General features: G+C 70.3%; 57 protein-coding genes and 1 riboswitch (2 of these 58 only partly in view). Of the genes, 17 read left to right on the forward strand and 40 right to left on the reverse strand.

All coding sequences use genetic code 11. The features are described from left to right. From ABEA34_RS05515 to ABEA34_RS05560, 10 genes are all read right to left on the reverse strand, one after another. Positions 1-715 carry the 5' portion of a response regulator gene (locus ABEA34_RS05515; protein ID WP_345520057.1) on the reverse strand. 38 nt of this gene lie to the left of the window's left edge, so the window shows 715 of its 753 coding nt (coding positions 1-715); the start codon lies at positions 713-715; its stop codon lies off the left edge, out of view. Positions 716-770: 55 nt separating this feature from the next. Then, on the reverse strand, positions 771-3113 hold the full coding sequence (locus ABEA34_RS05520; protein WP_345520059.1) for a PAS domain S-box protein: 2343 nt from the start codon (positions 3111-3113) through the stop codon (positions 771-773). Positions 3114-3148: 35 nt separating this feature from the next. Next, positions 3149-3607, reverse strand: a complete 459-nt coding sequence (locus ABEA34_RS05525) for a CAP domain-containing protein (RefSeq protein WP_345520061.1) — start codon at positions 3605-3607, stop codon at positions 3149-3151. A gap of 63 nt (positions 3608-3670) precedes the next feature. Continuing rightward, a complete protein-coding gene (locus tag ABEA34_RS05530) occupies positions 3671-4114 on the reverse strand; it encodes a Tad domain-containing protein (RefSeq protein ID WP_345520064.1) in 444 nt (147 codons plus the stop codon). Continuing rightward, entirely contained in the window at positions 4101-4556 is a 456-nt protein-coding gene (locus ABEA34_RS05535; protein WP_345520066.1) for a hypothetical protein, read from the reverse strand. Before ABEA34_RS05535 ends, ABEA34_RS05530 begins: the two co-directional genes overlap by 14 nt. Continuing rightward, the gene (locus ABEA34_RS05540) at positions 4553-4945 is read right to left on the reverse strand and encodes a TadE/TadG family type IV pilus assembly protein (RefSeq protein ID WP_345520067.1); all 393 of its coding nucleotides are present in this window, start codon (positions 4943-4945) and stop codon (positions 4553-4555) included. Before ABEA34_RS05540 ends, ABEA34_RS05535 begins: the two co-directional genes overlap by 4 nt. Then, complete coding sequence (locus ABEA34_RS05545) at positions 4945-5139, reverse strand: hypothetical protein (protein WP_345520069.1); 195 nt, start codon at positions 5137-5139, stop codon at positions 4945-4947. The genes ABEA34_RS05540 and ABEA34_RS05545 overlap by 1 nt, the downstream gene beginning before the upstream one ends. 19 nt (positions 5140-5158) lie before the next feature. Then, complete coding sequence (locus tag ABEA34_RS05550; protein WP_345520071.1) at positions 5159-6094, reverse strand: type II secretion system F family protein; 936 nt, start codon at positions 6092-6094, stop codon at positions 5159-5161. Beyond that, a complete protein-coding gene (locus tag ABEA34_RS05555) occupies positions 6091-6945 on the reverse strand; it encodes a type II secretion system F family protein (protein ID WP_345520073.1) in 855 nt (284 codons plus the stop codon). The genes ABEA34_RS05550 and ABEA34_RS05555 overlap by 4 nt, the downstream gene beginning before the upstream one ends. Before the next feature lie 2 nt (positions 6946-6947). After that, positions 6948-7283, reverse strand: a complete 336-nt coding sequence (locus ABEA34_RS05560; protein ID WP_345520075.1) for a hypothetical protein — start codon at positions 7281-7283, stop codon at positions 6948-6950. A 95-nt stretch (positions 7284-7378) separates the two neighbouring features. Between ABEA34_RS05560 and ABEA34_RS05565 the strand changes: the two genes are divergently transcribed. The 5 genes from ABEA34_RS05565 to ABEA34_RS05585 all read left to right on the forward strand — a co-directional run bounded on the left by ABEA34_RS05565 (position 7379) and on the right by ABEA34_RS05585 (position 12572). Continuing rightward, positions 7379-8857 carry a recombinase family protein gene (locus tag ABEA34_RS05565; protein WP_345520077.1) on the forward strand — a complete coding sequence of 493 codons (1479 nt, stop codon included), beginning with the start codon at positions 7379-7381 and terminating at the stop codon, positions 8855-8857. A gap of 372 nt (positions 8858-9229) precedes the next feature. Then, positions 9230-10465, forward strand: coding sequence for a hypothetical protein (locus ABEA34_RS05570; protein WP_345520082.1), 1236 nt, complete (start codon positions 9230-9232; stop codon positions 10463-10465). Between the two features lie 719 nt (positions 10466-11184). After that, positions 11185-11379, forward strand: a complete 195-nt coding sequence (locus ABEA34_RS05575; protein ID WP_345520084.1) for a hypothetical protein — start codon at positions 11185-11187, stop codon at positions 11377-11379. Positions 11380-11406: 27 nt separating this feature from the next. Further along, a complete protein-coding gene (locus ABEA34_RS05580; RefSeq protein ID WP_345520086.1) occupies positions 11407-11733 on the forward strand; it encodes a hypothetical protein in 327 nt (108 codons plus the stop codon). Positions 11734-11768: 35 nt separating this feature from the next. Continuing rightward, positions 11769-12572 (forward strand): hypothetical protein, encoded by an 804-nt coding sequence (locus tag ABEA34_RS05585; protein ID WP_345520088.1) that lies wholly within the window; start codon positions 11769-11771, stop codon positions 12570-12572. Between the two features lie 135 nt (positions 12573-12707). On the opposite strand, the gene ABEA34_RS05590 is transcribed toward ABEA34_RS05585, so the two are convergent. The 6 genes from ABEA34_RS05590 to ABEA34_RS05615 form a co-directional block, all read right to left on the reverse strand. Beyond that, positions 12708-13205 carry a hypothetical protein gene (locus tag ABEA34_RS05590; RefSeq protein ID WP_345520090.1) on the reverse strand — a complete coding sequence of 166 codons (498 nt, stop codon included), beginning with the start codon at positions 13203-13205 and terminating at the stop codon, positions 12708-12710. 372 nt (positions 13206-13577) lie between these two features. Further along, the gene (locus tag ABEA34_RS05595) at positions 13578-17267 is read right to left on the reverse strand and encodes an NACHT domain-containing protein (protein ID WP_345520092.1); all 3690 of its coding nucleotides are present in this window, start codon (positions 17265-17267) and stop codon (positions 13578-13580) included. Positions 17268-17337: 70 nt separating this feature from the next. Beyond that, entirely contained in the window at positions 17338-18312 is a 975-nt protein-coding gene (locus ABEA34_RS05600; RefSeq protein ID WP_345520094.1) for a TadA family conjugal transfer-associated ATPase, read from the reverse strand. A gap of 100 nt (positions 18313-18412) precedes the next feature. Then, on the reverse strand, positions 18413-19699 hold the full coding sequence (locus ABEA34_RS05605; protein ID WP_345520096.1) for a FlgD immunoglobulin-like domain containing protein: 1287 nt from the start codon (positions 19697-19699) through the stop codon (positions 18413-18415). A gap of 35 nt (positions 19700-19734) precedes the next feature. Further along, positions 19735-21036: a hypothetical protein gene (locus tag ABEA34_RS05610; RefSeq protein ID WP_345520098.1), complete on the reverse strand. Its 1302-nt coding sequence runs from the start codon at positions 21034-21036 to the stop codon at positions 19735-19737. Next, the gene (locus tag ABEA34_RS05615) at positions 21036-21305 is read right to left on the reverse strand and encodes a hypothetical protein (protein ID WP_345520099.1); all 270 of its coding nucleotides are present in this window, start codon (positions 21303-21305) and stop codon (positions 21036-21038) included. Before ABEA34_RS05615 ends, ABEA34_RS05610 begins: the two co-directional genes overlap by 1 nt. 289 nt (positions 21306-21594) lie before the next feature. On the opposite strand from ABEA34_RS05615, the gene ABEA34_RS05620 reads away from it, so the two are divergent. Next, entirely contained in the window at positions 21595-22182 is a 588-nt protein-coding gene (locus ABEA34_RS05620) for a hypothetical protein (RefSeq protein WP_345520100.1), read from the forward strand. Between the two features lie 13 nt (positions 22183-22195). Here ABEA34_RS05620 and ABEA34_RS05625 read toward each other — a convergent pair whose 3' ends face one another. From ABEA34_RS05625 to ligD (ABEA34_RS05680), 12 genes are all read right to left on the reverse strand, one after another. Beyond that, the gene (locus ABEA34_RS05625; protein WP_345520101.1) at positions 22196-22753 is read right to left on the reverse strand and encodes a C40 family peptidase; all 558 of its coding nucleotides are present in this window, start codon (positions 22751-22753) and stop codon (positions 22196-22198) included. Between the two features lie 3 nt (positions 22754-22756). After that, a riboswitch (cyclic di-AMP (ydaO/yuaA leader) is annotated at positions 22757-22899 on the reverse strand. A 205-nt stretch (positions 22900-23104) separates the two neighbouring features. After that, positions 23105-23743, reverse strand: a complete 639-nt coding sequence (locus tag ABEA34_RS05630) for an ABC transporter ATP-binding protein (protein ID WP_345520103.1) — start codon at positions 23741-23743, stop codon at positions 23105-23107. Continuing rightward, a complete protein-coding gene (locus tag ABEA34_RS05635) occupies positions 23740-24579 on the reverse strand; it encodes an ABC transporter ATP-binding protein (RefSeq protein WP_345520105.1) in 840 nt (279 codons plus the stop codon). Before ABEA34_RS05635 ends, ABEA34_RS05630 begins: the two co-directional genes overlap by 4 nt. After that, positions 24566-27313 (reverse strand): hypothetical protein, encoded by a 2748-nt coding sequence (locus ABEA34_RS05640; RefSeq protein ID WP_345520107.1) that lies wholly within the window; start codon positions 27311-27313, stop codon positions 24566-24568. Before ABEA34_RS05640 ends, ABEA34_RS05635 begins: the two co-directional genes overlap by 14 nt. A 33-nt stretch (positions 27314-27346) precedes the next feature. Further along, positions 27347-28147 (reverse strand): HAD-IIA family hydrolase, encoded by an 801-nt coding sequence (locus ABEA34_RS05645; RefSeq protein WP_345520109.1) that lies wholly within the window; start codon positions 28145-28147, stop codon positions 27347-27349. Then, entirely contained in the window at positions 28147-29364 is a 1218-nt protein-coding gene (locus tag ABEA34_RS05650) for a histidine kinase dimerization/phospho-acceptor domain-containing protein (protein WP_345520111.1), read from the reverse strand. Before ABEA34_RS05650 ends, ABEA34_RS05645 begins: the two co-directional genes overlap by 1 nt. Then, a complete protein-coding gene (locus ABEA34_RS05655) occupies positions 29357-30052 on the reverse strand; it encodes a response regulator transcription factor (protein ID WP_345520113.1) in 696 nt (231 codons plus the stop codon). The genes ABEA34_RS05650 and ABEA34_RS05655 overlap by 8 nt, the downstream gene beginning before the upstream one ends. A gap of 44 nt (positions 30053-30096) precedes the next feature. Continuing rightward, complete coding sequence (locus ABEA34_RS05660) at positions 30097-30654, reverse strand: signal peptidase I (RefSeq protein WP_345520115.1); 558 nt, start codon at positions 30652-30654, stop codon at positions 30097-30099. A gap of 270 nt (positions 30655-30924) precedes the next feature. Further along, entirely contained in the window at positions 30925-31461 is a 537-nt protein-coding gene (locus ABEA34_RS05665) for a COG1361 family protein (RefSeq protein WP_345520117.1), read from the reverse strand. Positions 31462-31585: 124 nt separating this feature from the next. Beyond that, positions 31586-32506, reverse strand: a complete 921-nt coding sequence (gene ligD / locus ABEA34_RS05670) for a non-homologous end-joining DNA ligase (protein ID WP_345520118.1) — start codon at positions 32504-32506, stop codon at positions 31586-31588. Beyond that, entirely contained in the window at positions 32506-33207 is a 702-nt protein-coding gene (locus ABEA34_RS05675; protein ID WP_345520120.1) for a L,D-transpeptidase family protein, read from the reverse strand. Before ABEA34_RS05675 ends, ligD (ABEA34_RS05670) begins: the two co-directional genes overlap by 1 nt. Next, a complete protein-coding gene (ligD, locus tag ABEA34_RS05680) occupies positions 33204-34124 on the reverse strand; it encodes a non-homologous end-joining DNA ligase (RefSeq protein WP_345520122.1) in 921 nt (306 codons plus the stop codon). Before ligD (ABEA34_RS05680) ends, ABEA34_RS05675 begins: the two co-directional genes overlap by 4 nt. Before the next feature lie 18 nt (positions 34125-34142). Between ligD (ABEA34_RS05680) and ABEA34_RS05685 the strand changes: the two genes are divergently transcribed. From ABEA34_RS05685 to ABEA34_RS05705, 5 genes are all read left to right on the forward strand, one after another. Then, positions 34143-35474 (forward strand): flavin-containing monooxygenase, encoded by a 1332-nt coding sequence (locus ABEA34_RS05685; protein ID WP_345520124.1) that lies wholly within the window; start codon positions 34143-34145, stop codon positions 35472-35474. Further along, complete coding sequence (locus ABEA34_RS05690) at positions 35474-36409, forward strand: bile acid:sodium symporter family protein (protein ID WP_345520126.1); 936 nt, start codon at positions 35474-35476, stop codon at positions 36407-36409. The genes ABEA34_RS05685 and ABEA34_RS05690 overlap by 1 nt, the downstream gene beginning before the upstream one ends. Next, a complete protein-coding gene (locus ABEA34_RS05695) occupies positions 36406-37311 on the forward strand; it encodes an SDR family oxidoreductase (protein WP_345520128.1) in 906 nt (301 codons plus the stop codon). The genes ABEA34_RS05690 and ABEA34_RS05695 overlap by 4 nt, the downstream gene beginning before the upstream one ends. A 33-nt stretch (positions 37312-37344) precedes the next feature. Further along, a complete protein-coding gene (gene ku, locus ABEA34_RS05700) occupies positions 37345-38244 on the forward strand; it encodes a non-homologous end joining protein Ku (protein WP_345520130.1) in 900 nt (299 codons plus the stop codon). Positions 38245-38330: 86 nt separating this feature from the next. Further along, the gene (locus ABEA34_RS05705; protein WP_345520132.1) at positions 38331-38654 is read left to right on the forward strand and encodes a YciI family protein; all 324 of its coding nucleotides are present in this window, start codon (positions 38331-38333) and stop codon (positions 38652-38654) included. Positions 38655-38684: 30 nt separating this feature from the next. Here the strand turns inward: ABEA34_RS05705 and ABEA34_RS05710 are convergent, their stop codons facing one another. After that, positions 38685-39932 carry an HNH endonuclease signature motif containing protein gene (locus tag ABEA34_RS05710; protein WP_345520134.1) on the reverse strand — a complete coding sequence of 416 codons (1248 nt, stop codon included), beginning with the start codon at positions 39930-39932 and terminating at the stop codon, positions 38685-38687. Between the two features lie 311 nt (positions 39933-40243). Here ABEA34_RS05710 and ABEA34_RS05715 point away from each other — a divergent pair, with 311 nt between their 5' ends. After that, positions 40244-40603, forward strand: coding sequence for a YciI family protein (locus ABEA34_RS05715; RefSeq protein WP_345520136.1), 360 nt, complete (start codon positions 40244-40246; stop codon positions 40601-40603). After that, positions 40603-41892 carry an RNA polymerase sigma factor gene (locus tag ABEA34_RS05720; protein WP_345520138.1) on the forward strand — a complete coding sequence of 430 codons (1290 nt, stop codon included), beginning with the start codon at positions 40603-40605 and terminating at the stop codon, positions 41890-41892. Before ABEA34_RS05715 ends, ABEA34_RS05720 begins: the two co-directional genes overlap by 1 nt. Here ABEA34_RS05720 and ABEA34_RS05725 read toward each other — a convergent pair. Next, positions 41831-43111 (reverse strand): SLC13 family permease, encoded by a 1281-nt coding sequence (locus ABEA34_RS05725; protein ID WP_345520140.1) that lies wholly within the window; start codon positions 43109-43111, stop codon positions 41831-41833. The two genes, ABEA34_RS05720 and ABEA34_RS05725, sit on opposite strands and share 62 nt — an antisense overlap. A gap of 79 nt (positions 43112-43190) precedes the next feature. Here ABEA34_RS05725 and ABEA34_RS05730 point away from each other — a divergent pair, with 79 nt between their 5' ends. Continuing rightward, positions 43191-43958, forward strand: coding sequence for a sulfite exporter TauE/SafE family protein (locus ABEA34_RS05730; RefSeq protein ID WP_345520142.1), 768 nt, complete (start codon positions 43191-43193; stop codon positions 43956-43958). Between the two features lie 4 nt (positions 43959-43962). Here the strand turns inward: ABEA34_RS05730 and ABEA34_RS05735 are convergent, their stop codons facing one another. Genes ABEA34_RS05735 through ABEA34_RS05745 form a run of 3 tightly spaced genes read right to left on the reverse strand, consistent with a single transcriptional unit; the run spans position 43963 to position 50078 of the window. Beyond that, on the reverse strand, positions 43963-44361 hold the full coding sequence (locus ABEA34_RS05735) for a VOC family protein (protein ID WP_345520144.1): 399 nt from the start codon (positions 44359-44361) through the stop codon (positions 43963-43965). After that, positions 44358-49226 carry an NAD-glutamate dehydrogenase gene (locus ABEA34_RS05740; RefSeq protein ID WP_345520146.1) on the reverse strand — a complete coding sequence of 1623 codons (4869 nt, stop codon included), beginning with the start codon at positions 49224-49226 and terminating at the stop codon, positions 44358-44360. The genes ABEA34_RS05735 and ABEA34_RS05740 overlap by 4 nt, the downstream gene beginning before the upstream one ends. A 45-nt stretch (positions 49227-49271) precedes the next feature. After that, positions 49272-50078 carry a tryptophan 2,3-dioxygenase gene (locus tag ABEA34_RS05745; RefSeq protein WP_345520148.1) on the reverse strand — a complete coding sequence of 269 codons (807 nt, stop codon included), beginning with the start codon at positions 50076-50078 and terminating at the stop codon, positions 49272-49274. 56 nt (positions 50079-50134) lie between these two features. On the opposite strand from ABEA34_RS05745, the gene ABEA34_RS05750 reads away from it, so the two are divergent. Both ABEA34_RS05750 and ABEA34_RS05755 read left to right on the forward strand, forming a co-directional pair. After that, positions 50135-50617 carry a DUF2505 domain-containing protein gene (locus ABEA34_RS05750; RefSeq protein ID WP_345520150.1) on the forward strand — a complete coding sequence of 161 codons (483 nt, stop codon included), beginning with the start codon at positions 50135-50137 and terminating at the stop codon, positions 50615-50617. After that, positions 50614-51096: a DUF2505 domain-containing protein gene (locus ABEA34_RS05755; RefSeq protein ID WP_345520152.1), complete on the forward strand. Its 483-nt coding sequence runs from the start codon at positions 50614-50616 to the stop codon at positions 51094-51096. The genes ABEA34_RS05750 and ABEA34_RS05755 overlap by 4 nt, the downstream gene beginning before the upstream one ends. On the opposite strand, the gene ABEA34_RS05760 is transcribed toward ABEA34_RS05755, so the two are convergent. The 3 genes from ABEA34_RS05760 to ABEA34_RS05770 are packed head-to-tail and all read right to left on the reverse strand — an operon-like array spanning position 51081 to position 52518. Continuing rightward, complete coding sequence (locus ABEA34_RS05760) at positions 51081-51497, reverse strand: arsenate reductase ArsC (RefSeq protein WP_345520154.1); 417 nt, start codon at positions 51495-51497, stop codon at positions 51081-51083. The two genes, ABEA34_RS05755 and ABEA34_RS05760, sit on opposite strands and share 16 nt — an antisense overlap. Further along, positions 51494-52162 carry an aquaporin gene (locus ABEA34_RS05765; RefSeq protein WP_345520156.1) on the reverse strand — a complete coding sequence of 223 codons (669 nt, stop codon included), beginning with the start codon at positions 52160-52162 and terminating at the stop codon, positions 51494-51496. The genes ABEA34_RS05760 and ABEA34_RS05765 overlap by 4 nt, the downstream gene beginning before the upstream one ends. Then, complete coding sequence (locus ABEA34_RS05770) at positions 52159-52518, reverse strand: metalloregulator ArsR/SmtB family transcription factor (protein WP_345520158.1); 360 nt, start codon at positions 52516-52518, stop codon at positions 52159-52161. Before ABEA34_RS05770 ends, ABEA34_RS05765 begins: the two co-directional genes overlap by 4 nt. A gap of 79 nt (positions 52519-52597) precedes the next feature. Between ABEA34_RS05770 and ABEA34_RS05775 the strand changes: the two genes are divergently transcribed. Next, positions 52598-52990 carry an ArsI/CadI family heavy metal resistance metalloenzyme gene (locus tag ABEA34_RS05775; protein WP_345520160.1) on the forward strand — a complete coding sequence of 131 codons (393 nt, stop codon included), beginning with the start codon at positions 52598-52600 and terminating at the stop codon, positions 52988-52990. On the opposite strand, the gene ABEA34_RS05780 is transcribed toward ABEA34_RS05775, so the two are convergent. The 4 genes in view from ABEA34_RS05780 to ABEA34_RS05795 are tightly spaced (at most 49 nt apart) and all read right to left on the reverse strand, a layout consistent with a single transcriptional unit that may run on beyond the window. Beyond that, the gene (locus ABEA34_RS05780) at positions 52987-53136 is read right to left on the reverse strand and encodes a hypothetical protein (RefSeq protein WP_345520163.1); all 150 of its coding nucleotides are present in this window, start codon (positions 53134-53136) and stop codon (positions 52987-52989) included. The two genes, ABEA34_RS05775 and ABEA34_RS05780, sit on opposite strands and share 4 nt — an antisense overlap. After that, the gene (gene pruA, locus ABEA34_RS05785; protein ID WP_345520165.1) at positions 53136-54764 is read right to left on the reverse strand and encodes an L-glutamate gamma-semialdehyde dehydrogenase; all 1629 of its coding nucleotides are present in this window, start codon (positions 54762-54764) and stop codon (positions 53136-53138) included. Before pruA ends, ABEA34_RS05780 begins: the two co-directional genes overlap by 1 nt. Before the next feature lie 49 nt (positions 54765-54813). Continuing rightward, on the reverse strand, positions 54814-55161 hold the full coding sequence (locus tag ABEA34_RS05790) for a DUF6912 family protein (protein WP_345520167.1): 348 nt from the start codon (positions 55159-55161) through the stop codon (positions 54814-54816). After that, positions 55158-55341 carry the final stretch of a WS/DGAT/MGAT family O-acyltransferase gene (locus tag ABEA34_RS05795; protein WP_345520169.1) on the reverse strand. 1265 nt of this gene lie beyond the right edge of the window, so 184 of the gene's 1449 nt are visible here — the last part of the coding sequence; its start codon lies off the right edge, out of view; the stop codon is at positions 55158-55160. Before ABEA34_RS05795 ends, ABEA34_RS05790 begins: the two co-directional genes overlap by 4 nt.

Genomic DNA, 55341 nt, shown 5'->3' on the forward strand with positions numbered 1-55341 from the left:
AGACCCGCTTGCCACCCGTCTCGCCGGCGTCCATCCCCCACGACGCGGCGAGCGCGCCGACCAGGTGCAGCCCGCGACCGTGCTCCTCGGTGTCGGTGAGCGGCTGGGGCTCGGGGGTGCCGGCTCCGCCGTCCTCGACCTCGATCCGCAGCGCCGAGGCGGTGGTGATCAGGCGGATACGGTACGACGACTCCGCGTGCGTGAGCGCGTTGGCGGCGAGCTCGCTCACCACCAGCTGCGCGTCGTCGACCGGCTCCTCGATCCCCCACTCGGCGAGCGTGTCGCGCACGAAGCGGCGCGCGACCGCGACCGTGCTCAGCTCGTTGGCGAGCTCCAGCACGGCCTCGGCCTCGTCGTCGGCGCTGACCGACTCCAGCACGTCCAGCAGGTAGCCGAGGTCAGCGTCCTTGAGCACGAAGCCGGCCGCGTTGGCGTCGATCCACGCGCGGTCCACCGTCTCGAGGCCGGAGAACACCACCACCTTGGCCGCGGGCGCCGCCGCACGGATGCGGGTCAGGACCTCGCTGCCGGCGATATCGGGCAGGCCGAGGTCCAGAACGACGACGTCGGGGCGCAGCTGCTCGGAGAGACGGACGGCTTCCGCACCGTCCGCCGCCTCGCCCACGACCTCGAACCCGCCCCGGAAACGGATCGACGTGCGGACCAGTCGGCGCACCTCAACGACGTCGTCCACCAGGAGGACGCGAATCGGCACGTCCCGAAGCCTAGGGCGTGCTCGGGTGATCTGGGGCAGGTAACGGCCGCGAGTTTCAGCCCGGGTGGTCGGCGTCCGGCGCGCCGGCGCGCGGCAGCCGGACCACGAAGGCGCCCGGGACGTCGCCCTCGGGGGCGCGGTAGAAGGCGTCGCCGCCGTGGGCGCGGACCAGCTGGCGGACGATGAAGAGCCCCAACCCGGTCCCGCCCTTGGCCTGACCGGTGGAGAACCGCTCGAACAGGCGGGCCTGCATGTGCGGCGGTACGCCGGGGCCTGACTCCGTCACCGTGACCAGGACGTCCTCGCCGTCCGCCCGGGCGGTGACCCGCACGGGGGGCTCACCGTGCAGCAGTGCGTTGTTGACGAGGTTGTCGACGACCTGGCCCAGCCGGCCCGCGTCGCCCACGACCTCGAGGTCCCCGTCGACCTCGGACTCGACCCCCGCGTCGGGGTGGGTCCGCCGGGCGGTCGCGACGCTGTCGGCGACCACCCGTCCGACGTCGACCGGCTCCCGCTCGAGCTCCAGCCGGCTCGACTGCAGCCGCGACGCCGTCAGCAGGTCGTCGAGCAGCCGGCGCAGCCGGGTGGCGCTCGCGCCCATGCCGAGCAGCAGCTCCTCGAGCTCGTCGTCCTCGAGCTCCGTCCAGTGGGCGACCAGCATGTCCGCCGTACCCCCGAGGACGGCGACGGGCGTGCGCAGCTCGTGGGCGGTGGTGGCCAGGAAGTGGGCCTGGTCCTCCGCGGCCTGCTGGAGCCGGGAGTTGGCCTCGGTGAGGGCAGCGGCGGCGGTCTCGCGCTCCTCGATGAGCAGCTTGCGCTCGGTGACGTCGCGGGTGACCTTGGCGAAGCCCACCAGTCGTCCACCGGCGTCGCGGACGGCGGTGATGACGACGTTGGCCCAGAAGCGGCTGCCGTCCTTGCGGACCCGCCAGCCCTCCTCCTCGTAGCGACCGTCGCGGATCGCCAGCTCCAGCTCGTGCTCGGGGTGCTTGGACTCCTGGAGCTCGGGCGGGTAGAAGGTCCGGAAGTGCTTCCCGATGATCTCGTCGGCCGTGTAGCCCTTGCTGCGCTGGGCCCCGGCGTTCCAGCTGGCGACGAGGCCCTCGGGCGAGAGCATGAAGATCGCGTAGTCGGCGACGGTCTCGACCAGCAGCCGGAAGCGCTCCTCGCTCTCCCGCAGCGCCTCCTCCTGCTCACGGCGACGGGTGACGTCGCGGGTCACCTTCGCGAAGCCCACGTGCCGGCCGTCGCTGTCGTGCACCGCGGTGATCAGCACGGTCGACCAGAACCGGGTGCCGTCCTTGCGGACCCGCCAGCCCTCCTCCTCGTAGTGGCCGTCGCGCAGCGCGATCTCCAGCTCGTGCTCGGGGTGCTTCGCGTCCTGGAGCTCCTGGGGGTAGAAGGTGCGGAAGTGCCGACCGACGATCTCGTCGGCGGTGTAGCCCTTGATCCGCTGCGCGCCGGCGTTCCAGCTCTCCACCAGGCCCTCGGGGGAGAGCATCAGGATCGCGTAGTCCTCGACGTTGTCGACCAGCAGCCGGAAGCGGGTCTCGCTGCGCCGCAGCTCCTCCTCCGCCACCCGCTGCACGCTGACGTCCTGCACCTGCACGAAGAGGTAGAGCGGTCGGCGCTCGCTGTCGAGCACGGGAGCGAACGTCGCGACCACGCGGCGCGGGGCCGCCGACCCGACGACGTCGTGCTCGACCTGGCCCACGTCCTCGGCCCCCGACAGGATCCCCGCGAGCACGCGGTCGAGCGCGCCGCTCGCCGTACCCACGAAGGAGGAGTACGCCGTGCCGACGAGCTCGTCGACGGAGCGGTCGAGGATCGAGCCGAGCGAGCGGTTGGCGCGGACGACCCGGCCGGCCAGGGTCACCGTCGCCATGCCGATCGCGGCGTCCTCGAAGACCTCGCGGAAGCGCTCCAGGTGCTCGCGCAGCACCCGCTGCTCACCCTCGTCGTCGGGTCCGGTCGCGCCGACGGTCCGGGGCGCCGGCTGCCGCGCACCCGGACTCTCGAGGACCTCCACGAGGTCGCCGGCGAGGGTCTCGAGCGAGGTGGACTTCTCGAAGAACGCCGACGCGCCCAGCTCCACGGCGCGGTGCGCGAGGCCCTCCTCCTGGAAGCCGCTGTACATGACCACCCGGGTCCCGGGCGACACCGCGAGGATCTGCGGGAGCGCCTCCAGCCCGTCCATCACCGGCATCGAGACGTCCAGCAGCACGAGCGCGGGCCGCAGCTCGCGCACCGCCTCGACGGCCTCGGCGCCGTTGCCCGCCTCGCCGACCACGTCGAGCAGGCCCGACAGCCGCAGGCGCGCGCGCACGAGGGCCCGTACCTCCGCCGCGTCGTCGACCACGACGATCGTCGGTCGCGTCGACTCCCCACCCGCGGCCACGCACGGAACCTAACCCAGTCCGGGTGACCGTGTCGTCAACGCCGCCCGAAGACCTGCGAGACCCACCACCGACCGTGCCCGTCCCGGCGCGCACCGATCCCCATCAGCCGGTACTGCGGCCGCAGGATGTTCTCCCGGTGACCCGCGGAGTGCATCCACCCCCGGTTGACCACCGCCGTGCCCGAGCGGAAGCCCGTCGCGATGTTCTCTCCCACCCACGACAGGTGGCACCGCGCCGCGACCGGCTGCAGGTCCTGGTGCACCAGGCGGCCGTGGCGGGCCATGTGCCGCGCCCACTTCTCGGCGTACCTGGTCAGGCAGGCGGCCTCCCGCAGCTCGCGGCGGTCGTGGTCGGCCCGCTGGGCGTTGGTGGCCCGGAACGCCGCGTCGGCGTACCGGTCGGCGGGTGCCGCCTGGACCGGCGCGACCAGGAGCGTGGCGCCGAGGGCGGCGGCGGCGAGCAGGACGGTGAGGGGTCGTAATCCCGAGAACATGACTCTCCAGACAGCGTCGGCGTCCGATCAGGCCCTCCACCGTAGTACGACGCACGCCCGTCCTCAGCGCTCGGCCACGACCACAGCCGACCCGGTGGCCCCGATCGTGGCGACGTCCGGCGACCCCGGCACGGTGAGCGGGAGGTCGAGCGGAGCGGTGACGTGCACGGTCACGGTGGAGGTGGTCCGGTCGAGGTCCACGGTGAAGGACAGGCCGGGGTACGTCGTGTAGGCGCCGGAGCCGGCGAGGAACTCGCGGACGGAGCCGCGGACGCTCTCGAGGCTCAGGTCGAGGCGCCCCTGGGGCACGCCCCCGCCGTACACCTCCTCGCCGGTGGCGCCGAGGTCGGCCGCGCGGAGGGCGGCGCCGTCGGCGACGGTGTCGAGGCCCTGGCGCTGGAGGTACGCCGCGGACACGTCCACGACCATCGCGACGGCCATCGCCAGGACCAGCGCGAAGCCGACGATCAGCGGCGTCGTCGTGCCGGCCTCGTCACGGCGCCGCATCGTCGGACCCCGCTTCCTGGAACTGGCCGATCGGTACGACGTGGGTCGCGTCGAGCGCGAAGCTCGGGGCGTCGCCGCCGAGGATCTCCGGCATCAGCGGCAGGTCGACCCGCGAGGTGATGACGACGGTGATGACCGAGGTGCCGCGGTGGCAGTCGTGGGGGTACGGCGTACAGGTGATGTGCACGTGCAGCGGAGCGTCCCCGACGCCCTGGTCGCTCAGCGCCTGCCGGGCGGCGGCCTCGGCGCGGGCCTTCCCCTCGGCGTCGGTGGGCGCGAGGGCGTAGGCCCGCCCAGCGGCGCGGGCCGCACCGGAGACCGCGAAGGCACCGCGCTGCACCTCGAAGACCGAGACGACGATCCACAGCAACGGCACCAGCAGCAGGATGCCCAGCCAGCTCAGCTCGACGAGCGCACTGCCGTCCTCGTCGTGACGCCTCACGGAGGCTGCTCCTCCACCGCGTGGCCGGTCACCTCGAGCGCAATGCCCGGGCCGCCGATGCCGAGCGCCGGCACGACCGCGCGGACGGTGACCTCCACGCCGGGGGCGCCGTCGACGGTCGCCTCGTGGGCGGACACGTCGCGGGCGAACCGGCCGGAGATCGCACCGTCGATCTGGTCGCGGGTGCGGGCGACACCGTCGTCCGGTCCGCGGTCGAGCGTCGCGGCGTACCGCGCTCCCTCGGACGCCGCCGACGCGAGCGTGTTGCGCACCAGCAGCACCAGCGCCACCTGGAGGATCCCCAGGAAGACCGGCACGAGCACGACGAGGACGAGCACGAAGTCGACCACCGCCGACCCGCGCTCCCCCGGCTCGCGCCGGTGGCGCACTACTTCACCTTGTTGAGCGCCGAGGACACCATGTCCTGCAGCGCCGGGCCTGCGATCGCGGTGATGCCGACGACCAGGCCGGCGGTCATCACGGTGATCATCACCCAGCCGGGTACGTCGCCGCGCTCGTCGCGTGGCCGCGGTGCCACCACCGTCAGGTAGATCCTCGCCATCGCGAGGGTGAGGTGTTCCATCAGTCCTGTCCTTTCGGGGTCAGGGAGCGGTCAGGGAGAGGCCCACGACGCCGGGCCAGAAGGCGAACAGGACGGTCACCGGGAGGACCAGGAAGACGACGGGGACCATCATCAGGACCTCCTTGCGGGCGGCGGTCTCGATCAGGTCGCGCCGGCCCGCCTCGCGCACGTCGTCGGCCTGGGCATGCAGCACGTCGGCCAACGGGGTGCCCCGCTCGACCGCGACCGCGATGCCCTGAGCGAACCGGGACACGATGGGCAGCCCGCTGCTCGCGGCCATCGCGTCGAAGGCGCTGCCGACCGGCTCTCCGGTGCGTACGGCGGACAGCACCCGCCCGAGCTCGCGGGACAGCTCACCGCCGCTGCGGCGTACGACACGGTCCAACGCCATCACCGGACTCTCACCCGCGGCGACCGACAGCGCCAGCAGCTCGGCGATCGTCGGGAACTCCGCCAGGATCAGCTGCTCGCGACGGCGGACCTGGCCGGTGAGGTGGGTGTCGCGGGCCAGCACGCCCGCCACGAACGCGATCGCGCACGCCAGCATCCAGAGCACGACGGAGCCGGGATGCGTGAGCATCCGGAGCAGAGCCACGGCGGCCGTGGCGGCGAAGGCGACCAGGCCCCACACCACCTGCTCGATCCGGAACTCGTGCACCGTCTTGTCGATCGCCGCCCGCTCCAGGCGCCGGCGGACCGACGTCACCCCGCCGAGGACCCGCTCGACGGCCTCGGCCGCGGAGCGCAGCATCGGCCCGAAGACCCCGACCGCGGCTGACGTCGGCGCGGGCGCGGAGCGGCGTACGGCGTCGTCGAGCAGCGGGAGGTCCCGGACGTAGGGCAGCACCCGGACCGCCAGCTGCGGGCGCCGGATCGCCCGGACCCGCACGGCGACGAGGAGCAGCCCGGCCGCAGCCGTCGCCCCGAGCAACGCGCCCCACATCGCCGGGCTCACGACATGATCCGGCGTTCGACGGGCAGACGACCGATGCGCATCATCAGCCGGTAGGCGACCAGGCACAGCGCGGCCCCGACCGCGAGCACGAAGACCCCGACCGGCGACGCGTAGCGGTGGATGACGTCGGACTGGAAGGACATCAGCAGCAGCACCAGCCACGGCGACGCGACCGCCAGCCGCGCACCGTTGACGGTCCAGGCCTGGCGGGCCTCCATCTCCGAGCGGGTGCGCGCGTCCTCGCGGAGGTACGTCGAGAGGCTCCGCAGCAGGCGTCCGAGCTCGCCGCCGCCGACCTCCCGGGCGATCCGCAGGCCCTCCACGACACGATCGCCGACCGGGTCCGCGAGCCGGTCCTTGAGCCGGTCGAGCGACTCCCCGAACCGTCCGGTGACCTGGTAGTCCAGCGCGAACTGGTCGAAGGCCGTCCGCAGCGGTGCCGGCCCGCGCACCGCGAGTCCCGCGAGCGCGTCGGGCAGCGACATGCCGGCGCGGACGGCGGAGGTCAGGTTGTCGACCGCCTCAGGCCACACCTCCGCGAGCTCCTGCTGCCGGCGGCGAGCACGCCCCGACACCACGGCCACCGGCAGGTAGGCGCCCATCGCACCGAAGGCGATCGCCACCGGCGGCGTCCCCGACACGACCTGCAACGCCAGCGCCGTGATCACGCCGCAGACCACGCAGAGCAGCAGGAAGCCCGTCGCCGACACCTGCCCCATGCCGGCCCGCGCGAGCAGGGCCGTCGTACGACGGGATCGGACCGCGTCGGCGCGCGGACGACGCGGCAGGAAGAACGCGCTCCAGACGAGCAGCAGCCCGATGCCGACCCCGAGTCCGACGAGCGCGCCCATCGCTACCCTCCGGCCACGATCCGGTGCACGTCGATCCCGATCCGCTCGAAGCGCTCGAGGTGCGGCGGCATCCCCCCGGCCCGGCGGAGGTCCCCGCCGCGTCGCTCGAAGACCGGCTCCGTCTCGATCACATCCTGCTCGACACGACCCGGGACGCCGACGATCTCGTTGACGCGGCGTACGCCGCGCTCGTCGATCCCCAGGTGCACGACCATGTCGACCGACGACGCGACCGTGGGCACGACGAAGCGGGCCGAGATGTTCTCGCCCGCCAGCAGCGGCAGCGTGCACATCTTCACCAGCGCCTCGCGGGCGCTGTTGGCGTGGATGGTGCACATGCCCGGCAGCCCGCGATCGGCTCACGGCGTAATAGGTATGAGCACCTCGCCGACCGCAGGCTGACTGCTCCCTCGTCCCACAACGAGGAGATCACATGAGTGCAACCGCTCGCCCGCTTCGCGTAATCGGCTACGTCCGACTGTCGGACTACCGCGCCGACGACGCCTCAACCTCGCCGCAGCGTCAGCGCGAACAGATCACGGCGACGTGCCTCGCTCGCGGCTGGCAACTCGTCGACATCATTGCGGATCTCGATGTTTCCGGGTCAGATCGAGGCCTTCGCCTTCAACGCCCTGGCCTTGTGCAGATCCGTGCCCGGTATGCCGAGGCAGACGTCTTGCTCTTCACGAAACTCGACCGGCTCGCCCGCAACGTCACCGACTTCCGAGCGATCGCAGAAGACGCCGAGGCTAACGGCGTTGCGCTCGTGTCGATCGACGACAACATCGACCTCACCTCGGCATCCGGGAAGTTCTTCGCGACGATCCTGGCAGCGTTTGCCGAGATGGAGGCCGCAACCATTCGCGAGCGTGTGCTGAAGGGAAACGCGAAGGCTCGCGAACTCGGCCGCTTCATGGGAGGCGTCCCGCCCTACGGCTATCGAGCCGTCCCGCACCCGAGCGGCGAAGGCCGGGCGCTTGCGATCGACCCCGCCGAGGCGGCAGTCGTCCGCGAACTCGCCGCGGCGGTCCTGGGAGGCGCGACGGTCTACCGAGCCACTCGCGAACTCAACGAGCGCGGCGTCCTCTCCAAGACCGGCAAAGAATGGTCCACCCAAGCCGTCCGGCAAGTCCTTACGAGCCCGCGCATCGTCGGGAGGCGGACCCATGGAGGAGAGGTCGTTTCCGGAGCAAACGGTCTCCCCCTGCAAGTCGACGACCCGGTCCTGAGTGTCGAGACCTGGCACCGAGTCCGGGCGAGGCTCGCGCCGACCCCAGCGTCCTCACGTCGGTCGCCCAACCCGGCTCGGCTGCTCTCCGGACTCGTCACGTGCTCCCGCTGCAACGGGCGTATGAACCCCGGCCCGACGGGAGGCGATGGAAGACTCTCTTACCGCTGCTCCACCGCCTCGAAGGGTCGCGAGTGCTCGGGCGTCTCAGTTCGATGCGAGCCGCTAGAAGCGTGGCTCGTGGAGACATTCCTCGATCGCTTCGGCCCGTTGCCCCTAACTCACGTCATCGAGATTGCGCCCGAGGAGCCTGCCGCGCTCGTTGAGGTCCGGGCCGCGATGAACGCTGCCGCGAACGCCATGATCGTGAAAGACGCGAACGTCCCAGCCCTCGTCGACCGCCTGGCTGCCCTGAAGGGCGAGGAGGCCCGTCTGGAAGCGGCACCACGTGAGGATCGTTTCGAGGTGATCGAAGAGGGCACGTTCGCCGAGGTGTGGCACCGCGACGAAGACGTAGAGCGCCGCCGTAATCTCCTGGCTGATGCCGTGCAGGAGATCTCGATCTCGCCCGGTAAGGCTGGCCGTCGGCCCTTCAATCCCGAGCGCGTCGAGGTCCGTTGGGCTGAGGGCTCATCGCTGTCTGACTACGGCACGGGCGAGAGTCGGGGCCCCGCGATCGCCTGACCACAGAGCCAAATTGGAGAGCCCCCGCGCCGCCTGGCCCGGGGGCTCTCCGCGTTTACACGCCCTAGATCGAGCGAAGCACCCGCGACCCGGACGCCGGAGCGGACGCCGAGGTGGGGAACCCTGTCACGGGTGTAGTTGATGCGTTGTTTCTCTTTGTTTTTCGTCGAGAACCCAAACCTTGAGTGTCTATAGGGATATCGCAGTTCTCTGCACCCGTGACACCTTTCCCCACCTGCGAGCCTGCTCCGCTCGCCCGTGAGCAGCCGGGACCCCTGGGGCGGACTTCCGTCCAGTCCCCGGTGCGGCCGTTCTTGGCGGTCCGGTCACGCCGGGGCGAGACCGCCAACGCGACCGCCTAAGGAGACCGCCATGCCCCCACACCTGAGAATCGATGCGGACGCCCTCGCCCGGCACGTCATCCGACACGGACGCGCCGCGAAGGGCCTTCGGCCCGTCGGCTTCCGCCTCGACTCCGAGGGAATCAATCTCGGCGTGACGCTGCCCGGGCCGGACTGGCTCGCCGTGATGCTCACGCTCGGCGACCTCGACGCCTTCCGCGACGGGGCACGCCTCGTCGTCCGGCCTCACGGCCACGATGCGGAGCCCGAGGCACTCGACCTCCCCGTCGTCGCTGGGAGCCTCCGGGAGACGGTGCGGGCACTACCTGAGCGTGACGATGCCGGGGACGCCTACCGCGACCTCCGGCTCGCCGCTGGCACTCCCTCGGCGCGCTTCGGCGAGTACGCCCTCGACGTCGGGCGTGCCTACGTCCAGACGCTTCCGGCGCTCCCGAAGCGGCCGAAGGCCCCGAGACAGCGTCTCAGGACGAGGACGCCCCTCGAACGGCAGCGCGCCGGGCGGGTGCGCCGCAGCGCGGACGAGCGAGCGTCTGCCGAGTGGGGCCTGTCCGCTTTCATCGCTATTGAGGCTCCCGAGCCCCACGCACGACTATCGGGCTCAGCGGTCTTCGACTTCGTAGCCGACCTCCTGGCCTACGCGGTCGAGAGGCACGACGAGACGGTCGTCCATCCCGACCCGAGGGACGCGGCGCTCTACCGCAGCGGCCTGGCGGAGCGCCGGGCGGCGTGGGACGAGATCCGGGTCGACGAGTGGGAGGACCCGCCTCCTGGCCGGCCACGTCCGGTGTCCCGTCGGGTCCTCTTCGAGGTCGCCGAGGACATTGGGGCGTTCAGGGTGACCCGGCCCAGAGGGTCCGTGGCCCTGACCGTCATCGAAGCGCCTGGCCGCGTGCTCTCGGCGTTCGTAACGCACTGCCTTCGGCGGGCCGGGGTCGCGGACCCGGTCGAGTACGCGGCGGCGACAGAGGAGCGGGTCTGCGCACTCGCTCCGAAGTCACAGCCCGAGTCACTCGATCGGCGCGTGGTGGCCCTCCCGTGGCAGGTCGTCTATGCGGTGGCTCTCAACGAGGACGGTGTCCGCGCGTTCGGTCGAATGGCGCAGGCCCACATTGAGCGCCACCCCGAGGAGCGAGACATCATCATCGTGGTCGCACGCACGCTCCGCGACGGAGACCCCGACGGGCTCGTCGCTCAGATGCGGTCGCGGTGCGCTGAGGCGCTCAGGGCCGAACAGGCTTCGGCGTGAGCGAAGTCGACGAGGTCCCGCTCTGCCCGATGTGCGGGCTCGCTCTGCCGCCATACTCGGGTCGAGGACGTCCTCGCGTCGTCCACTCGGGATCGTGCGCGCGAACCCGCGCCGCCGAGACCGACGAGAACCAACGCGAGGCCCGATACCGGCAGACCCTGCGCGACGCGGCAGTCCGTGCTCCGCTCATGGGGCCCGAGCACGTCGCGACGGACGACGAGCAAGTAGGGACGATGCAACGCCTCGCCTCGGCGGGCTTCGCCCCGCTCGCCGACGATCCACGAGAGGACGCACCTCGACACGAACGTGCGCGCTCTCAACATCGTCGTGCAGCGCTAGCGAGCCTTCAGACCACATTCGCCGACAAGGCCCGGCAGCGCTCCGCTCCGGCGTGTCATGGGTGCCTAGCGTTCGACTACCTCCTTGTGACGACCGTGACCGCAGAGAGCCTCATCCGAGGACGAGCCGAAGCACAGCAAGACACCCGGCTACGCCGTCACCTCGCACAGGACGACGTTGCTGCCGTCATGGCGCTGAGCCCCTCATGACTTGATCCGTGCAGAGGTAGTAGAGGCACTGCGCCTCGTCATGTGTGGGGTCCTTTCGGGCGACAAGCCCCCGGTCCCGGCTCCAGCGCTCCGCCCAAGAGTGCTCGCGTCGGTGCCGGGGGCTTCTCGTCGGCCTCTAAACGAACGTCACAGCTAGAAAGGAGGTGCCACGTGCACCTGATCCTCTGCGCCGCGTGCGGCACTCGCTTCGACGCCGTGCGCTGCGACGCTGCCGCGTGCAGCGACCGTTGCCGCGCCCGTCTCTCCCGCGAGCGCCGCGCAACCGCCGAGGACGCCGAGCGCGAGCGCGCCGCGTCGCTCCTATCGAGCCTCGCCGCCGTCGCGCGACTGCTCCCGGCTGACTGAGCCCACCCACCACCGAAGGCAGACACGATGACTGACGACACCCGCGCCGCGCTCCGGCGTGCAATCACAGAAGCCGAGCAGGCACTCGACGCGCTGACCGCTCGACCTCTCGCCGACCAGATGGAAGCAGCCGCAGAGGTCTACGCCGCACGGCGTCGCCTAGGGACCACCGACGCCGCTCGCCTGCGCCACGAAGCGCAGGCGCGCTCCCAGAGCGCCGCCGACGCCCTCTCCGCGCTCTTCGCCCCCGACGACCACGCCCTGGTCGACGCCCTGGTCGACGACGACGACGAGAGCACCCCGACCCCCGACACCGCCGCGCTCGGCGACCCACTCGCCGCCCTGCTCGGCTGACCCCACCCACAGACCCGTAAGGAGCACCACTCCACATGAGCACCGAAACCGCCAACCTGGCGACCCTGACCGCCGCCGCCTCCCAGTTCGGCGTCGCGTTCCCGAAGCCCGTCGCCGCCCTGCTCTCGTTCGAGCACAACCTCCCGAACCTCGGGAAGGTGCAGGACGAGGCCGTGGCCGAACTCGCTTCTGCGTTCGGGTCAACCACGTACACGAGGACGCTCGACAACGTCCTCGAACGGCTTGCCCGCGCCGAGGCCGGGAGCAAGATCCGCCGCTCCGCCGATGCTGCACTCGTGCGCGCCCGGTGGACCTCCGTCATGCTCCACAGCGAGGACATCATCAAGGCGTTCCGCGCGGCGCTGTCCGACGACCTCGGCAGGCTGAACACGAACGCGGCGGACGTGCCCTCGACCTCGACCGCGACCTCTTCCCTTCAGCAGCGGGCGTACGCCGCACGGTTCGCGGCGAGCAACGCGGCCGAGCGACTGGTCTCGGCCACGCGGGCACTCGCGCCGCTCTACGGGATCGGCACCTCAGGTGGTCCGGGCATCGAGACCCCGACTGTCCAGCACCGCATGATGCTGACCGCGCGCCCGGAGAACCTCGACCGTAACGCCGGACTCGCTCTCGCTCGCGGTCTGGCAGGCGCTCGACTCGTGAGCGTGGGCGGCGACCCCACAGCGACCGACGCACTCTGGTTCGCAATCGCTGCCGACCTCGGCGCGACGTTCCGACTCGTCACTCCCGACGAGCACCGAGACACCCTGGCGCTGCTGCGCGACGCCGTCCGCTCACCGCGACTCGGCGAGGTCCTGCCTCCCACCCTCGTTCTCTGAAGCGCCAGTGCCGGGAGGCGGGTGTGGTGAGGAGGCAGGTACCCGGGGGGGTGCCCCCCTCCCCCCGCCTACCCACCCACTCTCGGCATTGAGCACTTACACACACGGCCCGTCAGATCCACAGGGGCCTAAACCTCACGTGGGAAAGATGATCCGGACTCGCCCTCTCCGAGGGTTGTCCAGCAGCACGACTTGTTCCCACTCGTCGGCCCCTCGTGTAGCGACGAGACGAACACGGAAGTCGGGCAACTTCTCGCGAGCACCGATAGCAAGCACGAAGCGAGCCCGCTCGCCCATGCGGACCGCGCCCAACCCGGCCGCGTGGTCGGCCCAGTCGGAACCGACCCGAGCGACCGGGTAGCGGATGCCGTCGTCCGGCGTCGGCGGATGGACTGAGATTGAGTCGAGGTCGATCGGGCCGTCGTTGCGGACGTTGTAGATCGCGGAGTCGTCCGTCTCGCCGACCTTGGCTTCGATCTCGACGACCAGCGTCGGCCGGTTTGCACGCCGTTCGGCACTGGTTGCGGCCTCGGCTTCACGCTCGGCGGCGTGCGCCGTCCGGCGCGCGTATGCCGCACTAGCGACCGAAACGACAAGAGCAAGAGCGGCGACTGAGAGAGCAGCGATCTCCATGCGCAGGACGGTATCGCCGAGGTCCGACATGCGTCCGGGAAAGCGCTCGCCAGCCCTGCCCCGCTGTCACGTCGGAGGAGAACGACACCAACATGAACAGATCAGCCAAGCGCCATCGAGCGCCCCCGACCACGGAAGGCTCGTCGTCTACGCGGGACTGCCGGTGCGGCACTTCACCGAACTACCCGTACCCGGACCCGGTGATTGCCTGCCGTTCGTCCCGGCCACCGACACGGCCGACTATCGACGGCCGCGAACGTCAAGGTCCCGCCCTTCCATAGCGGAGGAGCGGGGCCTTTCGTCATTCGTGGAGCCTCTACGAGACAACCACCGGGACTGCTCAGCTTTAATCCTCCACTGCGCGTTGAGCCGTCACTCTTGGAATGACCAGTCCTCTGACGTTGAGACTGCAGTAAGCGTCGCCGCGTCGTAGTTGCCCATAACAATCTCATGCGCCCGAATGACGGCCTCCCGCGGATAATCTCCGGGCCCACTAACAATTCGTCCCGCCAACTTCAGCGACAAGTCGATTTCTCTGCAGTGCTCACTCACACCCTGAGGCATGGCATAATCCGCGCGCTGACCATTACGGACACGCTTTAGCCAGTTGCTCTTAATGACGTCACTCGCGGTTCTTGGCGGCACCTTGCGGAGTTCCGCGGCTGCCTCCTGTCGCTCCTTCCATTGAGTTAGCGCCGAGAAGTTGCGCTTGCGGATTTCACTCGAAATCTCGTGAAGCGGTGGACGAAACGCGGCAACCACCAACCAACACAACCGGTCGCTCGCACTGCTCAATGGCGGGACGTAGCCCTTCCTGTCTCGGCGCGGCTCAGCGTCACGGCGCATCGATTGAACCACTGCATGAAGGCGGTGGAACGCTTCTTCGTCCAATCGCTCTACTGCGCCCTCTAGATCGCTCAGAAGCGCCTCATAGACCGAAGGCGACGTCCACGACAGGACCAGAGCCGACCAAAAGAGGACCCTTCTATTGTCCTCGCCTGCGTCTTCTAGCGCCGACCTCCACCATTCCACGGAGCCGCGCTTCAACCTCGCATAACGGGCACGCTGCGCTAGTGAGTGCCTGTCGTCGAACATCGCATCCGCGTCTTTGACCGAAATCGACGTCCGCAAGCCTGCCGCTCGGAGCGCCAAGATGTAAGCAGACCAGCATTCCCCACCAAACATCTCGCGTACGAGATCTCCCATAAACGCAACTTGATCCCAATTGGCAGTGTAGTGCTGTGAGATGAATGGATTCTCGTTACTCACTACCAAGTTCACGAAGTCGGGAACCTTCGACGCTGGCTCAGCGAACTTTAGGAGATCGACACTCAATTCCGTCATCAACGCTTGGTCTCGATGAAGATAGATCGTCATAACGCCAGCAGGGAACACGCTCATCGCATCTGCAAACACACCAAGGGTGCTAAACGAATGCAGTCCCGCGATGAATCGCCCTTCGAGCGCATGGGTGACAACTTCCTGTGCGGCATCCTCGTCTCCCGCAACTCTGTGGCCGAGATGATTGACCACTAGAATCAACCGCTCACTCAGATTCCCATAACTCGGTGAGTCTTCATGGACGAGTTTCAGGACTCGACTCAATGAGAGTTTCTGGGCTCCCCCACTTTGGATCATCCGAGAGAACTTCACCGTACGAACACGGCCAGATGTGCCTTTTAGAGATTTCAAGAAGCGGTCCAGCAGTTCATTGCCCCCGTTGGCGGCCAGTAGTCGGCAATAGCCGACACTGTCGAGTTCAATTTCTCGATTCTCAAGACGGTCAAAGATCAGGTCGCGAAGTGTGTCTCGGCCGCAATCCTCGTCTAGCGCCAAAGGCTCGCTCTCGCCGTAGACCTGGCGAACAAGTAGGTGCAGCCCAGCCTCATCACACGCCGCTTGGATCAACTCATCCTGCCAAGACTTCTTGTTCGCAAAGACCCAGTCAGATAGAAGCGCAAACGACACCTCGCGCCCGTGCAGCGATCGTGCTGGATCCGAATCGCCGATGAGGTCACGCAGGCTGAGCACGAGGCTTCCAATTTCTCCAGGCTCGTATGAACCGGCGTAGAAGCGAGTCACATTGAGCCAAAATGGATTCGCAGCGAGAGCCTCGAATCTCTGAGCGCGGTCACCCTTTGGCTTTTGATAGCGATAGGTCCCGACAGGAGAGGTCTCGTAAAGGTGCCGCGCACAGAAGAATTCTCGCAGCGGCTGAACTTCGAACTCATACAAACCACTCACGCGTTGCACCAAAACGAAGATGCGTTCTAGGCCGCCGCCGAATAGATCATCCGCGAGTTCCTCGGGCTGCTTAGCCTCGACGAGGTACTCCCGGGCCATCTCTTGTAAGTCTTCCTTGGATATGGACCCTCTCGAACCAGCACTCTCGGCCTGGCTCTGTAGCACCCACGCAAGATGCTGGATGAATTCGACCAAGACGGCCTGATGCTTCTTAACTGCGACATCCTTTTCCGACTCGCGAATCAGGAAGAGTTCAAGATAGCGGCGGTATAGGTCAGTTCTCTGATCCGGAAGTGAATATCCCACCTGATGGATCAGACTCAGCAAGATCGTCAGCTGCATCGCATTACGCGTAAGTTCGACGATGTGCGGAAGTTCCATCTTGTCTTTGAGGATTCCCAGCACTTCGGCACTCTCGCGAGCGTCCAACGTTCGTGCTTTGACCCATTTGTTGGAATAATCCAGGACGAGCGACTTATCAATGCTCGCGAGGTCAATCGTCACGAATCCTGACTCGTCGAAATTTGCTTTTCGACCGAAGATCGATGGGCGGCTAGTGACGACGACCTGGACGTCCAATCCCATATGCTCGTAACGGAGAATTGAGCGCTCCACCACCGCCACCAGGGCGCGCCGCTGTTCCAGGTCGGCAACTTCGTCGAGCCCGTCCAGGAAGATCAATGCCGGGCTACTCCCGAGAACGTCTAGCAAATCATCGACGGAGAACGTTTGTTTCCCACTCTGCTTGTGAACGAGATCGCTCAGGAATTCGTCCAGACTCGACGAATCGTCGGTGTCGGAGCCTATGAATGCTGCCAGGTCGCGGAGATCGACCTTGAATGGCAGCCTAAACCCGCTCTGTACATATTTCGTCGGGATCGAGGAACTGAATTCACCCATCCCCAGAAACGCGGCCCGGTGAACCTGGCATACGAACTGCGCGAGTGTCGACTTCCCTTGGCCCGGAGCACCTTCGAGAACGATACGGCTAATTTCGCCTTGAGCGATGTCGCTAAGCAGAAACTCTGCCGCTCCCATATTGGTTCGATAGCGAAATTCGCCGATGGCATTGCCCCCGGACACATGGAACACTTCGTCCGGTACGGCTCGCATGTGACGCATCAGTCGATTCATCAATCGATCCGATTCCTTGCCGAACTTCCGGCGAATCTGCTTCACCATCGCCTCATTGAAGCGGACTGGTATATCGATGAACAGGTCGGCCAGAGAATTCGATAGGCTGACCTGCTTGAATTTGACCTTGGAATCGATGCTGTATTGTTCGCCAACGAACGCCCTGATGGCGCGCATCTGGCGGTCGCGTTGCGGGCCAAGCATTGTTGCCAATGCGAGTTCGATGCCATCCTGGCCCGTCAACAGTTCTGGGAACTTGAATCGCAGGCTCTGAGGCGACCGGTCTGTGCGACGGTCGAGGTCGTCCCGCCACAGGCAGATGGCGGGACACTGAACGTTGTCAGTGAGCCACTGTTGGACTCGATCGATCCGGCCGACCCCGTCGTGGGCAGTCCCTCGAGCATTCGTCACCATGACGTAGCGCTTCGCGCCAGCCTCAACTAGGCGCTTGATCTTCGGAAGTTCCTTTTCCAGGGCCTCGATCATCCAATCAGCGGACTCGGCCTCGTCTACGCGCTTGAACTTGACCTGAAGAACCGTCTTTGAATCTGCATGCAGGCCGTCTCGACCGCCGTCAGGTTGGCCGACGGGGAAAGACTGTAGGCCCGGATACTCGTCTAGGAGCAAGGCCTGACAGAACTGTTGGAAGCGCTCGGGCGACGTGCTCTCGTACTGGTAAGTCACGCGCGTTCCCCGCCCTGCCTCAATTCGGCCAATCGGTCGCCTCGGATGTTACGGCGACCTGATGCGCTCGTCACGCGATCGATCTATTACGCTTTGGACCGTTCGAGGGCAGACCGGCGTTGAGCGCGAGCAGCAGGTCCAGGCACTCCTCGGCCCGCACCTCCCCCACGATGATCCGGCTCGGCCGCATCCGCAGGCTCTCCTTGACCAGGTCACGCAGCGCGATCTCGCCCGTGCCCTCGAGCCCGGACTGACGGGTCTGCAGCGCCACCCAGTCGGGGTGGTTGAAGCGCAGCTCGAAGACCTCCTCCGCCGACACCACCCGGTCCCCACCCGGGATCGCCGCAGCGAGGCAGTTGAGCATCGTGGTCTTGCCCGCCTGCGTCGAGCCGGCGACCAGGATGTTGAGGCCCGCGCGCACGGACGCCTCGAGGAAGGCCGCCGCGGCCGGCGTCATGCTCCCCAGCTCGACGAGCTGACCGAGCCGGCCGGCGCGGAGCACGAACTTGCGGATGTTGACCGCCGAGAACCCACGGCTGATGCCCTCGAGCACGACGTGCAGGCGGTGGCCCTCGGGGAGCATGGCGTCCACGAACGGGCTGCTCATGTCGATCCGGCGCCCCGACGACTTCAGCATCCGCTCGACCAGCTCCTGCACCTGCGCGCTGGTCAGCACCAGCGTCGTCAGCTCGTGCCGGCCGTTGCGGGCGATGAAGACCCGGCTCGGGTCGTTGATCCAGACCTCCTCGACCGAGTCGTCGTCGAGGAAGGGCTGCAACGGACCGAACCCGGACACCCGCGCGACCAGCTCCCCGACCATCACGCCCACGTCGGCGACGGGCGCGACCACGCCGGTCAGGCTGCGGTCGTCGTGCGCGCGGACGACGCCCTCGGCGATGCGCCGCACCAGGGCTGCCTCACGCTGCGGGTCGACACCCTCGCGGCGTACGTGCTCGCGCACCTGCTGGTCGAGCTCTTCGACGAGCTCGTCGTGCGCACCGGCGCCGTCGTGCGTACGGCGTGCCGCGGGATGGGTCAATGGCATCAGGGCCCCCGAGATGAAATCCTTCGCAGCCAGTCTTGCCACGGCCGGGCCCGTCGAAACAGCCCCCAGCCGTCATCTGTGGACAACGACCGGGCGGAGGCTAGGCCGGCGGCACGTAGTGGTAGATGTCCAGCGTGAAGGACTTGACGTCGTAGCCGCCGCTGGCGCGGGCCACTCGCCACGTCAGCTCGTCCACGTGTTCCGTCGACCAACCCCGCTGCGTCTGGAGCACCGTGCTCGCCTCGTCGCCCGCGACCGTCGTCGTCGGTGGGAGCTGGGGATCGGTGAGGGCGAGCGTCGCGGTGCCCTCGCCGCCCGCGGTGGTCGGACCGCCGACGGTCGTCAGCCGGACCGTGTCGAAGGTCAGGTCGAGGTCGACCGGCGAGTCGACCCTGAAGGTGTCGTCGCTGACCGTGCAGCGCTCGTCGTAGAGCGAGAACGACAGCGCTCCGTCGGGGAAGCGCTCGCTGGCCCGGGGCGGGCAGGCGTAGGTGAGGTAGGTGCCCGTCTTGGGACCACCGGCAAGGAACTCGTAGGGCTCGGTGGCCGTGCCGACGCGTGCCTCGGACGGGGTCACCGGCACGGTGAAGTGCTGCTCGACCCGGGAGCCGTCGGCGACCACGAGCGGCTTCGTCGCGGACAGGTGGTTGCCGTACCGGTCCACCCACGTGTTCGTCAGCAGATAGGTCCCTGCCGGCACCCGGTCGCCGTGCTGGTCGGTGCCGTCCCACGACCGGGCCTGCTCGAACGGGTTGTCCGCGTGCTGGTAGACGACGGCGCCGTCCGGCCCGGTGATCCGGCTCGCGCCCGTGGGCTCCGGGGAGCCGTCGTCCGTGACCCGGTACTCCTCGCCGACCCAGGTGAACTGGTCCTTGAAGTACGTCGTGTCGCGGTAGATGGCGTCCCTGTCGAGGTGGATCGCCGGGGAGAAGGCGATGCCGTTGGGTGACCTGTCGAACGTCGAGCGCGTCACGGCCCGCGTGGAGTCACTGTCGCGCAGCCGCGCCGTGGTCGCCGTGAACGTGACCCGGTAGGCGCCGTCGCGCACGTGGGCGCCACCGCGCTTGCGGCCATTCCACCACCAGGCGTGCCAGGCGCGGGACTGCTTCCCGAGGTCGACCGTGCGGACGACGGCCCCGCGCGCGTCGCGGACCGTCACCGTGACGCTGGCGCGCTGGCTCGGCCGGTAGGAGAACACGGTCCGGTCCTGCGAGCCGTCGCCGTTCGGGGAGAAGCGGACGGTCCCGCTCCCGACCTGCAGCAACCGCTCGGCGTGCCGCACCTTCGCGTCAGCCGGCACCGCGCCCAGCAGGGTCGCGGCGATGGCGAGCACGACGGCCGCCGGCACGGCTCGAGCCAGCAACGATGAGCGCAGCGAGTTCCCCACGTGCGCCACCGTAGGCCCCCCGAGCTCGTCGGGCGTCAATCGAGTACGCCGGGGGCGGCACCCTCGTCGTCGATCCAGTCCTCCGCCACGTCGAAGAGCTCCTTCTTCTTGCCCTTCTCGTCGTCCTTGTTGCGACCCGAGCGACCCGTGGGGCCAGCGCCGGAGCGACCACCCGCGCCGCCGCGGCCGCCGGAGCGTCCGGCACCCGCACCCGAGCGACCGGCACCTGCGCCGGAACGTCCGGCACCCGCGCCCGCACCCGAGCGACCGGCACCGGCTGCGGACTTGCCCTGGGCGCCTGCGGCAGCGGCGCCGCTCCTGCCGAGGGTGCCTGCCCCGCCCGTGCGGGCCGAGGCACCGATGCCCTTGACCGCGCTCGCGGCCGTGCCGCGCCCGGCCGTCCCTGCGGCGGCGCCGCCGGAGGTCGGGAAGAGGCCGCCCTTGAGCGCCCCGGTCAGCTTGGCGCCGATGAGACCGGCAGCCATGCCGCCGGCGGTCGCACCGCCGACGCCGAGGGCCGATCCCAGCCCGGAGCCGGAGGCCGACCCGCTGACCGGCTCGTAGTCGATGGAGCTGGCCGGGGTCTCCGTCGTGTTCTCACCCGTGGTGGTCGGCACCTCGTGGTGGTGGTGGGTGAGGACCTGCTCGAAGCCGACCGTGTGGTGCGGCTGGTGCACCAGGCCGATCTCCGTCCCGTGGTGCCCGGTCGGCCCCTGGAGGTGGGTCGGCGTGATCGCGTGGCCGGTGGTCCCGCCCGAGGACCCTCCGTTGCTGCCCCCCGGCTGCTGCTTCGCCGGCTTGGGCACCTTCGGCGGGTCGGGCTCACCGTGGATCTTCTTCATCGTGGCGGCCGACTTGGTGAAGGTCGCCTCGAGCTGGTCGGCCTCGATGCGCGCCTTCTCCTCCTGCTCGGCGAACGCCTTCGCGAAGGCCTTCTGGTCGGCCTTGCTCTTGGCCTCCTTCGCCAGCTGGGTGTCGTCCGCGTCGCCGGGGGCGGTGTACGGCGTCGGCTGGTCCATGTCCTGCATGGTCGCGGCCGCCTGCTGGGCGACGTGCATCGCAGCACCGGCGTCGACCAGGGCCTGGACGGCGTCCTTGAGTACCACGGACTTCGCGGACATGGCAGCAGCGGAGCGCTGGAACGCCGCGTCGACGGCCGGCCCCGTCTCGCCGCCGATCGCCCACTTGACCGTGCCGGAGGCCTGGGAGAGGTAGGTGCTCACCGTCTCCAGGATGTCCCGGCAGCGGCTCCACTCGATGGCGGCGTTGTTGACGACAGCGGGGTCGGTGCCGAGGACCGCCTTGTTGAGGCGCTCGACCTGGGGTCCCTTCACCATCAGTGGTTCCCCCCGCCGTGACCGTGGAAGTTGTCGGAGTTCAGGTGCGAGCCGGCGGCGGCGAGCTCGGCCTTGCGGCTCGGCGTCAGGTCGGCGGCGGCCTGCAGGTCCTGCTCGGTGAGGTTCTTGGAGAACTGGCTGAGGTTCTCGGCGTAGACCTGGAGGCCGACCACCATGTCGTTGAGGGCGTCGACCACGTGCTGATGAGCGACACCGGTGTGGTGGTCGAGCAGGGCGCCCGGCTCGGATCCGCCGAAGACACCGGACACGTTCGGGGGCTGCCCCTTCTGGATGTGGCTTGCATGCTCTTCCAGAATGTCTCGGCACGAGTTCACCAGGGCTTCTGGCAGCCCCAGCATCGTCAGCACGTCCAGCGGTCCCATGGTCATGACCTTCCCCCGATGAAGAGTCCCTACGCTCCGTCGAGCGCTCGTACGAGGACCTCCCCGCGAACGACGCCGGCAAAACCTCTGGAGCGGCACCAACTCCGGAGACGTTTCGCGGCCCTCGGGCGCGGTTAAGGTTCAGCCGTACGTTCTCGGACCTCAGGAGGCCTTCGTGTCCCGCTTGGCCACCGCTGCCGCGCTCGCCGGTCTCGTGCTCGCCCTCACCGGGTGCAACGGCTCCGATCCCGAGGCGGACCCGACCACGAGCCCGTCCTCGTCGGCCGCCTCCCCCTCCGACAGCGGGTCCACCGACCCGTCGGAGAGCAGCTCCCCGACGGTCCCAGCGGCGACCGGGCCCCTGCTCAAGATGCCCAACGCCACGATGAACGCGCCGAAGGGCTACAAGAAGCTGGCCGGCTTCGCCGACTTCACGACCGAGGCCAACCCGAGCGACGGCACGTTCGGCGCGGTCCGCCTGAGCTCACTGGAGTACGCCGGGCCGACACTTCCCCTCGACCTGCAGGTGAAGGCGGTGCTGAAGGTCGCGACCTCCAAGATGACGCGCCAGGACAACATCGAGATCGATGGGGTCGAGCTCTGGCACCTCCGCGGCTCCACCGGCTACAGCAGCGTGGACGAGTACGGCGTCCGCAACGACGGCTACGAGACGAGCATCGACTTCGAGTTCCAGAAGGGCACCCCGGCGTCCACGCGCGACAAGGTCATCGCCGAGAGCCTGGCGTCCTTCACCTGGCGCTGACCCCCCCGGCCGCTCAGCGGCCGCGCAGGGTGCCCGGGAACCACGAGCTCGTCCACACCCGGTCGGTGCGCACCCGCGTGCCGGAGTACGGCGCGTGCAGCACCAGCCGGCGACCGTGGCTCCAGCCCGCGAAGACGCCCACGTGGTAGACGCCGCCGCCGTCGGTGAAGAACATCAGGTCGCCGCGCTTCATGGCGGCGCGCGAGATGTGGCGGGCGAAGTGGGCCTGCGCCGAGGACGTCCGCGGGATGTGGGAGAAGCCGGCCCGGCGGAAGCTGAAGTAGGTCAGGCCGGAGCAGTCGAAGCGGTTCGGCCCGGCGGCGCCGTACGCGTAGGGGTCGCCCTTCTGGGCGATCGCGGTCCGCAGGCCGCGCTCCACGCGGGACAGGGCCGGCTTGTGGTGCCGGGCCTTCGCGGAGGTCCTCGTGGTGGCGTGCGCGGCTGCCGTCGCGGCGTGGGCGTCGGAGACGGGCGCCGAGGTGAGCAGGCCGATGGCGAGGGCGCCGCTGAGGGCGACCCGGGCGCCCGTGCGGCCGCAGACGCGGGCAAGGGTGGGCAGGGCAAGAGACATAACGTGGTTTCCTTCCCACGCCTGCGAGGTGAGCTGTCGGGTTCGGGCAGGAAGGTGCCCGGCCGCCAGAAGGCGGCTTCACCCCAAGCGGCCGAGGCCGCAGAAGTGGTTCCCCCGTCCCTACCCGTGCTGGATGTTCTGTCGTCGATCGGTCCGAGTGTCCGACCTGGCGGACCGGTTCCGTGAGCGGGTAGGGCTCGGCGTACTCGGGAACCGGTGGGTGCTGGTGCAATCGTCAACGACACTAGCCAGCGAAAGTCATGTAGCCCAATCCACAATCCCCCGGGAGCGTGGCGCAGCCCACATCTCCCGCGTGGAACCGGGCCCGGATTGGACGCAGGTCACACCCGATCAGTCCAGCATCCGGCCGTCCTCGAGGCGGATGACGCGGTGCGCGACCTCCCACACCCGCTGGTCGTGGGTGGCCACGAGGACCGCCGAACCGGCCCGCGCGGCGTCCGCCAGGGTCCCGATCACCTGGTTGACGTGGTCGTCGTCCTGGTGGCCCGTGGGCTCGTCCAGCACCGCCAGCCGCGGCGCCAGGATCAGCGCCCGCGCGATCGCGACGCGCTGCTGCTCGCCCAGCGAGGTCTCGAGGACGCTGCGCCGGGCGAAGGCCGTCAGGTCGAGCGCCGCCGTGAGCCGCGCGAACGCCTCCCCCGGGTCGACCCCCGCCCGGTGCGCCGGCAGCGCGATGTTGTCCTCGACCGTGAGGCCGGCGAGCAGCCCGTGCTGCTGCGGCACCACGGCCACCAGCGACCAGTCGGCCGTCGCGGCGGTCGGCCTGCCGTCGAGGGTCGCCGAGCCGCGGTCGGGGCTCTCGATCCCGGCCGCGAGGTGGCACAGCGTGGACTTGCCCGACCCCGACGGACCGGCCAGCGCGACCAGCTCACCGGGCTCGACCCGCAGGGAGATGTCATGCAGCACCTCGACGCGGCGGTCGCCCACGCCGTACCCGTGGCCGATCCCGACCAGCTCGAGCGCGGTCACGACTCCCCCTCCGGAGCACGCAGGCGTACGCCGTCGGCGCCGATCTCGACGATGACCCGACGTGACGGGAAGAGGTCGAGCACTGCCGGAGGCAGCTGCAGGCGGCCGGTGGCGTCGATGACGCCCGTGGTGTCGCGGCGGGTGGTCTCGCTCGAGAGCACGCCGTGGCGCAGGCGGAGCAGGCGGTCGGCGCGGTGCATGATCCGCTCGTCGTGGCTGCTGATGACGACTGCCGCCCCGGCGGTCGCCGCGGCCAGCAGGGCGTCGACGACGAGGTCGGCGTTGGCGTGGTCGAGCTCGGCGGTCGGCTCGTCGGCCACGATCAGCGCGGGCGACCCGACGAGGGCGAGCGCCACGGCGAGACGCTGCTGCTCGCCGCCGGAGAGCGCGTAGGGGACGTGGTCGGCCCGGTGGGCCAGCCCGACCGCGGCGAGCGCCTCCGCGGGGTCGGCGGTCCGGGAGGCTCCGCGCCAGCCGGCGACCTGCCGGAGCTGGTCGTCGGCGCGCAGGTGCGGGAAGACGCCGAGCGCCGAGCGCTGCGGGACGAACCCGATCCGGCGGCGCCGCAGCTGGCGCAGGTCGCGGGTCGAGGCGGCTCCGATGTCGCTGCCCAGGACGGTCAGGGTCCCGGCGCTGGGCCGGTCCCGCGCGCCCAGCATGGTGAGCAGGCTGCTCTTGCCGGAGCCGGACGGGCCGGCCACGACGGTGAGTGCTCCGGGGTGCACCTCGAGCCCGATCCCGCGCAGCGCGTGCGTCTCCCCGGTCGCGGAGCGGAAGACCTTGACGAGGTCCTCGCAGCTCACGGCCGGGTCGGCGACGATCTCAACCTCCGGCACGAAGCACCTCCGCGGGGACGCGCCGGCGGGCCCGCCGAGCGCCGAGGATCCAGGCGAGCAGGACCGTCACGACCAGGACGACCAGCAGCAGGACGAGGTCGGCCACGCCCGGCCGCGGTCGGGTCAGCGGCGGGATCGTGGCGACGGCGTCGATGATCGTCGGCGCGAGGACCAGCCCCGCGCCGGCGAGGACTGCGGCCAGGACGGCCGTCGCGACGGCGTACCCCACCTCCCAGGCGCGGGCCCGGGCGAGCTCGCGGGAGGACCAGCCCATCCGGGCGAGGAGCACGTCGGAGACCGTGTCGCGGTCGGCCAGGCGGAGCGCCAGCACCAGGGCCCCCGCGAGGGCCAGGACCAGCATCACCACGCCCAGGGCGAGCACGTAGCCCGCGGCCCAGGTCGAGGCGACGAGACCGCTGGAGATCGCCTCCTCGGTGCCCGTGACCACGGTGCCGTCGGTCGACACCTGGGCGTCGGTCAGCGCGGCGCGCAGCTGGGCCGGCGGGTCCTGCGACCAGACCCAGGACGAGAAGGCGCCCGCCCGGTCGCTGGTCGCTCCGGGCCGGGCCGGGTTGACGCTCCGCGGCGCCAGGTGGAAGAACCTGCGGGTGCCGGCGATGACGGTCACGTCGCCGGTCTCGGTCTCGGATCCCGGGAACGCCTTGACGACGCCCACGACCTCGAACGGGATCTGGAACTCCGAGTTGAAGTCGAGGGTGCCCTGGTCGCCCGCCCGGTAGTGGGTGTTGCCGGCGAGCAGCACCTGCAGCCCGTGCCCTTTGCCATCGAGGCGCGGCAGCAGCTCTCGTCCGGTGTCCAGGTCGCCCGAGGCGCCCCAGTCGGCCACGCCGTCGAAGGTCGCGGGGTCGACGACCATCAACGGCTCGTCGCCGAAGTCGGGCGGGAGGGTGACCGAGCGCCGCCAGACGATCGAGGTGCCGGCGGCCGGAGGCGTCAGGAGGCCCTTCATCTTGTGGCCGCGGAAGTCCTCGGCGACCTCGATCGAGGTCGGCGCCCCCGACAGCGCCGCCGTCTTGTCGGCGACGCCCTCGTCGATGCCCCGGTGGACGGTGAGCGCGTAGGCGAACAGTCCGAGCGCGACCGCGACCACGGCCGTGAGGGAGGTGACCTCGCGCATCACCGTCCCGGTCCGCCGGGTCGCGAGCCAGCGCGAGCTGCCGGGCCGGGCTCGTCCGGGTCGCCGGGCACGCAGCCACGCGACCCCGCGGGCGACCAGCACCGCGACCGAGGCCGCGACCAGGACCGGGAACGCCATGGTCAACGGGGTCGACGTCCGGTCGGACACGTCGACGGTGAAGACGGCCGCGGCCACCACCACCGTGGCGGCCAGGAGCGCCGCGGTCCAGGGCACCGCCCGCCGCCCCCGGCCGAGCCGGGACAGCCGGTCGACGCGGTCGGTGGCCGCAGCGGCGAGAGCCGCGGTGGCCGCGACCAGGAGCAGCGCCCCGGCGGCCGCGAGCACACCGGTGACCACGTCCGAGGTGGCCACCGAGAGCGCCCCGTCGGTCGGCGGCCCGGCGGCCACGACGCCCAGGCAGGCCAGCCCGATGCCGGCGGGTACGGCGAGCAGGCAGACCAGCAGCACCTCGAGACCCGCGAGCAGGGCCACCTCGCCGGGTCGGAGGCCGAGACCCGAGGCCAGCAGCTGCTCGCGGCGCCGGCTGCGACCGAGGAGCACCCAGCCCGCGACGAGCAGCGCGGCGGCGAGCACCTGCCCGGCGACGGCGTACGGCCGGACCTGGTCGCGGGCGCTGTCGGCGGTGTGGTCCGCGTCGAAGACGATGTCCGGCAGGCCGGACGCGACCTGGAGCTCCGCTCCCCCAGGCTCGGCGTCGAGGAGGTAGCGGGCCAGGATCTGGGACTGGTCGTAGGCGTCGTCGGCGAGCCGCTGGACCTGCGTGACGGTGGTGGCCGCCTGGTCGGGGGTGATGTCGGGGTCCAGGCGGAGGTCGGCGAAGTAGATCGGCGCCTCGGTGGTCGCGACGATGAGGCGGTCGAAGGACCCGCGGCCGGCGATCGCGAGCGGCGTACCCGCACTGGGGTCGTCCGGGTCCGCGGGCAGGTACCACCGGTCGGCGTCGTCGGCATCGGCCAGCTGCACCGGCAGCGTCGAGCCGGACGCTGCCTCGTAGGTGCCGGCCAGGACGGTCTTGGTGAGCCGACCCCCTTCGGGCAGGAACGTCTGCTGCAGCCCGATCCGCAGCTCGTCGCCGACCTCGAGCCCGAGCCGCCGGGCGGCGCCCTCCTCCAGCCAGACCCCGGGCGCGTCCTCGTCGCCGCCGAGGGCGGTGATCGCGCCGTCGTGGTACCAGAGCGCGGCGGGCTCGACCGCTGCGCCGACCTTGGCGACGGCCTTGCGGGTGCGGCTCTGGCCGGCGCCCGACGCGCCGAGGCTGGGCGGCCCGTAGCCGGTCAGCGCCCCCATCCTGGCGTCGAGGATCTGCTCACCCTCGGCCGGGATCACGCCGTTCCACGAGACCCGGAGGTCGCCGGAGTCCGGGCCGAACGGCTCACCGGCGGCGCTGCGCAGGCCGTCCGCGAGCGCGGTCGACCGGGCGGTCGCGGCGAAGAGCGGCGGCGCGGCGAAGGACGCCACGAGCAGCGTGACCGCGACCAGGACGAGCGCCATCCAGCCCGGGGTCCGCACCAACCGGAGCGGCGCGGCCCGCCACAGCGCTCCGCGCCTCGCGGCGCGCGGTGTGGGCGGGGTCACGCCGGTCACAGTACGGCGGTGGGAGCGCTCCCGTCAGCCCTTTTCGCCAGCGACCTCCCCGACCAGGTCCGCGATCGAGTCCACGACCCGCGTCGGCCGGTAGGGGAAGGTCTCGATCTGCTCGAGCCGGGTCGAGCCTGTCGTCACCAGGATCGTGCGGAGCCCGGCCTCGAGCCCGCTGATGATGTCGGTGTCCATCCGGTCGCCGATCATCACCGTCGTCTCGGAGTGCGCCTCGAGCCGGTTGAGGGCGCTGCGCATCATCAGCGGGTTGGGCTTGCCGATGAAGTACGGCGTCCGCCCGGTCGCCGTGCTGATCAGCGCGGCGACGGAGCCGGTCGCCGGGAGGAGGCCGTGCTGGCTCGGACCGCTCGGGTCGGGGTTGGTGGCGATGAACCGGGCACCGGCCGCGACCAGCCTGATCGCGCGGGTGATCGCCTCGAAGGAGTAGGTGCGGGTCTCCCCCAGCACCACGTAGTCCGGGTCGCGGTCGGTCATCACGTAGCCGACGTCGTGCAGCGCGGTGGTCAGGCCCGCCTCACCGACGACGTACGCCGTGCCGTGGGGCCGCTGCTCCTCCAGGAACTGTGCGGTCGCGAGCGCCGAGGTCCAGATCGCGGCCTCAGGCACGTCGATGCCGCTGCCGAGCAGCCGGGCGCGCAGGTCGCGCGGAGTGAAGATCGAGTTGTTGGTGAGCACGAGGAAGGGGCGCCCCGACGACTTCAGCGCCTCGATGAACTCCTGGGCGCCCGGGATCGGCACCTCCTCGTGGACGAGGACGCCGTCCATGTCGGTCAGCCAGGTCTCCACGGGGCGCGAGGTCATGGCGGACATTATCGCCGCGGCAGCAGTACCTCGACGCCGTCGGCGGGGTGTTCGCCGATGATCCGGCCTCCCAGCGCCTCGACGACGGCCCGGACCTGGCTCATCCGGTCGATGCTCTCGTCGGCCATCTCGGCCTCGTCCGCCCGGCCGGCGGTCACGACGGTGACCCGCAGGTGGCCCTCGGTCTCCGCGTTGAAGACGATCCGGACGGCACCGGTCCCGCGGCGTACGACGTCCGCGAGCAGCAGGTCGGTGGCGTGCTCGACCGGGCCCGGGGTGTAGGTGAGCGTCAGGTCGCCCTCGACGGCGGCCGTCAGGGTCCGGTTGCGGGAGGCGAGCCGGTCGGCCCAGCGCTGGGCCAGCTGGGTCGACAGGTCGGACAGGGGAACCTCGGCGCCGACCATGAGGCTGCCCCGACGGGTGATCTCGACGAGCTCGGCGGCGACGGCCGACACCTCCTCCGCACGGGCCAGGCACCGCTTGACGGTCTCGAGGGCGTCGGGGGGCAGGTCGTCGCGGAGGCTGAGGTCCTCGAGCTCGAGGCGGATCCCGGTGAGCGGGGTGCGCAGCACGTGCGAGGTGTGCTCCGCGAACGCGCGCTCGCGGTGCACCCGGTCCTCCAGGGCGAGCGCGCTCGAGCGCAGCGCGTTGGCGATCGCCCGCGCCTCCGGGATGCGGGTCGTGGGCAGGTCGAGGTCGAAGCGACCCCGCCCGAGCGCGGCCGCCGCGATCGCGAGCTTCTGGAACGGCGCCGAGAGGGCCGACGCGACCAGGAAGCCGGCCATGCCGGCGGCGACGGCGATCAGCAGGAAGAGCGCGGCGATGGAGCCGATGTCGCGCAGCAGGATGTCGCGGATCACCCCGGACGACTCGCTGACGGTGACCTGGCCCGAGGCGTCCACCTCCGTGGTGGCCGTGATGTCGTCGTCGGTGTCGCCCTGGCCCTGGTAGTCGTCGCCGGTGACGACCACCGGGTCGGCGCCGTCGGCGGCGTACGCCAACCGGTCGCGCGGACCGACCAGGGTGGTGAGGAACTTCTCGTCGACGCTGCCGCCGGCGGCCTCGCGGTCCGACACGATGGCGGCGACCAGGTCGGCCTCCTGGTCGAGCTGACCCGCGACCTGCTCCCGGATCAGGTCCTGGAGGACGAAGGTGCGGACCAGACCTGCCCCGAGGAGCAGGACGATGCTCAGGACGATGAACGCGGCGGTGAGGCGCTCACGCATCGGTGGGGCCGCCTTCGAGGCGGAATCCCACACCTCGAACGGCCACCACACGGTCGGTCACGCCTACGGACTCGAGCTTCTGGCGCAGCCGACCGATGGTGACGTCGAGCGTCTTGGTCGAGCCGTACCAGTTCTCGTCCCACACGTCGGCCATCAGCCGGCCGCGCGAGACGACCTTGTCCCGGTTGGCGGCAAGGATCGCGAGGACCTCGAACTCCTTGCCGGTCAGCGGGACCTCCTCGGTGCCGGCGTACACCCGGCGGGCGTCGACGTCGATGCGGACCCCGTCGGGGGACGCCTCTTCGATCGAGCCGGACTGCGGCGAGGAGGTACGGCGCAACAGGGCGCGCACGCGCGCCTGCAGCTCGGCCAGGCCGAACGGCTTGGCCAGGTAGTCGTCGGCCCCGTAGTCGAGGCCGACCACCCGGTCGAGCTCGCCGGCCCGCGCGGTGACGATCATGATCGCCCCCGTGTAGCCGGCCTCACGAGCCCTGCGACAGACCTCGAGCCCGTCGATGTCCGGAAGTCCCAGGTCCAGGATCACGAGCTCGGGCAGCGACGCCAGGGTGTCGAGCGCCTTCTGGCCGCTCTCCACCCACTCGACGTCGTAGCCCTCACGTTCCAAGGTGCGGACCAGAGGAAAAGCGATGTCCTCCTCGTCCTCCACGACCAGGACCCGTTGCGCCATGGGAGGGAGCATAGGGCCATGGGGGTCGCTTACCTGTGCACTGCTCATGGTTTCGCCTCTCGCGTGCCCACCGGGTCGAGGACGCGGACCGTTGGCGACGGGTGCCGCAAGCGCCGCGACATCAGCATCGCCAGGACCACGGCCGCCGCCGCGATCAGCACCCATCCCTGGGGGTGCTCCAGGAAGAGGTAGGCCCAGCCGATCCACGGGATCGTGACCTCCACCCGTGACAGGGTCGGGCTGTCGGTGCGCACCAGCCAGGGGTCGGGGCTGGGCTCAGCGTCGCCCTGCGTCCGGATCCCGTCCGCCTCGATGGCGACGATCCGATGGGTGACCAGGGTGTCCTCGTCGACCGCCCCGGGCTCCCGGAAGGTGATGACGTCCCCGACGCGCAGGTCGCTCACGGGCACGACCCGCTCGAACGCGATCGAACCGCGGTCCAGGCCACCCCCCATCGAGTCGCCGGTCATCACGTAGCGCTGGAGACCGAGGCCGATGGGGAGCAGCACCAGCAAGGTCACCGGCCCGAAGATGACCACGAACAGCACCAAGCGCCACCACGGCGTCGGCGCCGGGTGGCGAGGGGCTGTCTGGATCTCCATGGTGCTTGCTTTCCGAGACACTCGGGGGAATGGGGGTGGACCTGCCGGTCCCGCGCTCCCCCAGGCAGCGCTGGACCGACAGGTCCGTCCTGCAGAGCGGTCGAGTGGCGCATCCCCCCAGATTGCGCACGCTTCCGCCCGTGTGTGGTCTGACCACGACCATCCGCGCTCCCCCCAGGTGCGCGGCGGCCATCGTCATCCCGGGACCGCGTCGGGCCTGCTCAGCCCGGTCGGTCCCACCTCTTCAGTTGTCGTGTTCCTGCGGTCCTGTCAGCCGTCCGAGACGTCGGTGTTGACCCAGGAGTAGGTCGCGACCGCTGCCGTGCCCTGGTTCACGAACGGCGCGTCGTCGGGCAGCGACACCGTGAACGTGAACGTGCTGGACCCACCCGGGGCGAGGTTGCCGACGTCCTGCGTCACGTCGTTCATCGCACCGAACCGGCCGTCGAAGACGGTGGTGCCGTCCTGCTGGATCTTCAGGTGGAGCTCGCCGTCGGCGAAGGTGGCCGCGTCGGCGTTCTCCTCGAACGAGAGCCGGGACTCTCCGGCACCCGAGTTGCGGATCGTCACGGTCTTGGTCACCGAGTCGCCCGGCTCGAGCTCGCTGATGGTGAGCGTGGCGCCCTGGCCGGGGTCTGCCTGGAGCCGGACGCCCGTCGTCGCCTCGCTGGCGCCCGTCCACGGGATCCCGGCCACCGACGCCAGGACCGCAAGACCCGCGATCACGGACACCGGGATGATGAACCGCCGCACCTGCGCAGCCGACGGACGGGCCGTACGGATCGGCGCGGTGGTCGCGATGGTCATGGTGTCTCCCGGCTGCTGCTGATGATGATGACCAGAACGCTAGAGAGGGCGCTGCCACGACCGGGCAACACGGCAACCACACCCGACCCACCGTTTGGTAACAGAAATCGGGGTCCCGTGGACCTCACTCCACGGCGGAGAAGAGATCCCCGTGCTCGGCGACCCGGTCCAGGACCTGCTCGGGCGTGAACTGGTCGAGCCCGAGCGGGTCGTCGGCGCCCTCCTCGACCTCCGCCCAGGTCACCGGGGTCGCGACAGCGGGGCGCTCGCGCCCGCGCAGGGAGTAGGGCGAGATCGTGGTCTTCGAGCCGGCGTTCTGCGACCAGTCCAGGAACACCTTTCCCCCGCGGCGGGCCTTCGTCATGGTCGCAGTCACGAGCTTGGCGTGCTCCCCCTGGAGCTCCTCGGCGACCTCCTTGGCGATCGCGGTGGACTCGTCGGAGGGCAACCGCTTCGGCAGCTCGGCGTACAGGTGCAGGCCCTTGCTGCCGCTGGTCACCGGCCGGGCTGCGAGGCCGCGGTCCGCGAGCTTGTCGCGGACCAGCAGCGCCACCTGGCAGCACTCGTGCAGTCCCGCCGGCTCCCCCGGGTCGAGGTCGATCACCAGCCGGTCGGCGTTGCGGGGCTGCCCGTTGCGACCCACCGTCCACTGGTGGACGTGCAGCTCGAGCGCGGCGAGGTTGGCGAGCCAGGTGAGGGTGGCGAGGTCGTCGACGATCGGGAAGACGAGCGTGTCGCTGGAGGACTGGGCGCGGGAGCCGGTGGTGGGGACCTTCGCGGTGCGCACCCAGGACGGGGTGCCCGGGGGCGTGTTCTTCTCGAAGAAGCTCCCGTCCTGCACGCCGTGCGGCCAGCGGATCCGGGTCACGCACCGGTCCTTCAGCAGCGGCAGCAGCACCGGCGAGACCTGCGCGTAGTAGTTGAGGACCTCTGCCTTGGTGAAGCCGGTCCGCGGGTAGAGCACCTTGTGCAGGTTGGTGATCGTCAGCGTGCGTCCGTCGACCTGGACGCGGACCTCCTCCCTCTCCGGCGTCGGCTTGTCCATCAGCGACCGATCGCGATCAGGGGGCGCTGGTCCGGGTCGAGGCGGGCCATCAGGGACTTGATGAACCACCGCGGCGCACTCACGCACCCGGCCGTGGCTCCGGAGCCGTTGACGTGCAGGAAGATTCCCGAGCCACGGTGGCGGACCTGGTGGGGGTTGAAGCCGATGACGATGGACCACTCGTACTGCGAGCGGTAGTCGCTGAGCCGCTCGGAGGAGTTGGGGTCGCTGCCCGAGAGCCACCAGCGGAACCCGCCCTGGCTCTTGTTGCGGTAGCGGTTGTAGTACCTCGACCTGTTGTCCTGCACCCAGAAGTCACCGCTGCGGACCTTGCGGTAGCGCAGGTCCCACGCCGCGTCCCGGCTATGCATGCCGAACGCCCAGGGGAGCTCGAACGTGCCGAGGGGGGTGGTGCCGGTGTTCTGGCGACGCCGCGGACCGGGCACGAGCCCGCCGTACCCGATCCGACCGTCGGTCACCTGGGTCAGCCGCCGCCAGTGGCCGTCCTTCAGGCTCCACAGGCTCACCCGGGCGTGGTAGCCCGAGGTCCGGTTGACCGTGACGACCTGGCGGGTGCCCGCGCGGAGGGCGACGTCGACGCCGTCGAGGCGGACGTGGTCGGGCGCGGCGTCCGCCGGGGCGACGGGGGCGATCAGGGTGACGGCGCCGAGCAGCAGCGCGAGTGCGATCCGGATCCTCACAGCAGATCCTCCGGGGTGAGATCGGTGCGGACCCCCTGGAACGAGGGCTGTCGCAGGCGTTCATACCCACGACCGTGCGTGTCGATGTCCACGACGAGCACCGGCTCCAGCCAGCGGGTGCCCTGGGCGTCGACCCGCGGCACCTCGTCGGCGAACGGGCTGTCGTCGCGACCGAGCGCGGCGACGAGCTCGGTCAGCACCGCACCCTGCTTCGGCCCGATCCCGCTGCCCACCCGGCCCCGGTAGAGGAGCCCGTCGGGCGTCATCTCGCCCACGAGGAGCGCGGCGAGGCGGTCGGTGGTCCCCTCCTGCGGGCGCCAGCCGCCGACGACGTACGACAGCCGGTGCCGGTGGGCGAACTTCAGCCAGTGCGAGGACCGCTCTCCCGGCTGGTACGTCGAGGTCCGGCGCTTGCTGACGATGCCCTCGAGCCCCTGCTGGAGGGTCGCGTCGAAGAGCATCGCGCCGTCGTCGTACGCAGCCGGGACCTGCCAGGAGCCGTCGAGGCCGAGACCGGCGAGCAGCTCGCGGCGCGCGTCGAGCGGCTCGCCGGTGAGGTCGCGCCCGTCGAGGCGGAGCAGGTCGAAGACCATGTAGATGGCGGGGACCGCGTCGGCCAGCCGGGCGGCCGTGGTCGCCTTGCGGACGTGCATCCGCTCCTGGAGCGTGCGGAAGTCGGGCAGCCCGCGGCCGTTGAGCGCGATGATCTCGCCGTCGACGAGCAGGTCCCGGCCCTCCAGCGGGCTGGTGGACAGGTCCGGCCACGCGATGGTGATCGCGTTCTCGTTGCGGCTGGTCATCCGCAGGGTGCCGTCACGGACGTCGGTGAGCGCGCGGACGCCGTCCCACTTCACCTCGTGCGTCCACGCCTCACCAGCGGGGACGTGAGGGCCCCGGGTAGCCAGCATCGGTCGCATGGCGACATCATGCCTGTCGTGAACCCGACCGGACCGCTCGACAATGCCGCCACCGGGCCGGAGACGTACGCCGTCATCGGCGCCGGCCCGTCCGGCCTGGCCGCCGCGCGCAACCTGCAGCGGTTCGGGATCCCGTGGTCGGGCTACGAGCTGTCGTCAGGGGTCGGCGGGCTGTGGGACATCGGCGGACCGCGGAGCACCGTCTACGAGTCCGCGCACCTGATCTCGTCGAAGCGGACCACCGAGTTCAGCGAGTTCCCGATGCGCGACGAGGTCGCGGACTACCCGTCGCACCGCGAGCTGCTGGCCTACTTCCGCGACTTCGCGGCCGCCCACGACCTGACCTCGGGCTTCGCCTTCGGGACCGAGGTGACGTCCGCGCGGCCGTCCGGGGACGGCGGCTGGATCGTGGTGAGCGAGGGACCCGAGGGCCGCGTCGAGCGCCGGCACGCCGGGGTGGTCGCCGCCAACGGGACGCTGAGCGAGCCGTCGGTCCCGGCGTTCGAGGGCAGCTTCGACGGCGAGATCTTCCACACCAGCGCCTACAAGTCACCCACGGTCTTCGCGGGCAAGCGAGTGCTGATCATCGGCGCCGGCAACTCCGGCTGCGACATCGCGGTGGACGCCGTGCACCACGCGGCCTCGGTCGACATGTCGGTGCGGCGCGGCTACTACTTCGTGCCGAAGTACCTCTTCGGCAAGCCGTCCGACACGCTCAACCAGGGCAAGCCGCTGCCGCCGCGGATCAAGCAGGCCATCGACTCGCGGGTGCTGCGGATGTTCACCGGCGACCCGGTGAAGTTCGGCTTCCCGAAGCCCGACTACAAGATCTACGAGTCGCACCCCATCGTGAACTCGCTGGTCCTGCACCACCTGGGGCACGGCGACCTCTCGGTCCAGCCCGACATCGACCGTCTCGACGGCGACGGGGTCGTCTTCGCGGACGGCACCCGGAGGTCGTACGACGTCATCGTGCTCGCCACCGGCTACCACCTGCACTACCCGTTCCTGGACCCCGGGCTGCTGCGCTGGTCGGGTCGCGGGACGGCGCCGGACCTCTACCTCAACATCTTCACGCAGCAGGACCCCAACCTCTTCGTGCTCGGCATGATCGAGGCGTCCGGGATCGGCTGGCAGGGCCGCTACGAGCAGGCCGAGCTGGTGGCGTCGTACCTCCGGGCCCGGTCGGCCAACCCGGGCGCGGCGCGCGCCCTCGAGGACCGGGTGGCCGGTCCTCGCCCTGATCTCTCGGGCGGATATCACTACCTCGGGCTGGAGCGGATGTCCTACTACGTCAACAAGGACGCCTACCGCTCGGCGGTGCGGTCCGAGATCGAGAGGCTGCGTTGATGCTCCTGCCCCTGGTGACGGCACTGACGACCGACATCGACCACATCAACATCGACTTCAGCTCGGGCGCCCAGACGGTGCTGAAGATAGTGATCGCGACGATCCTCTTCGGCATCGCGCTCGACATCGAGATCTCGGACTTCACCGCGGTCGTGCGGCGCCCCTTCCCGATCCTGGTCGGCGTCGTGGCCCAGTTCCTGCTGCTGCCGGCACTGACGCTCCTGCTGGCGATCGTGCTCGACGTCCGCGGCTCGATCGCGCTCGGCATGATCCTGGTCGCCTGCTGCCCGCCGGGGAACGTGTCCAACATCCTGACCCACCGCGCCGGCGGCGACGTCGCGCTGTCGGTGTCGATGACCGCGATCAGCAACCTGCTGACGATCGTCATGCTGCCGGTCAACTTCGCGTTCTGGGCCGGGCTCTCCCCCGCCGGCGACGACCTGCTCCGGGACGTCGACCTCGACCCGGTGAAGACGTTCGTCGAGATCGCCCTGGTGATCGGGCTGCCGTTCGTCGCGGGCGTGACGATCAACCGACTCTGGCCCCGGGTGGCCCACCGGGCGCACACGATCGTCGGGCCGGTGTCGTTCGTCCTGCTCCTGCTGATCATCGTGCTGGCGTTCATCGGCAACTGGGACATCTTCACGACCTACATCACTCTGGTGCTGCTCGCCGTCTTCATCCAGCACCTCATGGCACTCGGCCTCGGCTACGGCGTCGCTCGCGCCACGGGCCTGCCCAGCAGGAGCCGCAAGGCCATGACGTTCGAGGTGAGCGTCCGCAACACCGGCCTCGGCCTGGTGCTGGTCTTCGTCTACTTCGACGGCCTCGGCGGGATGGCACTGGTGGCCGCCTGGTGGGGCCTCTACGACATCCTGGCCGGCCTGGTCGTGGCGGGCGTGTGGAAGCGGCGCACGGCGGAGGTGGCCGCGTGAAGGTGCTGGTCACGGGGGGCAGCGGCTTCCTCGGGCGCTCCGTGGTCGCGGGGCTGACGGCGGTGGGCCGCGAGGTGGTCAGCGCCGACCTGCTTCCACCTGCGGTGGAGATGGACGTGACCTCGCAGTCGGCGGTCGACGCCGTGATCGGGTCGGTGCGGCCGGAGGTCGTCGTCCACCTCGCGTCGATCGTGACGCCGGGTCCCGACTCGACGCGCGAGCTGGAGTACGCCGTCGACGTCACCGGCACGCGGCACGTCCTCGACGCGTGCGTCGCCCACGGCGTGCGCCGGGTGGTCGTGTCGTCCAGCGGCGCGGCGTACGGCTATCACGCCGACAGCCCGGCGTGGATCACCGAGGACCAGCCGGTGCGTGGCAACGAGGAGTTCGCCTACAGCCACCACAAGCGGCTGGTCGAGGAGATGCTGCCGTCGTACGGCTCCCTGGAGCAGGTGGTGCTGCGGATCGGCACGATCCTCGGGGCGTCGGTCGACAACCAGATCACCGCGCTGTTCGAGCGCAAGCGGCTGCTGAAGATCCGGGGCGCCGAGTCGCCGTTCGTCTTCATCTGGGACACCGACGTCGTGGCCGTGATCCAGCAGGCCGTGACGGGGTCGGTGACCGGCGTCTTCAACGTCGCCGGTGACGGCGCGCTGACGATCACCGAGATCGCGGCGCTGCTCGAGAAGCCGGTGCTGACCATCCCGGAGCCGCTGCTGCGGGCCGCGCTCGCGGTGGCGTCGCGGCTGCGGCTCTCGCCGTACGGGCCGGAGCAGACGATGTTCCTGCAGTACCGCCCGGTGCTCGACAACACGCGTCTGAAGAGCGTTTTCGGGTACACCCCCACCCGGACCTCCCGTCAGGCTTTCGATGAGTGGCGGGAGTCCCGCCGGTCATACTGACCGGTGTAAGTGCATCCAGAGAGAGGCTTCCCCATGCGTGCGATCTGGAAGGGCGCGGTGTCCTTCGGGCTGGTCAGCGTCCCGGTCAAGCTCTACGCGGCCACCGAGTCGCACGACGTCTCCTTCCGCCAGGTGCACGCCAAGGACGGCGGCCGGATCAAGTACCAGCGCGTCTGCTCGCTCGACGGCGAGGAGGTCGCGTACGCCGACATCGCCAAGGGCTACGAGACCGAGGACGGCGAGATGGTCATCCTCACCGACGACGACATGGCCGAGCTGCCGTCGACGTCGTCGCGGGAGATCTCGGTCGAGAAGTTCGTGCCGTCCGACCAGATCGACCCCCTGCTCTTCGAGAAGTCCTACTACCTCGAGCCCGAGTCGACCGGCGCCAAGCCCTACGCGCTGCTTCGCCAGGCCCTGCTCGACGCCGACCGGATGGCCGTCGTCACCGTCGCGCTCCGGCAGCGCACCACGGTCGCCGTGCTCCGCGTGCGTGACGACGTGATCGTGCTCCAGACGATGATGTGGCCCGACGAGGTCCGCACCCCCGACTTCTCCGTCGAGACCGGAGACGTCAAGCCGGCCGAGGTGAAGATGGCCAACATGCTGGTCGAGACCCTGTCCGGCGACTTCGACGCCTCCGAGTTCGAGGACGACTACGCCGGCGCCGTCGAGGCCCTGGTCAAGACGAAGATCGAGGGCGGCGAGGTCAAGCGCACCGAAACCTCGACCAAGACCTCCGGGGAGGTCGTCGACCTGCTCGCCGCGCTGCAGCGCTCGGTCGATGCCGCCAAGACGGCTCGCGGCGAGAGCACCGACGACAAGCCGGCGGCGAAGAAGGCCGCGAAGAAGGCGCCTGCCAAGAAGACGGCCGCCAAGAAGACCGCGAAGAAGGCCCCCGCCAAGAAGGCCGCGGCGAAGAAGGCGAGCTGACCGCTGTCGGATCGGCCCGCGACCGTTCGTAGTACGGGTGAGCGGCCGCCCACCAGGGGCGCCCCGACCCACAGGAGATGATCCGCATGCAGTACCTGGTTTCCGTGATCGACGACGGCACCGGCCCGTCCACCCCGACCGAGGATGCGGCCATCGACGCCTTCAACGACCGACTCCGGGCGGACGGCTACTGGGTCTTCGCCGGCGGCCTCGGCTCGCCCGACCCGGCGACCACGATCGACAACCGCAGTGGTCAGCCGGTCTACACCGACGGACCCTTCGTGGAGTCGAAGGAGTACCTCGCCGGCTTCTGGATCCTCGAGGCACCCGACCTCGACGTCGTCCTCAAGCTCGCCGCGGAGGGCTCGCAGGCGTGCAACCGCAAGATCGAGGTGCGGCCGTTCCTGTGAGCTAGGTCTTCCACGGCGATCCCGCCGCCACTATTGGCGGCGGTTGAACGTGATCTTGCCGGTGGGTCGATGGGTCGTCTCGTACGTCGGGTCGTGGGCTCGGGCGTGATGCCTCGGGCACAGGAGACCGCCGTTGTCGAGATCCGTCGGGCCGTCGTCGGCCCAGCGGGTCCAGTGATGTCCGTGGCACATCCAGGGTGGCCAGTCACAGCCGTCGGCGACGCAGCCGCCGTCGCGGATGGCCATGGTGGTGAGCTGGGCCTTGGTGAAGAAGCGCTTGGCGCGGCCGACGTCGAGGACCTCGGACTTGCCGTTGAGGACGACGGGGAGGATCCGGGCGGCGCAGGCGAGGCGGCGGACCTGTGAGGGGCTGATGCGTTCGCCGGTGTCGAGGACACCGGCCTTGTCGAGCCTGCCCGTCAGCACGTCGAGGTCGATGTGGATCACGATGGTGGCGTCGGTGCCGCCGACCTTCGGGAGGTCCTTGGCGGAGATGCGTTCGATGAGCTCGGCGAACGCACGGCCCATGCGCTCGGGTCCGGGGCGGCGTTCGACGCCGGGTCCGTGGGTGGCGGCCTGGTGCTTCGGGGCGGCGATCGCCAGCAGCATCTTCTTGAGCATCGCCGCCTGCACGGTCGGGAGGGTGAACCTGGCGTGGGTCTTGCCGTGGCCGTCGTCGGTCATGGTGAGCCGCATCGCTTGGGCTGCTTTGGCTTCTTCCTTCTCGAGGAGGTCGGCCTCGTGCTGGTCGGCCAGGTCCGGGGCGACGACTTCGAGGAGGCGGCGGCCGAGGATCCGCAACGTCTTCGCGTCATGCTCAGCAGCGGCATCGACCAGGTGCCGCTCGGCGCGGATCACCAGGTCGGTGTCCAGGTCGTCGGGCAGCTCATTCACGGCACGGAGGATCACGACCGCCTGCTCCGGGCGAAGGTCACCGGCAGCGAGCGCGTCCCGCACCACGTCGTGGGTGTCCAGGTCGTAGCCGAGGTGCACCACCCCAGCAGCCGCCGACCGGGTGAGCCGGGTCTGGTGCGCCAACCAGGTCGCGGTCGACGTCGCGCCGGCCTCGGTGCCGACCTGGAGCTCGTCCGCGTGCCGGGCCACCCGGGACCGGAGCTCCACGACCTGCGCCTCGAGCCGGGTCAGCTCCACCAGGGTCGAGGCGGCCTCGCCAGACGTCATGGACCACACCGACGCATTCACCAGGCCGTCGACGATGCCGCGCATCCGCGCGGTCGCCGTGGCCACCTGGTGGTGGGGTGTGGTCATCGCTGTCATGGGACCAGCCAAGCACTGCCCACCGACAGTCAGAGGCCTCAGATGGCTTTATCCACAGGGTTTGTAGGTCACGAAACGGTCACGATCTCGATCATTGGAGGGCGGTTGGCTTTCCGGGGCTTTCGACACGGGCCTGGCGGCCCTGCTCAACCACCGGCGCGGGCTACGGCCGGGAAGCCGGGAAGTCACGCCCACCCGAGCGCGCCGTACCCGCGCACTTGCCCTCTCGGGTCGCTGGCGCCGTCGTGTCGAAAACGGAAGAGTCGGATCGACGCACGGGTGACAGCAACGTCGAGACCCAGGAGATGCAGATGCGCTACATGGTGTTCGTGAAGATGGCCCAGGACGTCGGCGAGGCGCCGCCGGCGCTGTTCGAGGCGATGGACGCGGAGATGGGGCAGGCGTTCGCCGACGGCTCGATGATCCTGGCCGGTGGGCTCGGGGGTGGCGAGCAGATCGTCGAGCTCCGTCTCGCCGACGGCGCGATCACGACCACGGACGGCCCGTACGCCGAGGCGAAGGAGATCGTCGGCGGGTTCTCGATCGTCGAGGCGCGCACCCAGGACGAGGCCGTCGAGGGCGCGCGCCGCGTCCTCGAGCTCCACCAGCAGCACTGGCCCGGATGGAAGGGCGCCGTCGAGATCCGGCCGATCTGGGGCCCCGACAGGTAGTGAGCAACCAGCCCACGCAGGAGGCCATCACCGCGGTCTGGCGGCACGAGTCGGTCCGGCTGGTCGGCGCGCTGACCCGGATGACCCGCGACCTCGACCTCGCGGAGGACCTCGCCCAGGACGCCCTCGTCGCCGCCCTCGAGCAGTGGCCGGACGGGGGCGTCCCCAGCAACCCCGGCGCGTGGCTGATGGCGGTGGCCAAGCGTCGGGCGATCGACCAGTTCCGACGCAACGACACCCTGCGCCGCCGTACGACGGAGCTCGCCCACACCCTGCAGGAGGCGGAGATGCCAGACCTCGACGCCGCCGTCGACCACATCGAGGACGACGTGCTGCGGCTCGCGTTCCTCAGCTGCCACCCTGCCCTTCCTCCGGAGTCGCGCACCGCCCTGACCCTCCGACTCGTCGGCGGCCTCACCACGCAGGAGATCGCCCGCGCCTACCTGGTCAAGGACGCGACCATCGGCCAACGCATCTCCCGCGCCAAGCGCCGGCTCGCGGAGAACGGCGCGAGCCTCGAGCTGCCCACCGGCCCCGAGCGACAGGCGCGGGTGGCCGACGTGATGGCCGTGGTCTACCTGATCTTCAACGAGGGGTACGCCGCGAGCAGCGGGCCGGACTGGACCCGGCCCGAGCTGTGCCTCGAGGCGATGCGCCTGGCCCGCGTCCTCGCCCGCCTGGTGCCCGATGACCCCGAGGTCCATGGGCTCCAGGCGCTCCTCGAGCTCCAGGGCTCACGACTGCCGGCCCGGCGGGACGCCGCCGGTCGCCCCGTGCTCCTGGAGGACCAGGACCGACGACACTGGGACCAGCTGCTGGTCCGGCGCGGGCAGGCCGCCCTGGCCGAGGCCGAGCGACTCGGCCGGACCGGACGCCCGGTCGGCAGCTACGTGCTCCAGGCCGCGATCGCCGCCTGCCATGCCCGGGCGCGCCGGCCGGAGGACATCGACTGGACCGAGATCGCCCGCCTGTACGACGTGCTCGCCGCCACCGCGCCGGGTCCGGTCGTCGAGGTCAACCGCGCGGTGGCGCACGGCCGAGCCCACGGCCCGGCCGCCGGGCTCGCGGTCATCGACGCGGTCCGCGACCATCCCGCGCTGGCCGGCTCACACCTGCCCGCGGCCGTACGCGGCGACCTCCTCGAGCGCGCGGGGCGGCACGACGAGGCGGCCGAGGCGTTCCGGCTGGCGGCCTCGCTGACCCGCAACGGCGACGAGCGTGCCCTGCTCACCAACCGGGCAGCACCAGCGCCGCCCACACCAGCAACGGACCCACCAGGACGACGATGACGCTGTAGGTCAGGATCTGCTTGTAGTAGACGGACTCCTCGATGGTGTCCGGACGGTTGGCGAGCATCAGGGCCCCGTTGGTCGAGAACGGGCTCACGTCCACGATCGTCGACGACACCGCCAGCGCCGCCACGAAGAGCCCGGCGTTGACGCCACCGTCGGCGATCAGCGGGATGGCGATCGGGATGATCACCGGCAGCAGCGCGGTCGACGAGGCGAACGCCGACACCACGCCGCCGACGTAGCAGAGGATCAGCGCGCCGATGACCGCAGCGGCCAGACCCGCCGCCCAGTTGCCGACGAACTCCGGCGACCCTGCGGTGGTCAGGATGGTCGCGTAGGTGCTGACGCCCGCGACCAGGAGCACGGTCGGCCAGGCGATCTGCTTGACCGTGTCCTTGTTCTGCTGCGGCGCGAGGATCGAGAGGATGACCGCAGCGGTGATCGCGACGAAGCCGATGTTCTTGTCCAGGATCAGCGAGACCAGCGCCACGCCGACGAACGCGATCAGCGTGAGCACCTGGTCCCGCCGTACGCCGGTGTCCACGGCCACGTCGGTCCCGCCGCCGGTCCCGGTGGCCCCCGTCGACTCCTCCTCGGGATCGATCCGGCGCGACATCAGCTCGCGGCCGCCGAGGACCACGAAGAGGATCGCGGCGAGGATCGTGTTGATGACCAGGCTGGACAGGAAGATCGTGATCTCGCTGTTGGGCAGGTCGTTGTCGCGCATCACCGAGTTGGTGATGGTGCCGTAGATGCTGATGGGCGAGAACCCACCCGCCTGGGCGCCGTGCACGACGAACATGCCCATCATCAGCGGGCTGATGCCGTAGCGACCGGCGAAGCCCAGCGCGATCGGGCCGATGATCGCGCACGCCGCGGGACTGACGGCGCCGATCGCGGTGAGCACGGCCGTGACCGCGAACATCACCCACGGGATCAGCGCCACCCTCCCGCCGACGCCCTTGACCGCCGATCTCACGATCAGGTCGACGGTGCCGTTGTTGCGCGCGATCGCGAAGAGGTAGGTCACCCCGATCAGGGTCAGGATCAGGTCACCGCTGACGCCGGCGAGGATCTCCTTCTCGTCGAGGTGGAGCGAGTACATCCCGACCAGCCACGCCGCGACGTACGCCAGCGCTCCCATGTTGATCGGCAGCACCGTGCCGATGACGAACAGTGCGACGAGGGCGATGATCGCCACCCATTCCGGTCCCATGAGGACATCCCTTCGCAGGCGGCCCGCCGGGGTCCCGAGTGACCCCGATCACACGGGTGGCCTCCTCTAGGGTTACCCGGTGACCGGGCTCGAACACCTCGTGGTGCTCGGCGCCGGTCTGGTCGCCGGGATCATGACCTCCACCGTCGGCGTCTCGTCGCTGCTGAGCTTCCCGGTGCTCCTCGCGCTCGGCATCCCGCCCGTCGTCGCCAACGCGTCCAACGCCGTCGGCCTCACGCCGGGTGCGATCACCGGGTCGTTCGGCTACCGCACCGAGCTGCGCGAGCACCCCCGTGTCGCCACCACGATCATCGGCACCTGCGCGATCGGCGCGGCCGGTGGCGCCCTCCTCCTGCTCGCGCTGCCGCCGGGCGTCTTCGAGGCGGTCGTCCCCTGGTTGATCCTCGGCACCTGCCTGCTCGTCGGCGCCCAGCCCCGGATCAGCAGCTGGCTGAGGAGGTCCGCGGCCGCCGTACCGCCCGACGAGCACACCCGCCTCTCCCCCGTCACGACGTTCTTCGCCGTCCTGGTCGGCGTGTACGGCGGCTACTTCGGCGCCGGGTCGGGCGTGATGATGATGGCGGTCCTGGGCTTCGGCTCCCACCTGGAGTTCCGCAGCCTCAACGCGCTCAAGACGCTGGCCGTCCTGGCCTGCAACCTGGTCGCCTCCGTCGTCTTCGTCGCGATCGCCGAGCTCGACTGGACCGCGGTGGTGCTGCTCGCGGCCGGCTCCATCGTCGGCGGGTACGTCGGGGCGCGGATCGGCCGCCGGCTCAACCCGACCCTGCTGCGCAGCCTGATCGTCGTGGTCGGCGTGACCGCCGCCGTCCGCATGCTGACGTCGTGACCGCTCAGCGGGTCGCGGCCAGGCAGAACTCGTTGCCCTCGGGGTCGGCCATGACGGTCCACGCGTAGCCGAACTCGTCGACGTCCCCGACCCGGGTCGCGCCGAGCTCGACCAGCCGGCCGACCTCGGCCTCCACGTCGGCGGCGGCGACGTCGAGGTGCATCCGGTTCTTCGCGGTCTTCGGCTCCGGCACCCGGACGAACAGCCAGGTGGGCTGGTCGCCGGGGCCCAGCGGAGCCCACCCCGCGGCGTCCCGACGCCCAGCGAAGTCGATGGCGGCGAACTCGCTCGACGCACCCTCGTCCAGTGCTCGGCCGAGCACCGCCGACCAGAACGTCCCGACGACGAGCGCGTCGACGCAGTCGACGGTGATCGATGCGACCGTCGCCGTCACGTCGCTCATGCGAGCAGGCCCCGCACCACCCGCAGTCCCACGGACAGCCGCGCCAGGTCGGCGACCTCGTCCGCGCAGATCTCCTCCAGCGTGGCGGTGGCCCGCGGGACCACGACGGCCTCCGCCTCCTCCCACGCCGCGATCCGGGCAACGGCGGAGTCGTCGGGCGAGGTACGCGCCAGCACCTGAGCGGTCAGCTGGGCGTGGACGGCGTGCAGGTCGTCGCGCAGCGCTGCCCGGGCCATCGTCTGCCAGCGGTCGGCGCGCGGCAGGGCGAGGATCCGCTGCACCAGCCCCGGCAGCCCGAGGCGCTCGCCCAGCGCGAAGTGCACGCGGGCGACCTCGCTCGGGTCGAGCCCCTCCCGGTTGGCGATCTCGATGACGCCCAGCAGCATGTACGCCGGCGGGAGCACGGCGATCCGCGACGCCAGACCCTGCGGGACGCCGACGGCCTCGAGCGCGTCCTTGCGCTCGGCGTACGCCGCAAGCTCGCGGCCGCTCATCAGGTCGGGCAGCTCGGCCATCGTGTGCTGGACGCGCTCGGAGAACTGCTCGACCGTGCCGGCGCTGTCCAGCGGCGGCCGGCGGTTGTTGACCAGCCACCGCGAGGCCCGCTCGACGAGGGTGCGCATCTCCAGGCGCATCCGGGTCTGCACGGCGGCGTCGAGCACGTTGTCGAAGGTCACCAGCTCACGGCGCAGGTCGAGGGAGCCGAAGATCTCCCGGGCGACGAAGTTGGCGCGGGTCAGCTCCGCCGCCGTCGCACCGGTCTCGCCGGCCAGCCGTGGCCAGTAGGTCATGCCGGCACCGTTGACGAGATCGTTGACGACCTGGGTCACGATGATCTCGCGGCGCAGCGGGTGCTGCTCGACCTGCGGACCGAAGCCCTCCTGGACCGGCGTCGGGAAGTACGCCCGCAGGTCGAGGTCGAGATAGGGGTCGTCGGGCAGGTCGGAGTCGAGCAGCTCCTGCTCGAGGACGATCTTGGTCCAGGCGAGCAGCACCGAGAGCTCGGGCGCCGTGAGGCCCTCGCCGGCGTCGGCCCGCCGCTTCACCTCGCGCGCCGGAGGCAGCCCCTCCAGCTCGCGGTCCAGGAAGCCGTCCCGCTCGAGGCGGCGGATCCACTCCTCGTGGACGTGCAGCATCGACGGTGCGTGGTCGATGGCGTTGGCGAGCGCGAGGTTCTGCTCGTAGTTGTCGCGCAGCACGAGCTGGGCGACCTCGTCGGTCATCTCGACGAGCAGCAGATTGCGCTGCTTCTCGGTGAGGTCGCCGTTCTTCACCACCCGGTCGAGCAGGATCTTGAGGTTGACCTCGTGGTCGGAGGTGTCGACGCCCGCGGAGTTGTCGATGAAGTCGGTGTTCATCCGTCCGCCTGCGAGGGCGTACTCGATCCGCCCGAGCTGGGTCAGGCCGAGGTTGCCGCCCTCGCCGATGGACTTCGCGCGGACGTCGCCGCCGTCGACGCGGATCCCGTCGTTGGCCTTGTCGCCCGCGTCGGCGTGGCTCTCCGTCGACCCCTTCACATAGGTGCCGATGCCGCCGTTCCACAGCAGGTCGACCGGCGCCTTCAGGATCGCGCTCATCAGCTCGGCGGGCGTCATCGACTCGACGCCGGCGTCGATGCCGAGGGCGGTCCGGACCTGCTCGGTGATCACGATCTTCTTCAGGGACCGCGGATAGATCCCACCTCCCTCGGAGACCAGCTCGTGGTCGTAGTCCTGCCAGCTCGACCGCGGGAGGCCGAAGAGCCGCTTGCGCTCGGCGTACGACGCGGCCGCGTCCGGGGTCGGGTCGAGGAAGATGTCGCGGTGGTCGAAGGCGGCGACCAGCAGCGTCTTCTCCGAGCAGAGCAGGCCGTTGCCGAACACGTCGCCGGACATGTCACCGATGCCGACGCAGGTGAACTCCTGGGTCTGGCAGTCGATGCCGCGCTCGCGGAAGTGCCGCTGGACCGACACCCACGCACCGCGGGCGGTGATGCCCATCGCCTTGTGGTCGTAGCCGACCGAGCCACCGCTCGCGAAGGCGTCGCCGAGCCAGAACCCGTAGGCCTTGGCGACGCCGTTGGCGATGTCGGAGAACGTCGCGGTGCCCTTGTCGGCGGCCACCACGAGGTAGGTGTCGTCGCCGTCGTGCCGGACCACGTCCGCGGGCGGGACCACGGCCCCGTCGACGAGGTTGTCGGTGATGTCGAGCAGGCCCGAGATGAAGGTCGTGTAGCAGGCGATGCCTTCAGCGAGCCACGCGTCCCGGTCGCCCGGGTCCGGCAGCTGCTTGCAGAAGAACGCGCCCTTCGCGCCGACCGGCACGATCACGGTGTTCTTCACCATCTGCGCCTTGACCAGGCCCAGCACCTCGGTGCGGAAGTCGTCGCGCCGGTCCGACCAGCGCAGCCCACCGCGCGCGACGGCGCCGAAGCGCAGGTGGGAGCCCTCGACCCTCGGCGAGTACACGAAGATCTCGTACTTCGGCCGCGGTGCGGGCAGGTCCGGGATCGCGTCCGGCTCGAGCTTGAGCGAGATGTAGCGGCGCGGGCCGCCCTCCGCCGCCGGCTGGAAGTAGTTGGTGCGCAGCGTTGCCCGGACGTGCGTCAGGTAGGAGCGCAGGATGCGGTCGTGGTCGAGGCTCGCCACGTCGTCGAGCGCCCGGGCGATGCGTGCCTCGATGGCCGCCTCGCCGTCGTCGGTGGACCGGTCCAGGCTCGGGTCGAACCGCTTCTCGAAGAGCTGCACCAGCAGCCGGGTGATGTCGACGTTGTTGCGCAGCGCCTCCTCGATGTAGTCGAGGGCGAAGGGCGAGCCGCCCTGCCGCATGTACTTCGCGTACGCCCGCAGCAGGGTCGCCTGTCGCCAGCTCAGCCCGGCGGCGAGCACCAGCGCGTTGAAGCCGTCGATCTCGTTGAAGCCCTCCCAGACCGCACGGATCGCGTCCTGGAAGAGCTCGCGGGCGTTGCCGGGGAGCCCGGCGCCGTACCGCAGCCCGAACTCGTAGATGTACGTCGGCCGCTGCAGGTCGTCGAGCTCGTAGGGTCGTTCGTCGACGACCTCGACCCCCATCGACGAGAGCATCGGCAGGATCTCGGACAGCGACAGCGGCGGCCCGACCCGGAAGACCTTGAGCCGGGCCTCGCCCCGGCCGGCGTCGAGGTTCTCGTAGAGCGACAGGTCGATGCCAGCACCGTCGTCGCCGACCTGGATCGCCTCGAGGCGGCCCAGGTCGGCCGCCGCGATCCGCGGCGCGTAGTCCTCCTTGTAGGCCTCCGGGAACGAGTCCTGGTAGCGACGGGCCAGCACCGCACCGCCGTCCTCGCCGTACCCGGCGATCACCGCGGCGACGAAGTCGTCGCGCCAGGAGCGGGACGCCTCCGACATCCGGCGCTCGAGGTCGGCGGTGTCGACCTCCTTGATCGCCGCGCCCTTAGGTGGGTGCACGACGAAGTGGACCCGTGCCGTCGTCGACTCGGTCAACCGCACCGTGAACTCGACGGAGTCGCCGCCCAGCCGGTCGCGGAGGATCTCGGAGAAGCGCTCGCGGACGGTGGTGTTGTAGCGGTCCCGGGGCAGGTAGACGAGCACCGAGACGTAGCGGCCGTAGGTGTCGCGACGGATGAAGAGCCGCAGCTGGCGGCGCTCACGGGCGTGCATGGCCTGCTCGGCCATCGGCGCCAGCTCGTCGACCGTCGTGTGGAAGAGCTCGTCGCGCGGGTAGGTCTCGAGCGTGTCCATCAGGGCCTTGCCGTCGTGGCTCAGCGGCTCGAACCCGATGCGCTTGAGCACGGCGTCGGCGCGGTCACGCAGCAGCGGGATCCGAGTCAGGGACTCGGTGTACGCCGCGCTCGAGTAGAGGCCCAGGAAGCGGCGCTCACCGACCACCTCGCCGTTCTCGAACTTCTTGACGCCCACGTAGTCGAGGTACGCCGGACGGTGGACCGTCGAGCGGGAGTTGGCCTTCGTGAGGACGAGCATGGTCTTCTCGCGCGCCTTGGCTGCCGCAGCCGCCGGCAGCCGGCCGGAGGTCGCCGCCATGTCCTGGTCGGCACGCAGGATGCCGAGTCCGGTGCCGGCCACGCCGCGCAGGTACTCCGCCTGCTCCTGGCCGTCGTCGTGCCGCTCGAGGCGGTACTCGCGGTAGCCCAGGAACGTGAAGTGCCCCTCGGACAGCCACTGCAGCAGGTCCCGGGCCTGCCGGACCTCGTCGGGGTCGACGCCCTCGGGCGGGTCCATCGCCAGCTCGTGCACGATCTCCGCCACCTGGGCGTGCATCTTGTTCCAGTCCTCGACGGACTCGCGGACGTCGCGCAGCACGCGCAGGATCGACTCCTCGAGCGCGGTGACGTCCTCGCCCTCGGGGATCCGGTCGATCTCGACGTGCATCCAGGACTCGCGGACTCCCTCGCCCTCGTCGACCTCGGCGTCGCCGACCGCGACGGGTCGCACCTCCTGGAGGGTGCCGGTGATGTCGCGGACCACGTCGAAGAGCGGGTGGATCACCAGGTGCACGTCGTGCAGCTGGCGCGAGAGCTCCATCGTCAACGAGTCCACCAGGAAGGGCATGTCGTCGACGACGACCTCGACCACGGAGTGCCCGTCGGCCGACCAGCCCTGGTCGCTCGGGCCCGGCGTGAACACCCGCACCCGTGCCGTCCCCTGCGGCCTCGTGCCGGCGAGCCGGTAGTGCGAGGCGAACGCGCCGTACACGTCGACGTCGGACCGGTCCTCGATGTCCTCGACCGCCACGCGGCGGTAGTAGGCCCGCAAGAGGGCGTCGACGAGGTCGTGCGGCGGACCCCCGCTCCCCCTTCCCCCGCGAGCGACATCGATGGCCTGGGAGAGCAGCGCGGACTTGTCCACTTCGTGCGTCGTCGTTGACACGGCTCCGACACTAGGACGCCGGTGTGCACCGGGCCAACCCGGGGGTCAGAGCTCGCTGCGCAGCTCCCACAGCAAGGGGTAGTACTGCACCGGCAGCCGCGAGCGGAGGTACGTCGCGCCGCTCGACCCGCCGGTCCCCGACTTGGCGCCGATCATCCGCTCCACCATCACGACGTGGCGGGCCCGCCAGCTCGCGGCCAGCTCGTCGTGCTGCAGCAGCGCCTCGGCGAGCGCCCACACGACGGCGTACTGGTCCCGGTCGTGGGCGACCGTGCGCAGCGACGCGGTGATCTCCTCGCCGCTGCCGGCCGCGAGCCCGACGGAGCCGAGCACCACCAGGAACGCGTCCCAGAGGGTCGGCTCAGCGAGGCGGTCGTCGAGGTGCTGCCGCTCGGCCGCCGTGATCCCCTTGAAGCGCTGGACGTACGACGCGTCCTTCGCCCCCGACAGGAACTCCAGCTCGCGGAACTGCACCGACTGGAAGCCGCTGGCCGGCGCGAGCTGCTGCCGGAACTCCAGGAAGTCCTGCGGGGTCATCGTCTCCAGCACGTCGACCTGCTGGATCAGCGTCCGCTCGATCACGTGCACCCGGGCGAGCAGGTGCTGGGCCCACCACAGCCGACCGCCACCGGCGCCCGCGAGCATCGCGTCGCGAGCCGCGGTCACCTCGTGCAGCAGCTGCTTGAACCACAGCTCGTAGACCTGGTGGATCGTGATGAAGAGCAGCTCGTCGTGCGCGGGCGGGTCCGACTCCAGGTGCTGGGAGTCGAGCAGCTGCGGGAGCCGGAGGTAGCTGCCGTAGGTCAGCTGAGCGCCCTGCTCGCCGAAGGACACAAAGCTCTCGTCGGTCATGGGGCGAGACTAACGAGACGGTTTCGGCCGGCCTCCGGCCCGGCATGATGTCGCCCATGAAGTTCCGACACGAGCTCACGTACGACGCCTCCCCCGCCGAGGTCTTCGCGATGCTGGCCGACCCGGCCTTCCGGGAGGCCGGGTGCGCCGAGGGCGAGGCGATCTCCGCGGAGGTCACCGTGGAGAAGAAGGGCAAGGGCTTCTCGCTGACGATCGACCGGGTGCAGAAGACCGACGGCCTGCCGGCGTTCGCCCGGACCTTCGCCGGCGACACCACCCGCGCGATCCAGCGCGAGGAGTGGGCCGACGCCACGCGCGGCACGCTGGACATCGAGGCGCCCGGCAAGCCGTCGGAGGTGCGGGGCACGATCACGCTGGAGCCCGACGGCGACGCGACCCGCGAGATCATCGAGCTGGAGCTCAAGATCAAGGTCCCGCTCATCGGCGGCAAGCTGGAGAAGCTGCTCGCCGAGCAGGTCACCGCCGGCATCGAGGCCGAGCAGCGGGCCGGCGTCGCCTACCTGGAGGGCACGCGATGAGCACCCGACTCACGCACACGATGACGTACGCCGCGGCGCTGGCCGACGTGAGCGCGATGCTCGATGACGCGGCCTACCGCGACCAGGTGATCGCGGCGCAGGGAAGCATCAGCGGGACCTTCGAGATCGAGACCGACGGTGAGATCACCACCGCCGTGGTCGACCAGGTGATGCCGGCGACCGGGCTGCCGTCGTTCGCGACCAGGTTCGTGGGCTCCGAGATCAACATCGTGCAGCGCGAGGAGTGGAGCTCGGCCGAGCACGCCGACCTCCACGTCTCCATCCCGGGCAAGCCCGGCCAGATGGTCGGCTCGATCGACCTCGTCGAGGACGGCGGGTCCACGACGGAGACCGTCGACGTGGAGATCACGGTCAACATCCCGCTGGTGGGCGGCAAGATCGAGAAGCTGATCGCCGACATGCTGCGCAAGGCGCTGCGGGCCGAGGAGAAGGTCGCGACCGCCTACCTGTCGCGCTGAGGGTCAGGCGCGAGCTCGCCGATGAGAGCCTCCACGCGGGCGCGGATCTCGTCGCGGACCCGGCGTACGACGTCGAGGCCCTGGCCCGCGGGGTCGTCGAGCACCCAGTCCTCGTAGCGCTTGCCGGGGAAGTACGGGCACTCGTCGCCACAGCCCATCGTGATCACGACGTCCGACTCGCGCACGGCGTCCTCGGTCAGGACCTTGGGCTGCGCGCCCGCGATGTCGATGCCCTCCTCCGCCATCGCCGCCACGGCCACCGGGTTGACGGACGTGCCGGGCCGCGAGCCTGCCGAGAGGACCTCGACACGGTCGCCGGCGAGGTGCTGCAGGTAGCCAGCGGCCATCTGGGAGCGGCCGGCGTTGTGCACGCAGACGAAGAGCACGGTCGGCTTGGTCATGGCGCCTCCTGGGGTTGGGGGTGGAGCAGTCGGAGCAGGGCCAGGGCGAGCACCCCGCCGACGAGCTGCATCAGGACGAAGAGCGGCACCGACGACGGCGCGATGCCGGCGAAGGTGTCGGAGAGCGTGCGGGCCAGCGTCACGGCCGGGTTGGCGAAGCTGGTCGAGCTGGTGAACCAGTACGCCGCGGCGATGTAGCCGCCGACCGCGAAGGCGACCGTCTCGACCCGGGCCGACCGCAGGCTGCCGAAGACGACCAGCACCAGGCCGAGGGTCGCGACCACCTCGCCGAGCAGCTGTCCGGACCCACCGCGGTCGTGGGTCGAGACCGACACCGCGTCCAGCTCGAACATCAGGTTGGCGACGACGGCTCCGACCGCGCCACCGACGACCTGGGCGACCACGAGCACGCCCGCGGTCGGCACGGAGACGCGGCCGAGCGCCGCCTCGACCGCCGTGACGACCGGGTTGAACGACGCGGAGACCGGCTGGAACGCCAGGATCAGCGCGACCAGGACGGCTCCGGTGGCGATGCTGTTCTCGAGCAGCTGCAGGCCGGTGTCGTCGGGCGAGAGCCGCTGGGCGGCGATGCCGGAGCCGACGACGGCGGTGACCAGGAACGCCGTACCGACGAGCTCGGCGACCGCCTGGCGGAGCAGGGTCACGTGGTGACGCCGCCGAGGAGCGCGGCCAGGTCGCCCAACGCCGACCGGTTGACCCGGTAGTAGACCCAGACCCCGCGCTTCTCCCGGTCGAGCAGGCCCGCCTCGTGGAGCAGCTTGAGGTGGTGGCTGATCGTCGGCTGGGACAGGTCGAACGCGTCGTTGAGGTCGCAGACGCAGGCTTCGCCGTCCGCGTGCGACGCCACCAGCGAGAGCAGCCGGAGCCGGACCGGGTCGGCGATGGCCTTGACGAGCGGCATGACCCGCTCGGCGGTCTCGGCGCTCAGCGGCTCACGGGTCAGCGGTGAGCAGCAGGCGACCGCCTGGACGGGGGTCAGCTCGAGGACAGACTTCGACATGCGTCGATATTGACAGATGTCGATGTCCTGTGTCACGTTCTGCAGACATCGAAGTTCATCTATCTCTTGAGGAGACGTCATGTCCCGCATCCAGCTCGCCCTCAACGTCGACGACCTCGACGCCTCGATCGCGTTCTACTCGAAGCTGTTCGACTCCCCGCCCGCCAAGGTCCGCGACGGGTACGCGAACTTCGCGGTCGCCGAGCCGCCGCTCAAGCTGGTGCTGATCGAGAACGCCGGCCACGGCGGCAGCATCAACCACCTCGGCGTCGAGGTGGCGGACACCGACGCCGTGGACGCCGAGCAGACCCGCCTGGCCGAGGCCGGGTTCGCGTCGATCGACGAGCGGGGCACGGTCTGCTGCTACGCCAAGCAGGACAAGTTCTGGGTCGAGGGCGCACCGAACGGCGAGCGCTGGGAGGTCTACACGGTCCTCGCCGACAGCCCGGTGGAGTCGGCGGCCTGCTGCTAGTCGGCCGGGGTCTCCTCGACCTCGCGGTCACCCTGCCGGCGGCGGTGCACGATGACGGCCCCGAGCACGACGAACGGGCCGAACGCCAGGACCAGCGTCAGCACCTGCTCGAAGGGGTGCAGCGCACCCATGTGCAACGGAAGCATCAGCCCAGGTAGGGGTAGCGGTAGTCGGTCGGCGGCACGAACGTCTCCTTGATCGACCGCGGGCTGGTCCACCGGAGCAGGTTGACCGCGGCACCGGCCTTGTCGTTGGTGCCGCTCGCCCGGCCGCCGCCGAAGGGCTGCTGACCGACGACCGCGCCGGTGGGCTTGTCGTTGATGTAGAAGTTGCCGGCGGCGAAGCGCAGCTCGGCCTGCGCCCAGGCGATCGCGCGGCGGTCCTGGGCGATGATCGAGCCGGTCAGGGCGTACGGCGCGATCGACTCCATGCCGCGGACGACCTTCTCGAAGTCGCCGTCCTCGTAGACGTGGACGGCCAGGATCGGGCCGAAGTACTCGGTCGTGAACATGGCATCGGTCGGGTCGGTCGACTCGACGACGGTCGGGCTGACGAAGTAGCCGACCGAGTCGTCGGTGGTGCCGCCGACGATGACGTCGAGCTTCTTCTGGCGCTTCGCGCGGGCGATCGCCGCCTTGTGCTTGGCGAAGGCCCGGTCGTCGATGACCGCGCCCATGAAGTTGGAGAAGTCCGTCGGGTCGCCGATCTTGATCGTCTCGATCTCGGAGAGGAACGAGTCCTTCATCTTCTTCCAGACCGAGCGGGCGACATACGCCCGCGATGCGGCCGAGCACTTCTGGCCCTGGAACTCGAAGGCGCCGCGGATCATCGCCGTACGCACGACCGCCGGGTCGGCCGACGGGTGGGCGACGATGAAGTCCTTGCCGCCGGTCTCGCCGACGATGCGCGGGTAGGAGCGGTAGCGCTCGATGTTGTTGCCGACCTCGCGCCACAGGTGCTGGAAGGTCGGGGTCGAGCCGGTGAAGTGGATGCCGGCCAGGTCGGGGCTGGCGAGCGCGACCTTCGAGACCTCGAGGCCGTCGCCGGGGAGCATGTTGATGACGCCCGGCGGCATCCCCGCCTCCTCGAGCAGCTCCATCGTCAGCGACGCGGCGAGCTGCTGGGTCGGCGAGGGCTTCCAGATGACGGTGTTGCCCATCAGCGCCGGGGCGGTCGGCAGGTTGCCGGCGATCGCGGTGAAGTTGAAGGGCGTGATCGCGTAGACGAAGCCCTCGAGCGGGCGGTGGTCGGTGCGGTTCCACACGCCGGGGCTGTTGGCGATCGGCTGGTCGCCGAGGATGTCGCGCGCGTAGGTGACGTTGTAGCGCCAGAAGTCGATGAGCTCGCAGGCCGCGTCGATCTCGGCCTGGTACGCCGTCTTCGACTGCCCGAGCACGGTGGCCGCGTTGAGGCGCTGGCGCCAGGGACCAGCGAGCAGGTCGGCCGCCTTGAGGATGATCGCCGCGCGGTCGTCGAAGTCCATCTCGCGCCAGCCGGGGGCCGCGTCGGCCGCGGCCTTGATCGCCGCCTTCGCGTCGGCCTGCGTGGAGTTCTTGAACACCCCGAGGACGTGCTGGTGGTCGTGCGGCTGGACGACCTTGATCTCGGCGCCGCCACCGGCCTTGCGGCGGCCGCCGATGTGCGCCTTGAGGTCCTTCTGCTTCTTCTCGAGGTTCGCGATCTCGACCTGCAGCGCCTCCCGCTCGGGCGAGCCGGGTGCGTAGTCGAGAACGGTCTCGTTGATCGGGGCAGGAGGGGTGGTGACGGCGTCCATGCCAGCGATGCTCTCACTCCCGCTCGCAGGCCCCCAAACCTGCCGCCGCTCACAGCAGCTGGGGGATCTCCTGCACGCCGTACCAGCCGAGGTCCTCGTCGGGATCGGCGTCGGCCGGGCGGTCCTCGGGGTCGGCGTGGACGGCCACGAGGCGCTTCAACGGGATCGTCCAGCCGGGCTCGGGCTCCTTCTCGAGCTCGGCCACGACGACCACGCGACGGCCCGCGCCGGCGAGCAGCGCGGTCGACGCGTCGGCGGCGGTCATCAGCGCGGCGTACTCGCCGTCCTCGCTGTCGTCCTCCGCGACCACGAAGTCGTCCGTCACGGTCACCTCGCCGGTGGCGTGCAGGTCCGCCAGCAGGGCGGCGGTCAGCGGGAGGTAGACCCGCGTGCTCATGTCGGCTCCGGGGTCTTGCGCTTGCGCCGCCCACGCGGGGCGCGGTTGCGGCTCGGCGACGCGGAGTCGACGAGCTCGTCGAGCGCCTCGCGGATGCACTGCCCGATCAGGTCGGCGTCGAGGAGCATGTCGCGGTCGGCGTTGATCCCGTAGAAGACCGACCCGTCGTACGACGTCACG

It is taken from the genome of Nocardioides conyzicola (assembly GCF_039543825.1).
Lineage (GTDB): Bacteria > Actinomycetota > Actinomycetes > Propionibacteriales > Nocardioidaceae > Nocardioides > Nocardioides conyzicola.

Excerpts from the sequence above, each read along its gene's own strand:
- ABEA34_RS05600 (WP_345520094.1), bottom strand. The coding sequence starts at position 18,312 with ATGCCATTGACCCATCCCGCGGCACGCCGTACGCACGACGGCGCCGGT.
- ligD (WP_345520118.1), bottom strand. The coding sequence starts at position 32,506 with ATGGACAAGCCGACGCCGGAGAGGGAGGAGGTCCGCGTCCAGGTCGAC.
- ABEA34_RS05625 (WP_345520101.1), bottom strand. The coding sequence starts at position 22,753 with ATGTCTCTTGCCCTGCCCACCCTTGCCCGCGTCTGCGGCCGCACGGGC.
- ligD (WP_345520122.1), bottom strand. The coding sequence starts at position 34,124 with ATGCGACCGATGCTGGCTACCCGGGGCCCTCACGTCCCCGCTGGTGAG.
- ABEA34_RS05775 (WP_345520160.1), top strand. The coding sequence starts at position 52,598 with ATGTCCCGCATCCAGCTCGCCCTCAACGTCGACGACCTCGACGCCTCG.
- ABEA34_RS05745 (WP_345520148.1), bottom strand. The coding sequence starts at position 50,078 with ATGACCGACGAGAGCTTTGTGTCCTTCGGCGAGCAGGGCGCTCAGCTG.
- ABEA34_RS05665 (WP_345520117.1), bottom strand. The coding sequence starts at position 31,461 with ATGACCATCGCGACCACCGCGCCGATCCGTACGGCCCGTCCGTCGGCT.
- pruA (WP_345520165.1), bottom strand. The coding sequence starts at position 54,764 with ATGGACGCCGTCACCACCCCTCCTGCCCCGATCAACGAGACCGTTCTC.
- ABEA34_RS05755 (WP_345520152.1), top strand. The coding sequence starts at position 50,614 with ATGAGCACCCGACTCACGCACACGATGACGTACGCCGCGGCGCTGGCC.
- ABEA34_RS05525 (WP_345520061.1), bottom strand. The coding sequence starts at position 3,607 with ATGTTCTCGGGATTACGACCCCTCACCGTCCTGCTCGCCGCCGCCGCC.
- ABEA34_RS05545 (WP_345520069.1), bottom strand. The coding sequence starts at position 5,139 with ATGGAACACCTCACCCTCGCGATGGCGAGGATCTACCTGACGGTGGTG.
- ABEA34_RS05590 (WP_345520090.1), bottom strand. The coding sequence starts at position 13,205 with ATGGAGATCGCTGCTCTCTCAGTCGCCGCTCTTGCTCTTGTCGTTTCG.
- ABEA34_RS05585 (WP_345520088.1), top strand. The coding sequence starts at position 11,769 with ATGAGCACCGAAACCGCCAACCTGGCGACCCTGACCGCCGCCGCCTCC.
- ABEA34_RS05790 (WP_345520167.1), bottom strand. The coding sequence starts at position 55,161 with ATGAGCACGCGGGTCTACCTCCCGCTGACCGCCGCCCTGCTGGCGGAC.
- ABEA34_RS05750 (WP_345520150.1), top strand. The coding sequence starts at position 50,135 with ATGAAGTTCCGACACGAGCTCACGTACGACGCCTCCCCCGCCGAGGTC.
- ABEA34_RS05660 (WP_345520115.1), bottom strand. The coding sequence starts at position 30,654 with ATGGAGATCCAGACAGCCCCTCGCCACCCGGCGCCGACGCCGTGGTGG.
- ABEA34_RS05770 (WP_345520158.1), bottom strand. The coding sequence starts at position 52,518 with ATGTCGAAGTCTGTCCTCGAGCTGACCCCCGTCCAGGCGGTCGCCTGC.
- ABEA34_RS05645 (WP_345520109.1), bottom strand. The coding sequence starts at position 28,147 with ATGTCCGCCATGACCTCGCGCCCCGTGGAGACCTGGCTGACCGACATG.
- ABEA34_RS05705 (WP_345520132.1), top strand. The coding sequence starts at position 38,331 with ATGCAGTACCTGGTTTCCGTGATCGACGACGGCACCGGCCCGTCCACC.
- ku (WP_345520130.1), top strand. The coding sequence starts at position 37,345 with ATGCGTGCGATCTGGAAGGGCGCGGTGTCCTTCGGGCTGGTCAGCGTC.
- ABEA34_RS05735 (WP_345520144.1), bottom strand. The coding sequence starts at position 44,361 with ATGAGCGACGTGACGGCGACGGTCGCATCGATCACCGTCGACTGCGTC.
- ABEA34_RS05710 (WP_345520134.1), bottom strand. The coding sequence starts at position 39,932 with ATGACAGCGATGACCACACCCCACCACCAGGTGGCCACGGCGACCGCG.
- ABEA34_RS05530 (WP_345520064.1), bottom strand. The coding sequence starts at position 4,114 with ATGCGGCGCCGTGACGAGGCCGGCACGACGACGCCGCTGATCGTCGGC.
- ABEA34_RS05725 (WP_345520140.1), bottom strand. The coding sequence starts at position 43,111 with ATGGGACCGGAATGGGTGGCGATCATCGCCCTCGTCGCACTGTTCGTC.
- ABEA34_RS05650 (WP_345520111.1), bottom strand. The coding sequence starts at position 29,364 with ATGCGTGAGCGCCTCACCGCCGCGTTCATCGTCCTGAGCATCGTCCTG.
- ABEA34_RS05780 (WP_345520163.1), bottom strand. The coding sequence starts at position 53,136 with ATGCTTCCGTTGCACATGGGTGCGCTGCACCCCTTCGAGCAGGTGCTG.
- ABEA34_RS05580 (WP_345520086.1), top strand. The coding sequence starts at position 11,407 with ATGACTGACGACACCCGCGCCGCGCTCCGGCGTGCAATCACAGAAGCC.
- ABEA34_RS05565 (WP_345520077.1), top strand. The coding sequence starts at position 7,379 with ATGAGTGCAACCGCTCGCCCGCTTCGCGTAATCGGCTACGTCCGACTG.
- ABEA34_RS05760 (WP_345520154.1), bottom strand. The coding sequence starts at position 51,497 with ATGACCAAGCCGACCGTGCTCTTCGTCTGCGTGCACAACGCCGGCCGC.
- ABEA34_RS05570 (WP_345520082.1), top strand. The coding sequence starts at position 9,230 with ATGCCCCCACACCTGAGAATCGATGCGGACGCCCTCGCCCGGCACGTC.
- ABEA34_RS05715 (WP_345520136.1), top strand. The coding sequence starts at position 40,244 with ATGCGCTACATGGTGTTCGTGAAGATGGCCCAGGACGTCGGCGAGGCG.
- ABEA34_RS05655 (WP_345520113.1), bottom strand. The coding sequence starts at position 30,052 with ATGGCGCAACGGGTCCTGGTCGTGGAGGACGAGGAGGACATCGCTTTT.
- ABEA34_RS05610 (WP_345520098.1), bottom strand. The coding sequence starts at position 21,036 with ATGGTGAAGGGACCCCAGGTCGAGCGCCTCAACAAGGCGGTCCTCGGC.
- ABEA34_RS05555 (WP_345520073.1), bottom strand. The coding sequence starts at position 6,945 with ATGGGCGCGCTCGTCGGACTCGGGGTCGGCATCGGGCTGCTGCTCGTC.
- ABEA34_RS05560 (WP_345520075.1), bottom strand. The coding sequence starts at position 7,283 with ATGTGCACCATCCACGCCAACAGCGCCCGCGAGGCGCTGGTGAAGATG.
- ABEA34_RS05690 (WP_345520126.1), top strand. The coding sequence starts at position 35,474 with ATGCTCCTGCCCCTGGTGACGGCACTGACGACCGACATCGACCACATC.